This window comes from Dyadobacter sp. 676, assembly GCF_040448675.1.
Classification (GTDB): domain Bacteria; phylum Bacteroidota; class Bacteroidia; order Cytophagales; family Spirosomataceae; genus Dyadobacter.
In genome coordinates this window covers 2,878,938-2,936,608 of the sequence record NZ_CP159289.1, presented here as the reverse complement: position 1 = coordinate 2,936,608, position 57,671 = coordinate 2,878,938, and the positions used below count along the sequence as shown (strand labels likewise).

54 protein-coding genes, 1 tRNA gene and 2 pseudogenes (2 of these 57 cut by a window edge) are annotated in these 57,671 nt (G+C 50.5%); 25 read left to right on the top strand and 32 right to left on the bottom strand.

Annotated features, from left to right (window positions below; all coding sequences use genetic code 11):
- Positions 1 to 322, bottom strand: the 5' portion of a protein-coding gene (locus ABV298_RS13180) for an SPOR domain-containing protein (protein WP_353722550.1). It extends 215 nt beyond the left edge of the window; the window shows 322 of its 537 coding nt (coding positions 1–322); it begins with the start codon at positions 320 to 322; the stop codon falls past the left edge of the window.
- 141 nt (positions 323 to 463) lie between these two features.
- On the opposite strand from ABV298_RS13180, the gene murB reads away from it, so the two are divergent.
- From murB to ABV298_RS13160, 4 genes are all read left to right on the top strand, one after another.
- Positions 464 to 1,480, top strand: coding sequence for a UDP-N-acetylmuramate dehydrogenase (gene murB, locus ABV298_RS13175; protein ID WP_353722549.1), 1,017 nt, complete (start codon positions 464 to 466; stop codon positions 1,478 to 1,480).
- 3 nt (positions 1,481 to 1,483) lie between these two features.
- Entirely contained in the window at positions 1,484 to 2,719 is a 1,236-nt protein-coding gene (locus ABV298_RS13170) for a hypothetical protein (protein ID WP_353722548.1), read from the top strand.
- Positions 2,720 to 2,801: 82 nt separating this feature from the next.
- Positions 2,802 to 3,905: a sialate O-acetylesterase gene (locus ABV298_RS13165; RefSeq protein WP_353722547.1), complete on the top strand. Its 1,104-nt coding sequence runs from the start codon at positions 2,802 to 2,804 to the stop codon at positions 3,903 to 3,905.
- A gap of 1 nt (position 3,906) precedes the next feature.
- Positions 3,907 to 4,842 carry a T9SS type A sorting domain-containing protein gene (locus ABV298_RS13160; protein ID WP_353722546.1) on the top strand — a complete coding sequence of 312 codons (936 nt, stop codon included), beginning with the start codon at positions 3,907 to 3,909 and terminating at the stop codon, positions 4,840 to 4,842.
- An 87-nt stretch (positions 4,843 to 4,929) separates the two neighbouring features.
- On the opposite strand, the gene ABV298_RS13155 is transcribed toward ABV298_RS13160, so the two are convergent.
- The 3 genes from ABV298_RS13155 to ABV298_RS13145 form a co-directional block, all read right to left on the bottom strand.
- Positions 4,930 to 5,499 carry a hypothetical protein gene (locus ABV298_RS13155; protein WP_353722545.1) on the bottom strand — a complete coding sequence of 190 codons (570 nt, stop codon included), beginning with the start codon at positions 5,497 to 5,499 and terminating at the stop codon, positions 4,930 to 4,932.
- Positions 5,468 to 6,304, bottom strand: a complete 837-nt coding sequence (locus tag ABV298_RS13150; RefSeq protein WP_353722544.1) for a hypothetical protein — start codon at positions 6,302 to 6,304, stop codon at positions 5,468 to 5,470. Before ABV298_RS13150 ends, ABV298_RS13155 begins: the two co-directional genes overlap by 32 nt.
- A gap of 197 nt (positions 6,305 to 6,501) precedes the next feature.
- Positions 6,502 to 6,792: a helix-turn-helix transcriptional regulator gene (locus tag ABV298_RS13145; RefSeq protein WP_353722543.1), complete on the bottom strand. Its 291-nt coding sequence runs from the start codon at positions 6,790 to 6,792 to the stop codon at positions 6,502 to 6,504.
- Between the two features lie 336 nt (positions 6,793 to 7,128).
- Here ABV298_RS13145 and ABV298_RS13140 point away from each other — a divergent pair, with 336 nt between their 5' ends.
- The 3 genes from ABV298_RS13140 (at position 7,129) to ABV298_RS13130 (ending at position 10,466) form a co-directional block, all read left to right on the top strand.
- Positions 7,129 to 8,940: a carbohydrate-binding protein gene (locus tag ABV298_RS13140; RefSeq protein ID WP_353722542.1), complete on the top strand. Its 1,812-nt coding sequence runs from the start codon at positions 7,129 to 7,131 to the stop codon at positions 8,938 to 8,940.
- A 2-nt stretch (positions 8,941 to 8,942) separates the two neighbouring features.
- Positions 8,943 to 9,941 carry a hypothetical protein gene (locus ABV298_RS13135; protein WP_353722541.1) on the top strand — a complete coding sequence of 333 codons (999 nt, stop codon included), beginning with the start codon at positions 8,943 to 8,945 and terminating at the stop codon, positions 9,939 to 9,941.
- 87 nt (positions 9,942 to 10,028) lie between these two features.
- Entirely contained in the window at positions 10,029 to 10,466 is a 438-nt protein-coding gene (locus ABV298_RS13130; protein ID WP_353722540.1) for a hypothetical protein, read from the top strand.
- Positions 10,467 to 10,548: 82 nt separating this feature from the next.
- Here the strand turns inward: ABV298_RS13130 and ABV298_RS13125 are convergent, their stop codons facing one another.
- From ABV298_RS13125 to ABV298_RS13115, 3 genes and pseudogenes are all read right to left on the bottom strand, one after another.
- Positions 10,549 to 11,259 (bottom strand): glycosyltransferase family 2 protein, encoded by a 711-nt coding sequence (locus ABV298_RS13125; RefSeq protein WP_353722539.1) that lies wholly within the window; start codon positions 11,257 to 11,259, stop codon positions 10,549 to 10,551.
- Between the two features lie 61 nt (positions 11,260 to 11,320).
- Entirely contained in the window at positions 11,321 to 12,229 is a 909-nt protein-coding gene (locus ABV298_RS13120; protein WP_353722538.1) for an ROK family protein, read from the bottom strand.
- 74 nt (positions 12,230 to 12,303) lie between these two features.
- Positions 12,304 to 13,015: pseudogene (locus ABV298_RS13115) on the bottom strand (SDR family oxidoreductase).
- Between the two features lie 62 nt (positions 13,016 to 13,077).
- Here ABV298_RS13115 and ABV298_RS13110 point away from each other — a divergent pair.
- Complete coding sequence (locus tag ABV298_RS13110) at positions 13,078 to 13,806, top strand: ABC transporter permease (RefSeq protein ID WP_353722537.1); 729 nt, start codon at positions 13,078 to 13,080, stop codon at positions 13,804 to 13,806.
- Positions 13,807 to 13,828: 22 nt separating this feature from the next.
- Positions 13,829 to 14,575, top strand: a complete 747-nt coding sequence (locus ABV298_RS13105) for an ATP-binding cassette domain-containing protein (RefSeq protein WP_353722536.1) — start codon at positions 13,829 to 13,831, stop codon at positions 14,573 to 14,575.
- Positions 14,576 to 14,579: 4 nt separating this feature from the next.
- Here ABV298_RS13105 and ABV298_RS13100 read toward each other — a convergent pair whose 3' ends face one another.
- The 6 genes from ABV298_RS13100 to ABV298_RS13075 form a co-directional block, all read right to left on the bottom strand.
- On the bottom strand, positions 14,580 to 16,082 hold the full coding sequence (locus ABV298_RS13100) for an oligosaccharide flippase family protein (protein ID WP_353722535.1): 1,503 nt from the start codon (positions 16,080 to 16,082) through the stop codon (positions 14,580 to 14,582).
- A 95-nt stretch (positions 16,083 to 16,177) separates the two neighbouring features.
- Positions 16,178 to 16,786, bottom strand: a complete 609-nt coding sequence (locus ABV298_RS13095) for a TetR/AcrR family transcriptional regulator (protein WP_353722534.1) — start codon at positions 16,784 to 16,786, stop codon at positions 16,178 to 16,180.
- A 245-nt stretch (positions 16,787 to 17,031) separates the two neighbouring features.
- A tRNA-Gln gene (locus ABV298_RS13090) sits at positions 17,032 to 17,102 on the bottom strand.
- 66 nt (positions 17,103 to 17,168) lie between these two features.
- A complete protein-coding gene (fabD, locus tag ABV298_RS13085) occupies positions 17,169 to 18,047 on the bottom strand; it encodes an ACP S-malonyltransferase (RefSeq protein WP_353722533.1) in 879 nt (292 codons plus the stop codon).
- A 127-nt stretch (positions 18,048 to 18,174) separates the two neighbouring features.
- Positions 18,175 to 20,601: a gliding motility-associated C-terminal domain-containing protein gene (locus ABV298_RS13080; RefSeq protein WP_353722532.1), complete on the bottom strand. Its 2,427-nt coding sequence runs from the start codon at positions 20,599 to 20,601 to the stop codon at positions 18,175 to 18,177.
- A gap of 704 nt (positions 20,602 to 21,305) precedes the next feature.
- Positions 21,306 to 24,212, bottom strand: coding sequence for a gliding motility-associated C-terminal domain-containing protein (locus tag ABV298_RS13075; RefSeq protein ID WP_353722531.1), 2,907 nt, complete (start codon positions 24,210 to 24,212; stop codon positions 21,306 to 21,308).
- 414 nt (positions 24,213 to 24,626) lie between these two features.
- Between ABV298_RS13075 and ABV298_RS13070 the strand changes: the two genes are divergently transcribed.
- The 4 genes and pseudogenes from ABV298_RS13070 to ABV298_RS13055 all read left to right on the top strand — a co-directional run bounded on the left by ABV298_RS13070 (position 24,627) and on the right by ABV298_RS13055 (position 28,745).
- Positions 24,627 to 25,175: a succinate dehydrogenase cytochrome b subunit gene (locus ABV298_RS13070; protein ID WP_353722530.1), complete on the top strand. Its 549-nt coding sequence runs from the start codon at positions 24,627 to 24,629 to the stop codon at positions 25,173 to 25,175.
- 47 nt (positions 25,176 to 25,222) lie between these two features.
- Positions 25,223 to 27,212: pseudogene (locus ABV298_RS13065) on the top strand (fumarate reductase/succinate dehydrogenase flavoprotein subunit).
- Positions 27,213 to 27,289: 77 nt separating this feature from the next.
- A complete protein-coding gene (locus tag ABV298_RS13060) occupies positions 27,290 to 28,042 on the top strand; it encodes a succinate dehydrogenase/fumarate reductase iron-sulfur subunit (protein ID WP_353723181.1) in 753 nt (250 codons plus the stop codon).
- A gap of 298 nt (positions 28,043 to 28,340) precedes the next feature.
- Positions 28,341 to 28,745 (top strand): Uma2 family endonuclease, encoded by a 405-nt coding sequence (locus ABV298_RS13055; protein ID WP_353722529.1) that lies wholly within the window; start codon positions 28,341 to 28,343, stop codon positions 28,743 to 28,745.
- Between the two features lie 72 nt (positions 28,746 to 28,817).
- Here the strand turns inward: ABV298_RS13055 and ABV298_RS13050 are convergent, their stop codons facing one another.
- The 4 genes from ABV298_RS13050 to ABV298_RS13035 form a co-directional block, all read right to left on the bottom strand.
- Complete coding sequence (locus ABV298_RS13050; RefSeq protein ID WP_353722528.1) at positions 28,818 to 29,441, bottom strand: OmpH family outer membrane protein; 624 nt, start codon at positions 29,439 to 29,441, stop codon at positions 28,818 to 28,820.
- A 96-nt stretch (positions 29,442 to 29,537) separates the two neighbouring features.
- Positions 29,538 to 29,903, bottom strand: coding sequence for a hypothetical protein (locus ABV298_RS13045; protein WP_353722527.1), 366 nt, complete (start codon positions 29,901 to 29,903; stop codon positions 29,538 to 29,540).
- Positions 29,904 to 29,913: 10 nt separating this feature from the next.
- A complete protein-coding gene (locus tag ABV298_RS13040) occupies positions 29,914 to 32,370 on the bottom strand; it encodes a penicillin acylase family protein (protein WP_353722526.1) in 2,457 nt (818 codons plus the stop codon).
- A gap of 24 nt (positions 32,371 to 32,394) precedes the next feature.
- A complete protein-coding gene (locus ABV298_RS13035) occupies positions 32,395 to 33,135 on the bottom strand; it encodes a copper homeostasis protein CutC (RefSeq protein ID WP_353722525.1) in 741 nt (246 codons plus the stop codon).
- A gap of 472 nt (positions 33,136 to 33,607) precedes the next feature.
- On the opposite strand from ABV298_RS13035, the gene ABV298_RS13030 reads away from it, so the two are divergent.
- Both ABV298_RS13030 and ABV298_RS13025 read left to right on the top strand, forming a co-directional pair.
- Positions 33,608 to 33,829 (top strand): DUF2795 domain-containing protein, encoded by a 222-nt coding sequence (locus ABV298_RS13030; RefSeq protein WP_013927448.1) that lies wholly within the window; start codon positions 33,608 to 33,610, stop codon positions 33,827 to 33,829.
- Positions 33,830 to 34,018: 189 nt separating this feature from the next.
- The gene (locus ABV298_RS13025) at positions 34,019 to 34,672 is read left to right on the top strand and encodes an ATP-binding protein (RefSeq protein ID WP_353722524.1); all 654 of its coding nucleotides are present in this window, start codon (positions 34,019 to 34,021) and stop codon (positions 34,670 to 34,672) included.
- Positions 34,673 to 34,678: 6 nt separating this feature from the next.
- Here ABV298_RS13025 and crcB read toward each other — a convergent pair whose 3' ends face one another.
- The 3 genes from crcB to ABV298_RS13010 form a co-directional block, all read right to left on the bottom strand.
- A complete protein-coding gene (gene crcB, locus ABV298_RS13020) occupies positions 34,679 to 35,062 on the bottom strand; it encodes a fluoride efflux transporter CrcB (protein WP_353722523.1) in 384 nt (127 codons plus the stop codon).
- Between the two features lie 28 nt (positions 35,063 to 35,090).
- A complete protein-coding gene (locus ABV298_RS13015; RefSeq protein ID WP_353722522.1) occupies positions 35,091 to 35,444 on the bottom strand; it encodes a DUF3127 domain-containing protein in 354 nt (117 codons plus the stop codon).
- 77 nt (positions 35,445 to 35,521) lie between these two features.
- Positions 35,522 to 36,667, bottom strand: coding sequence for a PLP-dependent aspartate aminotransferase family protein (locus ABV298_RS13010; RefSeq protein WP_353722521.1), 1,146 nt, complete (start codon positions 36,665 to 36,667; stop codon positions 35,522 to 35,524).
- A gap of 163 nt (positions 36,668 to 36,830) precedes the next feature.
- Here ABV298_RS13010 and ABV298_RS13005 point away from each other — a divergent pair, with 163 nt between their 5' ends.
- The 5 genes from ABV298_RS13005 (at position 36,831) to ABV298_RS12985 (ending at position 41,641) form a co-directional block, all read left to right on the top strand.
- A complete protein-coding gene (locus ABV298_RS13005; RefSeq protein ID WP_353722520.1) occupies positions 36,831 to 37,517 on the top strand; it encodes a VTT domain-containing protein in 687 nt (228 codons plus the stop codon).
- 126 nt (positions 37,518 to 37,643) lie between these two features.
- Positions 37,644 to 39,227, top strand: a complete 1,584-nt coding sequence (locus ABV298_RS13000; protein ID WP_353722519.1) for a sodium:solute symporter — start codon at positions 37,644 to 37,646, stop codon at positions 39,225 to 39,227.
- A 57-nt stretch (positions 39,228 to 39,284) separates the two neighbouring features.
- Complete coding sequence (locus ABV298_RS12995; RefSeq protein ID WP_353722518.1) at positions 39,285 to 40,265, top strand: dihydrodipicolinate synthase family protein; 981 nt, start codon at positions 39,285 to 39,287, stop codon at positions 40,263 to 40,265.
- Positions 40,266 to 40,315: 50 nt separating this feature from the next.
- Complete coding sequence (locus ABV298_RS12990; RefSeq protein WP_353722517.1) at positions 40,316 to 40,615, top strand: RNA polymerase subunit sigma-24; 300 nt, start codon at positions 40,316 to 40,318, stop codon at positions 40,613 to 40,615.
- A gap of 150 nt (positions 40,616 to 40,765) precedes the next feature.
- Positions 40,766 to 41,641 (top strand): AraC family transcriptional regulator, encoded by an 876-nt coding sequence (locus tag ABV298_RS12985; RefSeq protein ID WP_353722516.1) that lies wholly within the window; start codon positions 40,766 to 40,768, stop codon positions 41,639 to 41,641.
- On the opposite strand, the gene ABV298_RS12980 is transcribed toward ABV298_RS12985, so the two are convergent.
- The 7 genes from ABV298_RS12980 to ABV298_RS12950 form a co-directional block, all read right to left on the bottom strand.
- Complete coding sequence (locus ABV298_RS12980; protein WP_353722515.1) at positions 41,642 to 42,076, bottom strand: DoxX family protein; 435 nt, start codon at positions 42,074 to 42,076, stop codon at positions 41,642 to 41,644.
- 94 nt (positions 42,077 to 42,170) lie between these two features.
- On the bottom strand, positions 42,171 to 43,466 hold the full coding sequence (locus ABV298_RS12975) for an MFS transporter (protein WP_353722514.1): 1,296 nt from the start codon (positions 43,464 to 43,466) through the stop codon (positions 42,171 to 42,173).
- 24 nt (positions 43,467 to 43,490) lie between these two features.
- On the bottom strand, positions 43,491 to 44,273 hold the full coding sequence (locus tag ABV298_RS12970) for an alpha/beta hydrolase (RefSeq protein WP_353722513.1): 783 nt from the start codon (positions 44,271 to 44,273) through the stop codon (positions 43,491 to 43,493).
- A 3-nt stretch (positions 44,274 to 44,276) separates the two neighbouring features.
- Positions 44,277 to 44,660 carry a type II toxin-antitoxin system VapC family toxin gene (locus tag ABV298_RS12965; RefSeq protein ID WP_353722512.1) on the bottom strand — a complete coding sequence of 128 codons (384 nt, stop codon included), beginning with the start codon at positions 44,658 to 44,660 and terminating at the stop codon, positions 44,277 to 44,279.
- Positions 44,660 to 44,869 (bottom strand): DUF2281 domain-containing protein, encoded by a 210-nt coding sequence (locus ABV298_RS12960; protein WP_353722511.1) that lies wholly within the window; start codon positions 44,867 to 44,869, stop codon positions 44,660 to 44,662. Before ABV298_RS12960 ends, ABV298_RS12965 begins: the two co-directional genes overlap by 1 nt.
- A 94-nt stretch (positions 44,870 to 44,963) precedes the next feature.
- A protein-coding gene (gene prfB / locus ABV298_RS12955) for a peptide chain release factor 2 (RefSeq protein WP_353722510.1) occupies positions 44,964 to 46,038 on the bottom strand; the annotation gives its coding sequence in 2 pieces (ribosomal slippage) (positions 44,964 to 45,977 and positions 45,979 to 46,038; 1,074 coding nt in all).
- Positions 46,039 to 46,159: 121 nt separating this feature from the next.
- Positions 46,160 to 46,564: a four helix bundle protein gene (locus ABV298_RS12950; protein ID WP_353722509.1), complete on the bottom strand. Its 405-nt coding sequence runs from the start codon at positions 46,562 to 46,564 to the stop codon at positions 46,160 to 46,162.
- Positions 46,565 to 46,755: 191 nt separating this feature from the next.
- On the opposite strand from ABV298_RS12950, the gene lpdA reads away from it, so the two are divergent.
- Complete coding sequence (gene lpdA, locus ABV298_RS12945) at positions 46,756 to 48,153, top strand: dihydrolipoyl dehydrogenase (protein ID WP_353722508.1); 1,398 nt, start codon at positions 46,756 to 46,758, stop codon at positions 48,151 to 48,153.
- A 110-nt stretch (positions 48,154 to 48,263) separates the two neighbouring features.
- Entirely contained in the window at positions 48,264 to 48,869 is a 606-nt protein-coding gene (locus ABV298_RS12940; RefSeq protein WP_353722507.1) for a hypothetical protein, read from the top strand.
- 56 nt (positions 48,870 to 48,925) lie between these two features.
- Here the strand turns inward: ABV298_RS12940 and ABV298_RS12935 are convergent, their stop codons facing one another.
- A complete protein-coding gene (locus ABV298_RS12935; RefSeq protein ID WP_353722506.1) occupies positions 48,926 to 49,924 on the bottom strand; it encodes a polysaccharide deacetylase family protein in 999 nt (332 codons plus the stop codon).
- An 85-nt stretch (positions 49,925 to 50,009) separates the two neighbouring features.
- Positions 50,010 to 51,743: a DUF4153 domain-containing protein gene (locus ABV298_RS12930; RefSeq protein WP_353722505.1), complete on the bottom strand. Its 1,734-nt coding sequence runs from the start codon at positions 51,741 to 51,743 to the stop codon at positions 50,010 to 50,012.
- Between the two features lie 135 nt (positions 51,744 to 51,878).
- On the opposite strand from ABV298_RS12930, the gene ABV298_RS12925 reads away from it, so the two are divergent.
- Both ABV298_RS12925 and ABV298_RS12920 read left to right on the top strand, forming a co-directional pair.
- On the top strand, positions 51,879 to 52,859 hold the full coding sequence (locus ABV298_RS12925; protein WP_353722504.1) for a hypothetical protein: 981 nt from the start codon (positions 51,879 to 51,881) through the stop codon (positions 52,857 to 52,859).
- Positions 52,860 to 52,923: 64 nt separating this feature from the next.
- Positions 52,924 to 53,367: an META domain-containing protein gene (locus ABV298_RS12920; RefSeq protein ID WP_353722503.1), complete on the top strand. Its 444-nt coding sequence runs from the start codon at positions 52,924 to 52,926 to the stop codon at positions 53,365 to 53,367.
- Position 53,368: 1 nt separating this feature from the next.
- On the opposite strand, the gene ABV298_RS12915 is transcribed toward ABV298_RS12920, so the two are convergent.
- From ABV298_RS12915 to ABV298_RS12905, 3 genes are read right to left on the bottom strand one after another with little or no spacing between them, the layout of a single operon-like run.
- The gene (locus tag ABV298_RS12915) at positions 53,369 to 54,346 is read right to left on the bottom strand and encodes a bifunctional ADP-heptose synthase (RefSeq protein ID WP_353722502.1); all 978 of its coding nucleotides are present in this window, start codon (positions 54,344 to 54,346) and stop codon (positions 53,369 to 53,371) included.
- A 41-nt stretch (positions 54,347 to 54,387) separates the two neighbouring features.
- Positions 54,388 to 54,816: a GNAT family N-acetyltransferase gene (locus tag ABV298_RS12910; RefSeq protein WP_353722501.1), complete on the bottom strand. Its 429-nt coding sequence runs from the start codon at positions 54,814 to 54,816 to the stop codon at positions 54,388 to 54,390.
- Positions 54,813 to 56,054, bottom strand: coding sequence for a bifunctional 3,4-dihydroxy-2-butanone-4-phosphate synthase/GTP cyclohydrolase II (locus tag ABV298_RS12905; protein ID WP_353723180.1), 1,242 nt, complete (start codon positions 56,052 to 56,054; stop codon positions 54,813 to 54,815). The genes ABV298_RS12910 and ABV298_RS12905 overlap by 4 nt, the downstream gene beginning before the upstream one ends.
- A gap of 193 nt (positions 56,055 to 56,247) precedes the next feature.
- Between ABV298_RS12905 and ABV298_RS12900 the strand changes: the two genes are divergently transcribed.
- Positions 56,248 to 57,671: the 5' portion of a gliding motility-associated C-terminal domain-containing protein gene (locus ABV298_RS12900; protein ID WP_353722500.1), read on the top strand. Its footprint extends 550 nt past the window's final position; 1,424 of the gene's 1,974 nt are visible here — the first part of the coding sequence; it begins with the start codon at positions 56,248 to 56,250; its stop codon lies off the right edge, out of view.

Sequence of the window (57,671 nt, the reverse complement as noted above, 5' to 3'; positions counted from 1 at the left end):
TGGCATTATCGGCCTCCTGCCTCACATTGCCTACATAAATCTGGATCCTGAAACCATTGATATACCGGATCGACTTGTTTTGCTTAGCCAGCGTATCCAGCACCGATTCCAGTTTCCTGTTGACATACAGTGGTTTATCCACATCGCCTTTCGGGACATTGTTGCTCTTTGGGGGCGCTGTCGCTTCCGGGCGGGTTACGACGGCAGGTTCCACATATTCGTAACGTGGCCGGACCGTCGAAAGGTCTTCCTTATAATCGGAACCCGAGCTCACCACCGACTTTTTGCTACAACCCGAAATCAGAATGATGCCAAGATGCAAGGCCCATAAAAATTTCTTTTTTAGCGTCATATCCTGAACCATTGTAACTGAGCCCACAAACTTAATCAAAATTGGATGAATCACCATACCGCTTAATTTTGAATGTAATACCTAACTTTACCCGGTTTATTCCTGTTTTCAATGCAAATACAATCCAACGTTTCACTTCGTCATCTCAATACATTCGGGCTCGATGCCGCTGCCAGGTATTTTGTAAATGTGCGGTCCGTCGAAGAATTAACAGCCATTTTGCGTGATCCCGTATGGAAGCGAACCCCGAAATTTATCCTCGGCGGAGGCAGTAATATCCTGCTCACGAAAGATATCGACGCCCTGGTGATCCACCCTGGCCTGAAAGGGATCGATATGATCGAAGAAAATGAAGAGGAGATCGTGCTGAAAGTGGGTGCCGGGGAGGTTTGGCACGAATTCGTGATGTATTGTGTGGGAAAAGGCTATGGCGGTGTGGAAAACCTCTCACTGATCCCCGGCACGGTGGGCGCGGCGCCGATGCAGAATATCGGGGCTTACGGTGTGGAAATCAAGAGCGTGATCGAGTCGGTGGAAGCCGTAGACATGGAAAGCGGTGCAAAGCGTGTCTTTACGAATGCCGAGTGCCGGTTCGGATACCGTGAAAGTGTATTCAAAAAAACGTTGAAGGATAAATATCTAATCACTGGCGCTACTTTCAGGCTCAGCAAAAAGCCCGTTTTGAACGTCGCGTACGGGGATGTGCAAAAAACTTTGCAGGAAATGGGGGCGGAAACCCCCACCATCCGCGACATCAGCGAGGCGATTATGCACATCCGGCGCAGTAAACTGCCCGATCCGGCCGAGATCGGCAATGCAGGCAGCTTTTTCAAAAACCCCGAAATACCGGTTACTCAGTTTAACGAATTGAAAGGAACATTTCCGGAGCTGCCCGGTTATCCTGTGGATGCAGGAACCATTAAGGTGCCGGCTGGCTGGCTGATCGAAAGGGCGGGTTGGAAAGGTTACCGCGACGGGGCTATCGGCGTGCATGCGCGGCAGGCGTTGGTGCTGGTCAATTACGGCGGCGGCACGGGGGCTGAAATCAAGGCATTATCCGAAAAAATACAGGAATCCGTGGCAGACAAGTTCGGAATCCGCCTCAACGCAGAAGTCAATTTTATTTAACCAATGGCGCGGAACAAAAAATTATATACATCAATTGCCCTGCTCGCGGTATTCATCGTTGTTTTTTTTCTGAAAGAGCGGTTTACGGTGGCTCTTTATCAGGACGAGCATCATTATCTCCCCACGGCGGTTTTGTTCAGCAAGGAACCGATTCCATCGCTTAATCTGCTTCAAACCTACAACGAGTTGAATACGCCCGTTCCTTTCATTCTCGGTGGATGGGTGCTCGATATTTTCGGGAAGGATATCCAAAATCTGCGTCTGCTTACCGCGTTTACCAGTTTTGCATTGCTCATGCTCTTCGTTTGGTACAGCCCCCGGAATACCGGGCGTTTCTGGCTTTGCCTGGGCGGGTTGCTCATTTTCCCGAACTACTATCTGGTGAGCGTATACTATTACACCGACATTTTTGCGATGATCTTCACGCTGGGCGGTGTGATCGCGTATTTACGGAAACGGCATTGGGTGGCATTCGTCTCGCTCGTGGCGGCCATTTGCTGCCGGCAATATATGCTCGCATTCCCGGCGGCAATTCTGGCCTATGAAGTTTTCAAAAATGTAAAATGGAATGCAGGTCCGGCGATTTTGATTAAAAGCGTATTTTTCGATACGACGTGGGTCTGGTACGCATTGGCTGTACTGGCGATTGTGCCTTGGGTGGTCATCTGGCACGGCCCGGCGCCGGCCTCGGTAATGGCCGATCAGCATTACGATTCGGATAAGCTGGTGCAATATAACTTTGGTTATTTAATGTACGCGTCGGTCGTCGTGGCGGTGTATTACATTGTGCCCGAAACCCTCGTTACCCGCCGTTTTACGCATTACCTGGAATATCCGCGCAGGCATCCGCTGATGTTTATTGGTTTCCTGGCGGTGGTCGCTGCGATCGTTATGTTTTTCCCTGCCAAACAAGCCCATAACCCTTATTTTACCTGGCCGTATCTGGGTTATGTCGATGAACTGCTGATGAAAATCGGTATCAGTGGCTTGCCGAAACAGGTGATTTTCGGGATATTAATGCTCGTTACGCTGGTTCGTTTTGTATCGCCGCGTTTCAACCTTGCCACATGGGTGTATTTGCTGAATGTGCTACTGCTGGGCAAGGCGCAGTTGTCGTGGGATAAGTACTCCTTGCCAATGATCATGGTGCTATGGTTCCTGGCAATGTATGACGAACATTGGCTGCCGTCGGCAACCCGTCCCGAAAATGAACCGGCGCCATTGAATATGAAATATTAAAGATATATTTATGACCGTTTGCCTGCTCCGCGGCCGGGGAAAGGCAGAGGCTTAACGGCATCGAAAACAGTTTGTTAATGAAATGAATTTTACACACCTGAAATCCTTACTTTTTTGCATTCTTCTATGCTGCGTTGCCGGCGGTTCCTATGCCCAGCGTTTCTTTTCGGTTGTTTTCGACAAGTTGCCCAGGGACATGCAGCTTTATGCACGCGGCGACGATAATCTGGCCGATGTGCCCATTTCCGGGGTCATCGAACTGGCCGGATGGGATCACATGTCGGTGGTGACGTTCAGGAACAACGTGCGGACCGGCTACCAGAAATCCACGATCACTTACGGCGCCGGCACGACCGGTACATTCAGCATGAAGCCTCGAATAAAGGCGGAAATGGCGGATTACTCATTTGAAGTATACGCTTGCCATGAGGCCGACTCCGTGCTGATCGTACGCCGCAACGACATAGTGGCAGGGGATTTCTATGTAATCAGCGGCCAATCCAATGCGGCAGCCACCATTTTTGGGGCATGGTCCAGTAAATATGCCCGCACGGTCGCCCGGATTCCCGACGGGAACGCTGCGATAACGCCCGGCGATACGCTATGGACTTCCGCGGCCTGGTCGTGGACGTACGTAGGGGCGTGGGGTCTCGAAATGCAAAAAGAGATTCTTGAGCGCGACAGCATTCCCACTTGCGTCATCAACGGATCGCTTCCCGGTAAAAAACTGAGTGAGTTTTTAAACCGGGACCCCAGGGATCCGACGAGTTTTTCGCTCTACGGCGGTTTGTTGAAACGTGTTCGTGTGGCAAATCCGGCCCGGATCCGTGCATTTATCTGGATGCACGGCGAGCAGGAAGTGTTTGAAAATATCGGCAATTATGCCGAAGAATATGACCAGCTTTACAACTTCTGGAAGGAGGATTATCCCCAGGTGGAACAATTTGTGGTGGTCCAGTCTAATCTGATCATCCTCCGTGGCGATGCCGCCGACCGTGTGGGGGGATCGGTACGCGATTTCCTGAGAAGAACGAAGTATCTCTACCCTAAAACCGATCATTTCACGGCCATTGGCACGCCCGATTATGACGGCGTGCATTATCACAGGCCGGGCTACGAGGAATTTGGGCGGAGAATGTACCGCTTTTTTGCCCCGACTATCTACGGGTCTAAAAGATTCGGATAATGTGAGATGCCCGGATATCAAAAAAGCGTTCTATACCAATGCTGAGAAAAAGGAGATTGTGCTCATATTCGACGAAGGCCAGGATTTAAAATGGCCCGCCGACTCGACTGTGACCGGCCAGGATGGCAAGCCGCTGGTTTTAAGCCTTAAAAATTTCTTTTACCTTGATGGAAACGAAAAGAAAGCCGCATTCTCGGCTGGAAAAGCGGAAGGAAACCGGGTCACGCTTACGCTTAAAGAGCCGTCCAATGCGACCAAATTGAGCTACCTGCCGTCGTTCTATCCCGATAATCTGCCGTTGATCGAACCTTTTTCGTTCAATATCGCCATTTACACCGGCCCTTATTTGCGGAACAAGCGGAATTTGGGCGCGTTTTCTTTCGATAAAGTGAGCATAGGCACGCTGCTTCCGAATGTGGAGCTTTCGGCCAACCGGACGTTCAACTCTGTAATCCTGTCATGGAAGGCGGTGGAGGGTGCTACGGGCTATGTGCTCGAAAAGAAGACTGCCGACACTATGTCTTACGTTTTGCTGGAAAACGTCGATTCGAAAACATTGGTTTTTGAAGATAAGGACATAGAAATCAATGCTACTTATACCTATCGCATCCAGGCCGTCAGCGACATTTCACAATCCGCTTATGCAACCGCGCGTGTTGATCTGACCCCTATTTTGGGTGTGGAGCAAAACGGCAGGGAGTTGACCTGGGAGATTTACCCGAATCCGGTTGACGATATTTTGAAAGTAGGATTTAGAAATCCTGAATCCGGCGTGATAGAGGTATTCAACGCCACGGGCCAGTCGCGGATCCGCTCGGAATACAAGGCTGTTAAGAACTGGGAGATGAATATCGCTAAATGGCCGGCTGGAATTTATCTGTTGCAGGTGGAACAAAAGAATGGGATCCGGGCTACACAGAAGTTTATCAAGCGGTAAGTTGTCCATAGACTAGGCCATTTCACGGCATTGGACGCCACCATGAGGCGACCGATTTGTAATATTAGGGTTGAACGGAAGGCCACATTACGGATCTAAGGGTGGCGCGATATATTTTTCGTAAAAGGAATCAGTTTTTCCCAGATATTGCTCCGCCTCCTGCCGCGACCATCGTTGCCGTAACGTTTCATACAGGCTGGGATAGGCATTATAAGGAATCGGAACAAATTTCGAACTCACCGGGCTCCACAAGGCAGTTAGCCGGTTAAATCTGGCTGCACGATAAAATCGCCCGATACCTATCGACGCCGGAAACAATAGCACCAGCACAATAATTATGCAAACCGCTTTTCCCCGCAATGCCATAAGCACTTTGGGCAATGGCTGCGCAGTGAGCGGATAGACGAGGCAGCAGCCGATCAGGATCAGAACCGGCATCATTCCGCGCAGTAACATATCGTTTACTTTTCCAACCCTGACCAGCGGAAACAGCAATGCAAGGGAAATCAGCAACCAGAAAGGCGCCGCCGGAATGCCTGGCAAATCAATTCGCCGGCATACCTGGAATACAATTACAAAGAGAAGGGCATCCGTCACCGTGTTGGCCAGATATTCACGCAGCAAATTACCCGCGTCGGTCCGGAATTCCCAGATCAACCCATTTTCGGGCGGGTGCGGATGCGACTGGAATAGCGCCAGCACCGGAATCGCCACGAAGAAGGGAAGCATGATCCGTTCGAAAAACGCCTGGAAAGAAATACCCCATCGTATCCATTGACAAACCAGCAGCAACGCGGTGATCAAACCTATCGCCAATGCGGGGAAAGCTGCCCACCAAAGTGCCAGCGCCGTTGGAAAGCAAAGAAGGGCGTAGTCCAGTCGGTGGCGGATCGCATGGAAAAGCATTCCCCCCCAGGATCAGCGAAGGAATAAACTGATTCGGAGCCCAGAACAGATTTTCGAGGTTCGACCAATGTTCCATGCCAATCTCTTCGTACCGGTATAGCTGAATGGACAAATGCGCCATAATGCTTTTAAAAAGCCTGGGGAAGTCGCCCACAAATAACACCAGTAACGCGGCCCACCACTTATGCCCCAGTGATATGTATATCCACAACAATCCGAGCGTAACGCCCAGGCCGGTCCAGATCAGGATCGCAGCCTGTGAAATGTGGCCCGCCAGTTTGGAGAAGGCAGCCGGGACCAGATAATAACCGAAATAATAGGCCATTACCGGTCGGTTTGCTGGAAAACGAAGCGGCCAGTCGTTTTGCAGAAGCTCCTGAAATTTCGCGTTGTGGCACCAATGGTCCATGGTCTGGAACGCAAACCCGGTGATACCCGATGCCAACGTCAGCACTGTCGCCCCAATCAATGCAATGCTCAGGTCTTTTAAATCGATAAAAGTTTTACGAAACCCAATCTCCCACGAAACATTTTTATAGGAAATATAAAATATCAATACAATTCCGATTAACGCAATTGCCGGTTTGGTCCAGCAGGAATAATAAATGACATTGGGAATTAGCAGATATACGATTGTATATATGTAAAGTGTTTTATATCGCATTTAATTAGAATAATGTGTGTATTACTTATTTGGATTATCAACCGGCTGACATCCGGCTGATTGCTATTTGTGGAATGTAAATGCTGTATTTATTTACGGACCAGCATGTAGAGCTTCCGCAGGTAATCCCGGTTTACAATGCAGAACCTGATCAGGTTACTTCGGCCGGTGATTTCCAGCTTTTTACCGATCCTTCGCTTGTAATTTTCAATGCTTTTCCGCTCGATAACGAGGCATTCGGCTATTTCGGCGGTGGTGAGGCCATCGGCCATGAAGGATACCACTTCCCATTCTCGGTCGGTGAGTTGAAGTAATTTCTGATTAATTGGCTGGTAATCGTCGGCCAATAGTATGGAAGCATTCGCTGATACAGGGGTCATAGATAGCGTGATGATAGTGTTGGTTTGAAGAGGGTTTAGCTGCCGGAATCACGAGAAGTAATCCGGCACAGGCGCAAAATTATTTGTTTTATTTAAAATAAAAACCCATCAAAAATTGAGGTGTGAGACATGAAATTTTGAAGGGTTAATGAAATAGGTGAATTAAAACGATCCAGATAGTTTTACGGAAACAACTTTACTTATTTCGTTATGCACACTAATGTTCATTTAGCCGGATGCGTTCTGGCCTGTCTGCTTTTAGTCCACGCAAACCATTTATTTGCACGTAGCTTTATAAATAAGGACCAGGCAGACATCGACCCCGTTTTGTTTTCAATGTCTGCGGATAAGTCCGTGGTAATGGTCGGCGAAGAGTTTTCGATCGACATCCAATGTACGCTACGCGACCTTTCGGGCCTGCGATTATCCCCGGTTTCGCTGGATGGCGAGTTTGTTTTGAAGGTAGTTTTGCCGGATGGTTTTTTGCAAACGGCCGGTAATTATTACCATGCGGTTTCGGCTAAATTGTTGCGACCGGGCGATAAAGTGACATACCGGCTTACAGGCAAGTTCGTATCCAGGCCCTCTTCGAGGAAATTTATGCTGTTGCGGGGAACAAAGCATTCCGTAACTATCGACCGGTTTCTCTACCGCGGAGAACTTGCCATTGCGGTTGACGACCGGAATCCAACGGAAAAAGTCCTGCGAGGGACAGCCGCCGATGCATTCAGCCAGTGCCTCGAGGCGGAATCGATGTCTGGTGCCAATGGCCCTGTTACGAGTGATCCAAACGCCTCGAACGGTCAGACGCGCGGTGCCGAAAACCAGTACAATCACTTTGTCGATTATATCGTGAATGTTCCCGCAGCGGGGGTTTACCAGGTTACGTTACGCTATTACTCGTCGGTGGCACCGGTAGTGAATGTGACGGTCAACGGCGGCAATGCACAAAGCATTGCGTTACCGAATTCGGGCTCGTGGAATATTGCGTATACGGAACATACGTTTGCCGTGAGTCTGAATGCGGGTGTTTCTACCCTGAAGATAGCCGGTACCGGCGGCGGGAGTTGCCGGCAGGATAAAATCTGCGTCGCGGCTGACGTTCAGACCTGCGCGGTTATGAACAAAGTGAGGTTGCACTGGCGTACGGCCGATTTTAGCAGGCTCAATGGAGCGAAAATCCAGGGCTCCAACGACGGCTCGACCTGGACCGACATTTACATGATCAGTGTGAACGCGACGGGTAGCTGGCAGGAATTTACATTTCCCAATGCGACGCCCTACCAGCACGTGCGTTATGCCGCGAGCCCCGCCGGATATGGCGAGTTGCGCGAGATAGAGTTTTACAGCGGCATCATCAAGCTTTCCGGAACGGCATTCGGTTCGGATCCGAATGTGGCTGGAATGGGCTGGCAATACGCCGTCGACGGAGTTGTAAACGCGTCGTGGCATGGACAATACACAGGCGTAGGCGCGCATGCGGGGCCCAGTAATTTCGTCGGCTTATCCATTACCGGTTGCGCAACTACTTGTATTAAGCCATCCGTTGTGCTAACGGCCGGAACGGCTGTTTGTCCGGCGACGAATCAGCAGGTCACACTAACGGCTTCCGGTTACACGGGTAACGTGAGTTGGCTGTTGAACGGGTCGCCTGTTGGAAACGGCCCGTCAATAACAACGGCTAATACGGGTGCTTACGCCGCTTTCAGTACCAATGGTGCCTGTGCCAGTGGGCAGTCCAATACTTTTACTGTCGCCCAGGCGGCCAACTGTGCGGTTCCCGCATTGGTGCCCAAGGTTTCATCCAGCGGTTTTCCTGAAATTCTTACATTATCGATTGTCCCCGATCCGGCTAACCCCGGAGGCTGGTTGCTGAACGATTTGGGCACAGTGAATTTGCCGGCGGGTTATGAATGGTCCTATTTTATCGGAAATAAATGGTTAAGGACGGGGGCCAATCTTACCAACGAACCCTGGCAGTCGAGCAGCCCGGGCCGGGTTGTGAAGATGGCGACGAAGATCGGGTTGGACACGCTCAATCGCTGGCCATGCCCGCCGGAAGGCTGCAATTACTATTATCAAAACGACGCCGTCGCGCAGCTGGCGCCCGGCGCAAGGGGAGGTCTCACCACTTTTATTTTTAACTGACTATGAAAAAACTCATTCTCTTTGGGGTGCTCCTGAGTGCCCTGACCCTTCATGCCCAGATTGTACCGGTTACTTTCAAGAACACCATTCCCACCGGCTACGACCCGATATCACAGGTCCCCGGATTCATGGAGTCGAGCCCGAACATTACCATGCCTGCGGGGCATGTGCTGGTAAAGCCCCCTACGAAGCAATCGTATACGTGGGCGCAGACGTTCGCGAAAGGCGGCACGCACTATAATCGGATTGAGATCGGTAATGAGGGCTCGCTGGCAACATTCAGGAACACTTATCCGGATAAGGAATACAATGGTGTGCCTACCACGCAAGGGATTTTCGGGCTCGCTTGCGGCGGGCAGGAAGAATGGGTGGATGGGTACAACAAAAAATGCTGGCCCAATGGCCCACTCACGGACGCGGAGGCACGCGCGAAGGCGCACGAGATTTGGAATAGCGGCAACGCGTCCAATCTCTGGATCGGTGAGACGATGGAAAACTTTCCGTTCATGCCGGCCGACAAGCCTATGTGGCATTCGTTTTATGATGAGCTGGCGGGCCTTTACGAAGCGAAGAAAGCACAGGATCAAAAGCCGTTTTTTCTCTGCCATAACTACTTCACGACAAGTCCTTATTACCTCGGCAATACCTCGAAAACCCAGGCCGACTGGGAAGTAATGTACACGCAGGACCCGTCGCAATGGCAGATGAAAACATTGTTTCATCCCGGCGGTACATTATCGCGCACCAATACCATCGTGGAGGGCATTTACTTTGGGGCGTTCGACCTCAATCCGGGGCAGGCTATGAATACGCTCTTTTGTATGGAGCTCTGGCAAAAGCTCGGCAAGTACACCGGTATGTTCTTTTATAACCAGCACGAATGGGCTCCCGAGTCGTTCCCCGACAAGGTCACGTTTCCGGAAGGCACGTTTTTCCGTGCAGATAAACCTGTGCATGATCCCGCATTCCAGATTCTCATGGGCTTTCTCGCGCATGAATAGGGAAACATCTTCGTCGATTGGGGAACATTCCTGAAACAACCCGCGGGCAAGAAGCCGATTGGGTACTACCAACCGGTGCATCAAAGTATGGATTACTGGAGGCCTAATGCCGGTGGCCCGTCCACGTTTCCATATTACTATCAGTTAGGTGTGGGTTTGCCGCCGCAGGATTTTTATTCGCCGCTGGCGGTCAGCAGCGATTACACCTATTTCGGGAATTTGCTCTGGATGCAGACTGGTGGCATGGTCGCAAGTGGGACGCCCTACTATTGCTCTTATCGCCTCGACGGCAATGCGTGGATCGACCGGAAACCGACCGGCTGTGATATCGTGGGTGCCTACTTCGCCAAAAGAGGGATTGCGCGGTGTCGTATTTCAGGCAACAAGATGGTTTTATATTACTTTAATATGTACGCCGACAACCTCCGGCACAGTATCGAGATCAAACATCCGACCAACCCTATTAAAAGTTACACCGGCACCGTATGTGGAAGCGGTATCCATGTGGCGCTGCTGGATATTTAGAAGGCAGTTTCAGCGATAATCGGAATAGCGGGATTACTGTCGCTACGGATTTGTAACGATAAAAGTGTAAGACGCGTCGGAATTAGCCTCCTAAACCGTACCGTACAATGCAATACAGCGCCCGGAAGCCGTCTTTCCAGTTGATTTTCTTACCTTCATCATACGTGCGGCCATAATAGGAAACGCCGACTTCGTAAATCCGGATTTTGGGTACTTTGGAAATTTTGGCCGTTACCTCAGGCTCGAAGCCGAAGCGCTTCTCAACCAGTTTGAGGTTTTTGAGAATATCGGCGCGGAAGAGCTTGTAGCATGTTTCCATGTCCGTCAGGTTGAGGTTGGTAAACATGTTGCTCAGGAATGTCAGGAACTTGTTCCCGATCGTATGCCAGAAAAACAGGATGCGGTGTGGTCTTCCGCCCATGAAGCGGGAGCCATACACCACATCCGCATATCCTTCGATAACCGGTTTTAGCAATATATTGAATTCCTGGGGATCGTATTCGAGGTCGGCGTCCTGCACGATGATATAGTCACCCGTTGCGCGGCGTATGCCGGTGTGCAATGCTGCTCCTTTCCCCTGGTTGTATTCATGCCGGAAATAGGCTACTTCCAGCCCTGGATTCTCTTCTATAAATCTTTTAGCAACGGCCTCCGTGTTGTCGGCGGAACAGTCGTTCACAATTACGATCTCCTTCTGAAAATTGCCTATCAGTTCAACGGATTTGAGTTTATCCAGCACGTTTCGGATTGTCTTTTCTTCGTTGTAAGCGGGAACGATAACCGATAATTTCATCAGGGGAAAAATAAATGTACGACTGTTTAAGAGTGAATCTTTATTGTATCGGGGTTATTCGTTATTCAAAACAAAGCGAAGCCGCTCCGAGCAATCCGGCGTCGTTGGCGAGCGTGGCGCGTTTGATGTTGATGGTTTTCAGGTAGTAGGGCGTGAGCCAATATTTGAAACGATCATTGATCGCCGGCAAAATAAACTCAAATGAAGCAGAAATACCACCACCGATCAAAATTGTTGTAATGTCGAGGATGCGTACCATCGATACCAGCCCTTCACCGAGAAGGTAACCCATTTCGTGGAAAACGGCTTTCGCCAGCTCATCGCCTGCCGATGCCGCGGCTACGAGCCCTGTGGTGGAAATGGTGCCGTCGGCCGGCAATTGCGTAGTGCCGGTATAGGCGGCGCGCATCGCATTGGCCATATCCAGCAATTCCTTTTTTCCGATATTGCGTTCAAGGACTTTTCCGTTTTTGGAAGGAACGTGGCCAGGCTCCATCGCATTACCGCCGCCACCTTTGAATACTTTCTTATCGATAATAGCGGCGCCGCCGATGCCGGTACCGAGGGTTACGAAAATATAGTCTTCCGGAAGTTTGTCTTCTCCAAAATAGTATTCGCCCAGTGCCGCCGCGTTCGCGTCGTTTTCGAGGTAAAAATCGTGCTGGGGGAAACGTGCTTTCAGATCCGGAACAATGGTGATCCCGTCGATTTCGGGAATTGCTGTGATTTCGATCAGCGTGGTCCTGTCGCGGGAAATAAGCCCCGGAACACCGATCCCTACTTTTTTGACTTCGGGATATTCAACCAGCTGCAGTGCGATGGCATCCCCTAATCTGTCTATAAAATGCCCGGAGCTGCGCCAGCTGGCGGTATCGTGACTGTAAAAATTCGAGATTCTTCCATCCGTAGCGTCAACGATCCCCATCTTTACGTTTGTACCGCCCACGTCTATACCGAGGTATTGTTCCATGAAATGAAAATATGGGTTTAATAAATAATTTTAAAAATGCGGCAATTTAGTAAAATTGCTTTACTGTTCACTCATTAATCCAAATCTCCCAGTTGGGGGCGGATCAAAATTTCCTCTACCACTGCCCTGGAAGACAAGGTATAGGCGGCCCAGATCGATTCGGCGACATCGGCGGAATCCATGAAGCGGTCCTCGGGCAGGTCGGTGCCTTTCCAGCTGTCGGTGTACGTCGCGCCCGGAAGGATAGCCGTCACACGTATATCGTGCGGCTTCATTTCTTCGCGCAGCACCCTGGTCATTCCGTACAATGCGAATTTGGAAATGCAGTACGACCCGCCGTTCGGGTATGCGATAATGCTCGCCGTGGAACAGATTGTAAAGATGTGCCCCTTTTTGCGCTCCATCATGCCCGGCAATAGCCCGCGGGTGAGGTGGTAAGCACTGTAAAGATTGGTCTCGATCGTCTTTTCCAGCGTACCTTCCGTTTCGTTGTGGACCTGCCCGGGAATAAATACGCCGGTATTGTTGATAAGTACCTCCACAGGTGCCGGATGTTTGTGGATAAATGCGGTGAAAGCATCCACATCGGTCCGTACTGAAAGGTCGGCCGTTAAATAAGTCAGTTTGGATTGGGGGGAAATTCTGACTGAATGTTTGTTGCAGTGCGAGCAGGTCGCTCTCGTTTCTTGCGCAGGTGATTACGTCGAAGCCTTGTGCTAAAAATTTTTCTATCGCTGCCCTTCCGATCCCTTTTGTTCCACCGGTTACAACCGCTAATGGATTCATTTTTCTGATTACTTCTTTTTTTACCTAATTTTCCCGAAAATATTGAATACAATTAAGATATCATGTCTGTAATCGGTAAATACTTCATTTTTTTAGGGACACTGTTCGGGAAGGGCGAGAAATTATCGGTTTACTGGCGGAGATTGATGGAGGAATGCGTAGGCATCGGCGTGAGTTCGATATTCATCGTGGCGATCGTTTCTACGTTTATCGGGGCGGTTTCTTGTATTCAGACGGCCTACAACCTCGTCAGCCCCATTATCCCGATCTCAACGGTGGCGCTCATCGTTCGCGATATGGAGATCCTCGAACTTGCACCGACCATTACCTGTATCGTCCTGGCCGGTAAAGTCGGGTCCAATATTGCGAGCGAGCTGGGCACGATGCGCATTACCGAACAGATCGACGCGCTGGAAGTAATGGGGATCAATTCATCCTCCTACCTGGTGCTGCCGAAAGTGGTGGCCGCTATGATTACATTTCCGATGCTCGTTATTTTTTCTGCATTTCTCGGTATTCTGGGCGGTTATCTGGCGGGGACATTGACGGGCGTCATCACGGAGCGCGATTACCTTTACGGAATCCGCGACTCTTTCGTGCCTTACAACATATTTTTTATGTGTGTAAAACCATTCGTCTTCGGCTTCCTGATCGCCTCGATTTCTTCTTTCAAGGGATTTTTTACGTCGGGCGGTGCGTTGGAGGTGGGTAAGGCAAGCACACAAGCGGTGACCAACAGTTGTATTTCCATTCTTATCGCCGATTACCTGCTCGCACAGCTGCTTTTGTAAGCGCTTTCAACCGGACCACAAAATGATCGAAATCAACAATATTTATAAGGCATTCAACGGAAAAGAAGTTTTAAAGGGCATTTCGGCGCAGTTCAGGAAAGGCGAGACGAACCTGATCATCGGCGGCAGCGGCACCGGCAAGAGCGTGTTGCTGAAATGCATGATCGGTCTGGTGAAACCCGATCAGGGGAATGTGCTCTACAACGGACGTGATTTTTACCATTGCGACAAGGATACCCAGCAGTCGATCCGCCGCGAAATGGGCGTCCTGTTCCAGGGCGGAGCATTGTTTGACTCCAAAACGGTGGAAGAAAATGTGCGTTTCCCCTTAGATATGCTAACGACCCAAACGCCGGAAGAAAAACGGGAGCGGGTTGCATTCTGCCTGCAAAGGGTAGGGCTGGAAGCGGCGGCGAAGCGTATGCCGTCGGAGATCAGCGGCGGGATGAAAAAGCGTGTGGGGATTGCACGGGCCATTGTAATGAACCCCGCTTACCTTTTTTGTGACGAACCCAACTCCGGGCTCGATCCGCTGACTTCGGTGAAAATCGACGAACTGATCAAGGAGATTACCGAGGAATACAAGATTACGACCATCATCATTACCCACGATATGAACTCGGTGATGGAGATCGGCGAGAATATTATGTTCCTTTATCAGGGAAATAAGCTTTGGGAAGGGGTGAACACCGACATTACCAAAACGAATGTCCCTGAGCTCAAAGAATTTCTGTTTTCGAATAAATTACTCCGCGAAATGCAGGAATGACCCCTTAGCGTCTCCGCAGCGCAGGGATATTCTTCCGTTCGAGTACGAATACCACGGCTACCGCCAGCGCGAATATGGCCATATGTACCGGCACCGAAATCCACAGGTCCGGGATTTTGACCAGCGAGGAAGCGTAAATCAGCAGCGCACCCCCGCCGATATAGCCCAGTGCGGAGGGGATATCATATGGCACCGGATAATATTTTTGCCCGAAATAATAACAGAGCGCAAGCATTATAAAGCCCGACAATGCAAATGCAATGGCGAAACCGTGATAGCCGATCTGAGGCACGAGCACGAAGCTGGTCACGATGGTAATGCCAGCGCCGGTAAGTGTGAGCCATGTGCCATATTCGGTCTTGTCGGTCAGTTTGAACCACGTTGCGAGGTTGTAATAAACACCCAGGAACAGGTAACCTGCCAGCAGCCACGGCACTACGCCCAGGCCTTCGTGATAAATCTTCTTTTTAAGGAACAACTCGGCAAACAAGTCGAGGTTCAGGCATATGCCTACCCACATGAGCACGCACACGATGATGAAATATTTGGTAACCTTCGCGAATACCGGAGGGGCATTTTTGTCTTCGCCTTTGGAAAAGAAGAAGGGTTCAGCCGCGTACTTGAATGCTTGTATCGCCAGGTTCATGAAGATCGACAGCTTGTAGCATTGCACGTAAATACCTATCGCGGTTTCGTTGCTGCGGCCGGGATAGAAGCCCTCGGGAAGCAGGAATTGTATAAACGCACGGTCGAAAAGCATATTCAACACGCCGCCGACGTTCATCACCATCACGGGAAATGCGTAAACCCACACCGGCCTGAACAAATTGCTGTTGAATACGAACCGGAAATCGGCGAATTCCTTCCGAAGCATCCAGAAGAATGCCAGGTTGGCGATAAGATTGGCCAGTACGATGTAATCCGGCGCATGCAGCGGGTTATAAAAGAGGTCGACGGCCGGTTGCAGGAATCCGAGATATTTTCCTGCGTGGATATCGCGACAAACGAGCAGGAAAAACAGGTTCAGGAAAATGTTGATGAGGATATTGGTAACCCGGATAACCACAAACTTTTTGCCCCGGCCTTCCAGTCTCAGTCGGGCGAAGGGAATGGATACGATGCCGTCGGTAGCCATAATAATCGCGAACATCCTCACGATCGCCGCGGATTCAGGGTATCTGATCAGTTCGGCGATCGGTTGCGCAAATACAAACATGAGCGTAGAGCATACAAGGCTCACCACGATCACGGCACTCAATATGAGGTCGTAATATTGTTTCCGGTCCTTTTCTTCACGTGCAAACCGGAAAAAGGCGGTTTCCATACCGAATGTGTAGAGCACGAGGGCCAGTCCGGCATAAGCAAAGAGTTGCCCCTGGGCGGCGATTTGCTGAGGTTCGAAGAGCTTAGTATGCAGTGCCACCAGCAGGTAATTCAAAAAGCGGCCCAGCATGGTGCTGATGCCGTAAGTGGCGGTTTCACTGGCCAGTTTTTTCAGTACGCTCATTCAATGCGGGATTTTCCACCGCAAATATAGGATAGTAACTGCCAATAAAAGGAAAGACCCTCCCCGTTTAGCGGGAAGGGCCGGTAGTTTTATCGTCAACCTCGGACGTCCGAGATAATACTGTCGACTACGCGCTCGATACGCTTCCATCCTTCGTCGGTTTGAAGGTCCACGTCAAGCATTTTTTCACGATAATCAGAGGAGATGGTCAAAAAATAAATACCTGCTGAAATGAATGCGATCAGTGCGCTGGTGTCATTATAATAGGGCAGGTCGCCTATTTTGTTCAGGATTCGCGTCGCAATCTGGTTGCGGGCGTCGGAAAGCATCGACTTTCCGGTTCCGATCTCCCAGCGGAGCAGGTCGCGCGTGGCTTTGCGCTGGCGCAGATCGTTCGTGAAGGTGTGCATGAGGGACGTGAGAGCCTTGCTTCGTTCGTCGGGTGTCAGCTCGGGGATGTTGTCGATGTAATCGGTGCTGAGGGTTGATGTGTACTCTCCTGACCTGACGTATTGTTCCATCAGGCCGTCCACGCTTTCAAAGTATCTGTAAATCAGAACTTTGTTGACTCCGGCGGTACGAGCAATCAGGTTTACCCCGACTTTTTCCGTACCATATTGTTCAATTACTTCGCCTACCGCCTTGAGTATTTTACTCTTCGTGCGTTCGCGATCACGTTTTTTAACTTTCTCTACTATTTTCATATGGGTGCTGTTTAGGTTAAAACATAGTAAATGTAACATTTCATATCCAAATTTTATAGCAGAAAAGTTACATTAAGTAACCAAATTTTTAAAAAGGTTTCCTTAATGTCACCTTACGGTCGCAAATGGACCGAAATGCTATCGGACCGATACCCGAACCGGGAAATTTGGATTTATTCTAAGGACGGGGCAGGAAGGGGTGAAAATAAAAAGAGCCCATTGAAAAATGAGCTCTTCGATTACTGTTGGCCGACAAGGACTCGAACCCTGAATAAGACAACCAAAATGTCCTGTGTTACCATTACACCATCGGCCAAGACCGTAAACAGTGGTGCAAAAGTAATGGGAGTCCTGTATTGTGTCAAGTGTTTTGAGAAAAAAATTAAATACTTTTTACCTCTACAGTGCTAGCGATCTTTTTCACAAGGCCTTGCAGAACTTTGCCTGGTCCCGATTCAACGAAAACTTCCGCACCGTCGGCCACCATTTGTTCTACCGACTGCGTCCATCTTACGGGAGCCGTCAATTGAGAGATCAGGTTCTCTTTGATAACGGTCACTTCGGTAGCCGGTTTGGCATTCACATTCTGGTAAACGGGGCAGATGGGCGGCTCGAACTGGGCTGCATTGATGGCCGCCGCCAGCTCTTCGCGTGCCGGTTCCATCAGCGGCGAATGGAATGCCCCGCCTACAGGTAGTACCAATGCACGCTTCGCGCCGGCCGCTTTCAGCAATTCATTCGCGCGCTCGACGCCTTCGATGGTGCCGGAAATGACGACTTGCCCCGGACAATTGTAGTTGGCAGGCACGACGATCTCGTCCGTTATACTTGCGCAGATTTCTTCGATCACATGATCCGCCAGACCCAGGATCGCGGCCATCGTGGACGGCCGGATTTCGCAGGCTTTCTGCATGGCCGCGGCACGTTTAGCCACGAGCGAAAGGCCGTCTTCGAAGGAAAGTGCTCCTGCGGCTACCAATGCGGAGAACTCGCCCAGCGAGTGGCCTGCCACCATATTAGGCGAAAAGTCGGGGTTGATTTTCGCAAGGATTACCGAATGGATGAATATCGCGGGCTGGGTCACATTGGTCTGTTTTAGCTCCTCTTCAGTGCCTTCGAACATGATTTTTGTGATCTCGAAGCCAAGGATTTCATTGGCTTTTTCAAACAGCGCCTTGGCGGAATCGGAGCTCTGGTAAAGGTCCAGACCCATTCCTTTGAACTGCGAGCCCTGACCAGGGAAAACATATGCCGTTTTCATATGGATGATTTAAGGTTGTTCATGGTGAAACAAAAAGCCCGGTACAAAAACCGGGCTACAAAGGAAATACTTCGATGTGAAAGAAAAAAGGGCAATTTGTGTTGCCCTTTCTGCCTATGATTGGTTTCTATCGCAGCAGCTGCACCCATCCTTTCATGGTGACCGGCGTGCTTTGCCTTTGTGAAGACTCGAAATAGATGGTCACTTCATAATAATATTGCCCCGCTGCGAGCTCTTTTCCGCCATTGGTTTTACCATCCCAGTTGATGTTGACGTCTTTGGTGGAGAACACCTGGACACCCCATCGGTTGAAAGCCTTGAATTCCAGCGATTGCACGAATGCGGGGCATTCATAAGGCTGGAATATATCGTTTTTATTGTCGCCGTTTGGTGTAAAAACGTTGGGCAGCACGTACATCGGACAATTGTCGCGGCATACGGTGTTGCTGGGCGCACTCTCGCTGCCGAACCGGTTCACGGCCGTTACATAATAGCAACCTGCAAAGGAGGTGAGCCCTTCATGATCGTAGGAAGTTTGCAGTGGCGATGGAGGGGTAGTTACAGTAGCAACCAGTGTGGGTGCGTCGCCTTGATATCTTGCATAATATACCCTGTAAGCGGTCACCAATGGGTCACAATCGCGGCCGCCTGCCTGGGTGGGATATTCCCAGGTAAGGTGGTTGGTAAAACCCGTGGTTGTACAGAAAGCCTCGGGATGTGCCCTGAGCGAGTCGCAATTGAGCGGGTCGAGGGTCAATATCGGCGGGCAGGGCTTTGTAGTATCGGACGAGGAAACGCAAAGTATCTGCGAGAAATTATAAAGTACCGAAGGCCTGATCTGGCTGTTGTTATAGGAGCCTACGGTTTCCACTTTGTAACAATAAGTGGAATCCCTGGCGATGGTGACATTGACCGTTCCGTCGGCGGCATATTTATCGGTCCCGTCGTCGACATAGTTAAATGACTGCGGCCCGCTTACCGACACTTCCGCAATGCGGTTGAAGGTACCCGGCCGGGTTTTGTCCTCACGGTAGACCCTGTGCACGCGGTTGTTGTTGCTCCACGGCACGAGCGCGCTCCATTTCAAACCGATCTGATTGGGCTGCGCCGCATCCTGTTCGAGCCTTACCGAGCTTGCCGTTTCGGTCTCGTCGAATTTGGTAAGCTGCCCGTTCACGGTTGTGTAGTATTCGAGCTTGTAGTTGTATGCGTTTGCTTCGGTATTCAGGTTTCTGTCCACGAAGATCGTGTCCCGGGAACCTGGGGCGAGGTTGGTGTTAATAGCGGCGATCTGGGAGAATGCAGAGCCGTTCTGGCCGGTTGCGCGGAAGAGCCGGTACTGTGCAGGCATTCCGGTGGCTACGGCCGGTTTGGTCCATTTGATGGTAATGACGCCTTTGGTGGTGCTGGTCGAATCGACGGTCACATTGGTGATTACCGGCATTGCCATCGGCAGGTTGAGGCAGTATTCTGCCGACGCGAGGCTTTCACCTCCACCGATCAGATATCCCGGATCGCCGGGGTTTGCTCCCGGCCTTGGGAACATGGCCACGATGCGGTAGGAATAGGAAACGCCCGGACGAAGTCCTTCGCCCGCATTGTTGTCCAGGAAAGTGGTCTGGTTCACATCCACCCTTCCGATTTCCTGATAGCCCGAACCGGCGGGAATGCCTGGGCTGCACACGTCTTCGGGGAGATCGGTACACCTTTCCGCTCTGTAAATGGCGATCTTGGCTCCCGCAACCTGACATTTGTAGGCATCCCAGGTGAGCCGGTAGGCCGTGCCCGTGGGATCCGTCACGGCCGTTCCCCTCAAACCGGTGGGTTTAGGTCCGTAAACCCGGATATTCACCGTGGTCATATCTACCAGCTTCCTGAACAGCGAAGGATTGGGCACCGCCGGGCCAGGGGCATCTTCCACTTTAAAGAGTACGTCGTAAGGTTCGAGCCGGATGTGTCCGCAGGAAGTTTGCCAGGTAAACAAACCGGTAACGGTGCTTTGCGCTCCTTGCTGGGCAACGGTGAACTTCGCCACAGCAGGCGGAATCAGCGAAGCCTCATAGACCCCGCCGGACGACGTTAATGTAAGCTTATCGCCGTTTTTGTCGGTTGCCGTGACCGGCTGGTTGATCAGCGTCCCGGCTTCCACGCAAATATCCGGTATGGGCTGCATCCGCGGCCTGTCATTCCGCGCGTCCTCGACGATGATCTGCATATCGCGGACGATCTGCCCGATCAGCGCACCGTCCCGCCATTCTTCCACGACGAACGCCACGTTATAATAGCCTTTCGTAACCGGCGCGTCCCAGATCAGGTCCCCAGTAATTTTATTCATGCTGAAGGTGGCCGGTGAAGCGCCAGCCTCGGTCGTGCCGGGAGGCGTTACCATGTTGGGGTCTTTGTATTGCAAGTTAATTCCCGAACCATTTACACCGCTTCGCTGCGGTACGAACAGGCGATAGGCAAGACTGTCGCCATCGGCATCGAATGCACCGGGGTTATGAATGTAACGCTGGCCTACCGCGGCCACGTCGATAGGGGCATTGAGGAGCACGGGCGTCTGGTTCTGTCCGAAGTTGGAATTGATTTCCAGGATCGTGCTGACATAGAAGTTGAGGTTCTGCGTCGGCGGGGGGGCCGATGTTCAGTACGTTGTTGTTCCGGTTGTCTTCTTCAAAGGAAATGCGGTACTGACCAGCGCTGGGAAATGTGTAATTGATAATGTACGTGTTCTGTGTTGTGTTGTTGCCAATGTTGGGAATCGGCTGAATGCGTGGTGCTTCTCTAACGTCGATAATAGAATTTTGACCGGGTCTGACGGGGCCAATAGTAAAGAATACACTATTCTGCGCATTAGCCGCCCCCTCTCCATTCTGCATATCGAAATAGGCAGTGAGCTTTATCTCATAAGTATGATTTGCAGAATTTGCCGGACTCAGCCTCCGGGCCGTGATCTCGCCCGCGCGTATGTGCGTGGCCATGGCCTGATAACCATTGCAAAGCAGAGTCAGAAAAAGGAAGTATAAGGTAATTCGTAAAACAGAGCGCATAAAAATCCGTATCAGGCTTATATGATAGGGAGGTTATGGCAGGGGCCATATCTCCTGTCAGGTACGTTAAATCAACGAAAATTCAAGTAAAAATGTGTGCTTCGGGAATGAATATAATATGTCGGTTTGTAAACTTACAAAACAACTTTATAAATCATGTATGAATTACCACAAACTCCCGAGGCACGCTCGCATGTGATTTGCGTTGCTATCTCAGCAACTGTACCCAACCTTTCATGGTAGTCTCGGCACCTTGCCTTTGTGAAGATTCGAAATAGATGGTCAGTTCATAATAATATTGCCCCGCTGCGAGCTCTTTTCCGCCATTGGTTTTACCATCCCAGTTGATGTTGACGTCTTTGGTGGAGAACACCTGGGCACCCCATCGGTTGAAAGCCTTGAATTCCAGCGATTGCACGAATGCGGGGCATTCATAAGGCTGGAATATATCGTTTTTATTGTCGCCGTTTGGTGTAAAAACGTTGGGCAGCACGTACATCGGACAATTGTCGCGGCATACGGTGTTGCTGGGCGCACTCTCGCTGCCGAACCGGTTCACGGCCGTTACATAATAGCAACCTGCAAAGGAGGTGAGCCCTTCATGATCGTAGGAAGTTTGCAGTGGCGATGGGGGGGTAGTTACAGTAGCAACCAGTGTGGGTGCGTCGCCTTGATATCTTGCATAATATACCCTGTAAGCGGTCACCAATGGGTCACAATCGCGGCCGCCTGCCTGGGTGGGATATTCCCAGGTAAGGTGGTTGGTAAAACCCGTGGTTGTACAGAAAGCCTCGGGATGTGCCCTGAGCGAGTCGCAATTGAGCGGGTCGAGGGTCAATATCGGCGGGCAGGGCTTTGTAGTATCGGACGAGGAAACGCAAAGTATCTGCGAGAAATTATAAAGTACCGAAGGCCTGATCTGGCTGTTGTTATAGGAGCCTACGGTTTCCACTTTGTAACAATAAGTGGAATCCCTGGCGATGGTGACATTGACTGTTCCGTCGGCGGCATATTTATCGGTCCCGTCGTCGACATAGTTAAATGACTGCGGCCCGCTTACCGGCACTTCCGCAATGCGGTTGAAGGTGCCCGGCCGGGTTTTGTCCTCACGGTAGACCCTGTGCACGCGGTTGTTGTTGCTCCACGGCACGAGCGCGCTCCATTTCAAACCGATCTGATTGGGCTGCGCCGCATCCTGTTCGAGCCTTACCGAGCTTGCCGTTTCGGTCTCGTCGAATTTGGTAAGCTGCCCGTTCACGGTTGTGTAGTATTCGAGCTTGTAGTTGTATGCGTTTGCTTCGGTATTCAGGTTTCTGTCCACGAAGATCGTGTCCCGGGAACCTGGGGCGAGGTTGGTGTTAATAGCGGCGATCTGGGAGAATGCAGAGCCGTTCTGGCCGGTTGCGCGGAAGAGCCGGTACTGTGCAGGCATTCCGGTGGCTACGGCCGGTTTGGTCCATTTGATGGTAATGACGCCTTTGGTGGTGCTGGTCGAATCGACGGTCACATTGGTGATTACCGGCATTGCCATCGGCAGGTTGAGGCAGTATTCTGCCGACGCGAGGCTTTCACCTCCACCGATCAGATATCCCGGATCGCCGGGGTTTGCTCCCGGCCTTGGGAACATGGCCACGATGCGGTAGGAATAGGAAACGCCCGGACGAAGTCCTTCGCCCGCATTGTTGTCCAGGAAAGTGGTCTGGTTCACATCCACCCTTCCGATTTCCTGATAGCCCGAACCGGCGGGAATGCCTGGGCTGCACACGTCTTCGGGGAGATCGGTACACCTTTCCGCTCTGTAAATGGCGATCTTGGCTCCCGCAACCTGACATTTGTAGGTATCCCAGGTGAGCCGGTAGGCCGTGCCCGTGGGATCCGTCACGGCAACGCCTTTCAGGCCTGTCGGTTTAGGACCATATATCCTGATATTCCAGATCGTCATATCCACCAGTTTCCTGAACAGCGGCGGATTGGGATAGCCTGGCGGCGCGGCATCTTCCACTTTGAAAAGTATATTATAAGGCTCAACGCGGACGTGATCGCAGGATGTCTGCCAGGTGAATGTTCCGGTAACCGAGCTTTGCGCGCCCTGGTTGGCGACATTGAAACCGGCTACGGGCGGTTTGATCAGCGTGGGATCATATACGCCGCTCGCAGACGTCATCATTAACCTATCCCCGTTTTTGTCCGTCGCCGTTACCTTCTGGTTAATCAAGGTGCCGGCCTCGACACAAATATCCCGCAAGGGCGGCACTACCGGGCGGTCGTTGCGGGCGTCCTCGACGATGATCTGCATATCGCGGACGATCTGCCCGATCAGCGCACCGTCCCGCCATTCTTCCACGACGAACGCCACGTTATAATAGCCTTTCGTAACCGGCGCATCCCAAATTAAGTCGCCGGTAACGCGGTTAATGCTGAATGTCGCCGGTGAAGCGCCTGTTTCGGTCCGGCCCGGCGGGGTTGTCAGGTTTGGGTCTTCGTATTCCAGGTTCATGCCCGTGCCGTTCGGTCCTGCTTTTTGAGGGGTGAACATGCGGTAGGCAATGCTGTCGCCGTCGGCATCGAAGGCGGCGGGATTATGAATGTAGCGCTGGCCCACGGCCGCGAGGTCGATAGGGGCATTGCGGAGAATCGGCGTACGGTTTAATCCGAATGCCGCATTGATTTCAAGAATGGTGCTTACGTAAAAGTTTAGTTGATTAGTTGGCTTGGGGCCGATATTGAGGACTTTATCGTTGCGGGCGTCGACCTCGATGGATATCCGGTAAGCACCCACCGACCGAAATGTGTAAGTCGCTATATACACGTTCTGGGTGGTACTGTTGCCTATATCGACAATGGGCTGGATTCTTGGTGCTTCAACGAAGTCGGGTGTCCCTGTGCCCGACGCATTGTTGATTGTGAACCATACGGATGTCTGCCGGTCGGCCGCGTCCTTTCCACCGGTCATATCAAAATATCCGGTCAGTTTAATCTGATAGGTATGCGTGGTTAGCGACAGCCTCGTCGCGGTGATCTCACCGGCCCTGAAATGTGTCGCAAATGTATCGCTGAACGGCAATGCCAATATCATAATGGCAATCAGGATCCGGGTAGATAGAGGTCTGTCCATGGGTAGGTTCGTTGGTCATCCGGTTATGTAAATGCTCAACGAAATGCCTGTTTAAAAATGTGTGCTATCTGGTTACAAAATAACTTCGGGAACCGTGCTGAACCGTTCGGCCTGAGCGGATTGCTTTTGTAAAGCCTAATCAGTCTAAATAATTCTTAATAATGATTATAAATAAACGGGACGGCCGGCAAAAATGAAACCGATTTTTTGTCTCGCATAGGTTTGTGATATACCTTTGAAAGGTTCTAAATATACCTCAATTTTTTGCACTAAAACCATTCGTTTTTGTTATGTCGTGGTTTTCACAAACGTTAACGAGCTCTATCGGTAAAAAACTTCTGATGGCTCTTACCGGACTTTTTTTGATTAGCTTTCTGGTTATTCATGCCACTATCAATGCCATGATTTTTTATAATGATGGCGGTGAGACTTTTTCCCACTGGGGGGCACTTCATGGGTACCAACCCGATTATACGTACGCTTGAAATCGGCCTCATCGCGGGCTTCATCATCCATATCGCCGACGGTTTGATCCTTTGGAAAAACAACCGCGAGGCCCGTCCCGTTAAATATGCCGTAAACAATGCGTCCGCAAACAGCACCTGGTACTCGCGCAGCATGGGCTTGCTGGGTACTTTGCTTTTGATCTTCCTCGTGATCCACACTTCGCACTTCTGGATCCCTAACCGTTCCAACCAGTTTGCGACGGGCGAAGAGCTGAACCTGTACCAAATGATGCTCGAAACGTTCCAGAACCCCATTGTGGTGCTCATTTACGTGCTCGGCTGCTTTTCGCTCTTCTGGCATTTGCTCCACGGTTTCAAAAGCGCATTCCAGTCGCTGGGATTGAACCACGTGAAATACAACGGCGTGATTTCGTTTGTGGGAACCGCATTTTCCATTATAGTGCCGATCCTCTTCGCGCTGATGCCGATCTCGATTTATCTGGGCTGGGTGAAATAATCCGGCAAAGTTTCATTCTCAATTTTCTGATTAAATACTATTGATATATGGCAACGTCATCTCGTCTGGATGCCAAAATACCACAAGGTCCGCTTGAAAGTAAATGGAGCAAATACCGCTCTTCCGTACCGCTCGTAAACCCTGCCAACAAACGTAACCTGGAAATCATCGTAGTTGGGACGGGCCTGGCGGGCGCTTCGGCCGCCGCAACGCTGGCCGAGCTTGGTTACAAAGTGAAAGCGTTCTGTTTCCAGGATTCTCCACGCCGTGCGCACTCCATCGCTGCACAAGGCGGGATCAATGCAGCAAAGAACTATCAGAATGACGGTGACTCGGTTTACCGTCTTTTTTTATGATACCATTAAAGGGGGCGACTACCGCGCGCGCGAAGCGAACGTGCACCGCCTTGCCGAAGTTTCGGGTAACATTATCGATCAATGCGTGGCGGCGGGAGTTCCTTTCGCGCGTGAGTACGGCGGCTTGCTTTCCAACCGCTCGTTCGGCGGCACGCAGGTGCAGCGTACATTCTACGCGGCGGGCCAGACGGGCCAGCAGCTATTGCTCGGGGCGTATTCGGGCTTGCAGCGCCAGGTGGGGATGGGTACAGTTAAAATGTACAACCGCCACGAGATGCTGGATGTCGTGAATATCGACGGCAAATGCCGGGGTATCATCGCCCGCAACCTTATCACAGGCGAGATCGAAAGACATGCGGGCCACGCGGTGCTGCTTTGTACAGGCGGTTACGGAAACGTTTTCTACCTCTCCACCAATGCCATGGGTAGCAATGTTACCGCGGCATGGAAAGCCCACAAACGCGGCGCATTCTTTGGTAACCCTTGCTTTACCCAAATCCACCCGACCTGTATCCCGGTTTCCGGCGAGCACCAGTCGAAGCTGACACTGATGTCGGAGTCGCTTCGTAACGACGGCCGGATCTGGGTTCCCAAGAAAAAAGACGACAACCGTCCCGGCAATGAAATCCCGGAAGACGAGCGCGATTATTACCTCGAACGCCGCTATCCTGCATTCGGTAACCTCGTACCACGCGACATCGCGTCGCGGGCTGCAAAGGAGCGTTGCGATGCCGGTTACGGCGTGGGTGCTTCCAAGCTGGCTGTTTACCTCGATTTCGCTGCTGCCGTAGAGCGTTACGGACGTGCGGAAGCCAATAAGAACAACATTCATAACGCCTCCGATGCCGACATTACCACGTGGGGTAAGGCGGTTGTGAAAGAAAAATATGGTAACCTTTTCGATATGTATAAGCAAATCACCGGCGAAGACCCGTATGAAGTGCCTATGCGTATCTATCCTGCGGTACACTACACCATGGGCGGCCTTTGGGTTGATTATAACCTGATGACCACTGTACCTGGCTTGTACGCATTGGGGGAGGCCAATTTCTCCGACCATGGTGCTAACCGCCTCGGTGCATCTGCATTGATGCAGGGACTGGCCGACGGTTATTTCGTGATCCCGTATACCATTGGTGCCTACCTGGCAAACGAAATCCGCACCGGAAAGATCTCTACCGACCACGAAGCGTTCGTACAGGCGGAAGCAGAAGTAAAAGAGCGTATTCAGAAACTGCTGAGCATTCAGGGAAAAACCTCGCCGGAGCTTTTCCACCGCCGTTTGGGTAAGATCATGTGGGATAAATGCGGTATGGCGCGCAATGCGGAAGGACTGAAAGAGGCGATCGAGGAGATCCGTCAGTTAAGGAAAGACTTCTGGTCGGATGTGAAGGTAATGGGTACCGCCAATTACTTTAACCCCGAACTCGACAAGGCGAACCGCGTTGCGGACTTTATCGAACTCGGCGAGCTGATGTGCATCGACGCGCTTGACCGTAACGAATCATGCGGCGGGCACTTCCGGGAAGAGTACCAGACCGAGGAAGGGGAAGCGTTACGCGACGACGAAAATTATATGTACGTATCGGCCTGGGAACATAAGGGAACCGAGGGATGGGAGCTCCATAAAGAAGAGCTCGTATACGAAAACATCAAGATCGCTCAACGTAGCTACAAATAACAAACCTCCGGTGGCACGGATTTATGCCACGCTAAAAAGTTGTATCAGAAATAAAGAATATAGGTATGGAAGGAAATATGAGGTTGTCTTTGAAAGTATGGAGACAAAGCAATAAAGACGCAGCAGGAGGTTTTGAAGACTACAAGCTGGACAACGTTTCCCCTGATATGTCATTTCTTGAAATGTTCGATGTACTCAATGAGCAGCTCATCGAAGAAGGAAAAGAACCGGTTGCATTCGATCACGATTGCCGCGAAGGTATTTGCGGGATGTGTTCGATGTATATCAACGGCCGTCCGCACGGGCCATTGCGCGGGGTAACAACCTGCCAGCTGCACATGCGTTCGTTCAATGATGGCGATACCATCGTGGTAGAACCGTGGAGAGCCGCGGCGTTCCCGGTGATCAAAGACCTCGTCGTGGACCGTGACGCATTCGACCGCGTAATCGCTGCCGGCGGCTTTATATCCGTGAATACAGGTAACGCACAGGACGCAAACGCATTGCCTGTTCCGAAAGAGGCGGCCGACGACGCATTTGCAGCAGCGGCGTGTATCGGTTGCGGTGCGTGCGTGGCAGCTTGTAAAAATGCTTCGGCAATGCTTTTCGTTTCCGCCAAAATCTCCCAGCTGGCATTGTTGCCGCAGGGCCAGGCAGAACGCAGTATCCGTGCCGAGAAAATGGTCGCCCAGATGGATGCGGAAGGTTTTGGAGCTTGTACCAACACCGGTGCCTGCTCGGCGGAATGCCCGAAAGAAATCAGCCTGGAAAACATCGCCCGTTTGAACCGCGAGTACATCGGAGCGAAGTTCACCTCTTCGGCGGTTTAAAATATATTAAATGCAAATGCAGGGCAGTCGGGCAACCGGCTGTCCTGTTTTTGTTCGGGGATACCTTAAATCTGTTAGTGCTTGAAAATGTTTATATTGCATTAGGTAAGGAAACAACGACATGGATACGATAGAATTGGGATACAAACCCCTGCGTCTTGATGACGATGAATTCTATGAATTTTGCAGGGAGAATGATCAACTCAAAATATTGCGGGATAGAAACGATCTATATTATGTCTAATACTGGCGGAACCAAAGGGATGTTGAATTCTATCATTAACTACTGGTTGATGCATTGGCAACTCGCCACGAACTTAGGGTTCGTGTTCGATTCTTCTACCGCCTTTCGGCTTCCCAATACTTCCGTCAGGCCCCGGACGCTGCTTGGGTTTCAGCAGAAAGGTGGGCGCGTTTGACGAAGGAGGAAAAAGTAAAATTCCCACCGGTATGTCCTGATTTCGTAATAGAACTGTTCTCGACGAATGATGATTTGAAAGTCATTCAGAAGAAAATGCAAACCGAATGGATTGGAAATGGTTGCAAGTTAGCGTGGCTCATTGATCCGTTTGAGAAAACGGTATTTATTTATCGGGCTAATGCGGATGTTGAAATTCTAAATGATTTTAACCAGCAATTATCAGGAGACAATGTGCTGCCAGGATTTCAGTTCGATTTGAGCAAATTGAAAATTTCGTATTGATCTACATTAAAAAAAAATGAAGCAGACGATCACCCGACCGCCTGCTTCACCTTTATTGAAATTCAGGAAATACTACTTCTTCTTGGTAGTATCAGCCGCCGCAGCGGCTTTGCCCGAGTTTTTATATTCTTTATTCAAACCATCGATGATCTTCTGTGTCACGTCCAGTGACGGGTTCGCGAAGAGAATACCTCCCCCGAGCGAGTAGCCCAGTACGTACTCGTATTTGTTCTCTTTGTTGTATTTCTCGATGTAGGAACGGATGTTTTTGTAAAGCTCTTCGTTCTTTTTCGCTTCTTCCTGACCCAGCGCCTGTGCCGACTGATCGCGGTAAGCCATCAGATCCTGCTGTTTTTTCATAAGCTGTGCCTCGGTTGAGCGGGCTTGCTCGGGCGTCATGGTTGCGGCTCTCTGTTGAAAGAATGCTACTTCATTTTGCAAAGAGCGTCCTTTGGTTGTCAGCTCGTTTTCGAGTTGGAAATTCTTGTTTTCGAGCTCTTTTCTGGTATCCTTGAAGAAATCGTAATTTTTCAGAAGCGAATCAACCTGCACGTAAACTGTGCGGCGACCTTCCACTACCGCGCCATCCGGGGCTGCACTCGAGTCCGACGATTTGCTTGAAAAATGCAGGAAGAATAACACCGCCACCGCAAGCGAAAGGACGATGTTCCAGATCAATGAAGTATTGTTGTTCACGTTTTTAAGGTTTATTGTTTTTGAACGAGCCGCAAAGATAATGATTTGTGTTTAAGTACAATGAATATGCGGCTCTCCCAACCGCCCTGCGCCCTTTCACGATGCAGGCCGGGATATCGGCACCGGATGCCTGCGAAAGACCTGCCGCACCCAATACCCCGATAACGCCGAAAAGCCGCCCACAAGCCCGCCTGCAAGTGCTGTCACAAGTAAAAGCGACAGGCCATTGGGCAGCATGAAAATCTTTGCGACGCGATCGGACATTGCTCCGTCGGAAATGAAATGCTGATAATACCCGTAAAGCAGCCAGGGCACGGCAATGCCGCCAAGGCCCGCCCAGAACGCGCCGGGGGAATGGACTGGCCGCCAGAAAAGGACTGCGAAAGGAATGATGGCGATCACCCACCACGGAGCGAATATTTGTAAAAGCGCCGACAAGACTGCTATGATCAGAAAATTCATAAGACTCCGGTTAACGTTTCTGTAATACGAGACTCGATGCCAGGTGTGGCGTCTTCTGATCCGGCGAAGTCAGGAAGAGCAACTCATTAAGTTCGCCTTTCTCCCATTTAGGCAGCAGGTTCAGGTAATACGGACTACCCGGGTTCCCCGACTGCCCGCCGGGGTAAATGCCATAGGCGCGGGGCGTGGGGCCAAGTTCCACTACCATCCTCCACGACGGCCCCTTCCGCTTGGTCATCGCATTCACAATGCTGCTGCCGCCACCGGTCACCAGCGGCGGTGCATTGAAAGCCTTGATACTCCGGCTCAAATGTCTTATTTCGGCGGCTTTCACATTAGACCATTGCCATTTGGGACTCATAGGGCCGTTGTGTGCCGTAAGAGTATCCAGTGTCGCATCGAAGGTCTGGTATACCAGGTCGGGTAATGTCTCCTTTTCCGGCGTATCGACGTTGTCGAACCATTTTTCGTTCGGTTGTTTCAATATCAGATACAACGTCCGGTCCCGCGAGGGATACTCCATCGGAGCTTCGGGCGAGGCGAAATCGTCTTTCCAAATGGCCTGGCCCAGCAACGGGAACCATGTTTCGAAAATCGAAGCCGCCACGGATTCCGGTGAGTTTTGATAATTCCAGTTGGAAAGCAGTATGCGTGCCGCTTTTTGCTTGGGGGTTAATGGCAGAGTTTCGAGAATGCTCAGCAATCGGGGAAGCAACGTTCTTGCCAACACGCTGAAATTGTCGTTTTGCAGCATGCGCAGGCTGTCGGCATTCGCATTGCTCATCGCTTGCAGCCGCTCGTTGATACGGATGCCCCTCTCCGAAGGAGCGAAATTCCAGTTGATATAATAAGGATAGGTAGTGTCCGCCGACGACTGGTTTGCACTGCTCACGAAGCCTCTCGGCGGGTTTTTGACGAACGGGTTCTGCTCTGCGGGAATCCAGCCGTTCCAGTCGTCGGCGGGCGAGGTGCCGTCGAGAACAAATTTGCCCTGGTCCTTATATTTCAGAGGTAATTTGCCATTGACCGTAATGGCGATGTTTTTTTCGTTATCCGCGAAAACGAAATTTTGCGCCGGCCCTACGTAGTGCGTCAGCGCCTTGCGGTAGTCGTCGTAGGTTTTCGCCTTGTTGAGCTCGTAGAAAGTGATAAAACTGTTTCCCGGTTCATGCCCGATCCACTTGATCGCCAGGTCAGGCAGGTCGCCCGACGATCCGTCCGAATCGGTGACAGGCCCGTGATGCGTGTAGATAATCTGCTCCCGGTAGGGTTTCAACCGGCCTTTGACGTGGATAATTTCTTCGCGTTTATGCGTGGGTTTCCATTGGTTATCGTGCCAGTAAAAGTTCCGGTATTCATTTTTGAATTTGATTTTATATAAATCGAAAACATCCGCGTCGACATTCGTAACTCCCCACGCCACATGCTGGTTGAAACCAATGATCACGCTTGGGACGCCCGGCAGCGTTACGCCGTATACATTCATGTCCGGCGAATGCAGCTGCACCTGATACCATATCGATGGCAGCGATAGTTCGAGGTGCGGGTCGTTAGCGAGAATCGGGTAGCCGGTAATGGATTTCCCTGCGCTGATAGCCCAGTTGTTGCTACCGATCCCTTCCTCCTTGGGCGTGCGCGGCGGGAGGGCTGCCGACGGCCTGCCTGATATTGCATTGCTGTCGCCTGGTATCAATGGCAAACCTGCCTTTGGAACCGGAAGCCTGGGAAAATCCCACGGCGTACCCGACGGAATGATGGGACTCTCCTGCAACATAGGGTAATCCGGGAAAAGCTGCGCAATGGTTTCCCGGCCATATTTTTTCAACGCATTGGTCATTGCCAGATCATTGGAGCGCCCGGCAAGCGTGAGCGTCATCTGTTCGAGCATATACATCGTGTTGATCGGCTTCCAGGGCTCCGGTTTGTAGCCCAGAAGTTTGAATTCGATGGGGTAATCCTTTGGCGCCAGGTGCCGGATGTAGGCATTCACGCCCGCGGTATAACCCAGGAGTGCCTCACGGGAGCGCTCGTCGGTCATGGCTACTTTCAGGTTGGCTTCTGCACCATAGCCCATTCCGAGCCGGCGGCTCTGCTGGTCCATAGCCAGCGTGGCCGGACCGAGTATTTCGGAAAGCCTTCCAGCTGCTGCGCGGGTTTGAAGATCCATTTGCCACAGGCGGTCTTTGGCCGTGACATACCCTTGCGCGTAAAAAAGGTCGAAGTCGTTTTTAGCAAAAATATGGGGCACACCATAATCGTCGAAGCGGATCGTTACCTCGTCGCGGAGGCCGTCTACCGGCAATACAACCCGGGTTTTGGGGTCGATGGCTTTTTCACTGTTTTGCCATAATCCGCAAAACGGGCTCAGGAACGTTCCCATCGCCGGAGCAGGGCCCCAGGGCCTGTCGAGTACATACACAAGCCCGGCGGTTATCGCGATGAACAGTATTGCCTTTAAAAACTTCATAGAGAGGATGTGATGCGTGCTTTATTAAAAGGCATACCCGGCAACTGCCTGGACCATCGCTTCGACCAGTTCCAGATCGGCATACATCACCGACTTTTCGTCGGGAATTTCTCCTGCCATGGAAATGCCGTCCGGAAAAAATTTCTGCCGCGCGGGCCGAAACCGCTTGGCTGTCAAATGCAGGGCATGCACACCTGTGGCTTTGAGCTCGGCTGCATTCTGATGGTTGACGCCGCCACCCGCCATAATTTCGATTTTACCGTCGGCTTCTGCGGCGAGCCGGGCGAGCAGCTCCGTCGCCTGAATGGCCGAAGGTTTCTGACCGGATGTGAGAATACGCTCAGCTCCGGTGGCAATCACATCTTTGAGCGCTTTCATTGGATCGGGCGTAAGGTCGAACGCGCGGTGGAAAGTGACTTTCAACGGGGCGGCATAATCGACCAATGCTTTGGTACGGGCTACATCTACGTTCCCGTCAGGCATAAGAATGCCCAGAACGACCCCGTTTGCCCCAGATTTTCTGGCCAGATCGATGTCTTTCCGCATGATTTCCTCTTCGAAAAAATCATACACAAAATCACCACCACGCGGCCTGATCATGACGTAAATGGGTATATCGACGTGTTTTCTAACAATCTCGATCAACCCGGCGCTGGGCGTGGTACCACCTTCCCCGAGTCCGCCGCATAGTTCAATCCTGCCCGCCCCGCCGGCCTGCGCATTGATACAGGATTCCAGCGAATAGGCGCAAATTTCAATGGTCATAATTAGGTTTTTGTAATGAAGAGGGAAATTAAGGGTTTTTCGGGGAGAGGGGAAATGTAGGGGTTACAAACTTCGGAAATCACTGGAAAATTACCAGTCTTGTATATTATTTACCAGTATGGGAATTACTTTTATTGTATGAGGATATTGCCCGTGGAACCCTTCGCGACTTTTGGGAGAAATATCCCGACGCAGAGCGGAGCTTAAATATTATGTCGCAAGTGCTCAATAGAAAACGCCCGCTCACCATCGAAATGATTCGCAAAATCCACAGGGGATTGGGGATTTCCGTGGAAACTTTGTTAGTAGTGCAAGATTTAAGTTATTGAATATCAGTATATTGAATGTTTTGGGAAAATATATTTTTCAACCCGACAATTATTTTTCTTTTTTTTCGCTTTAAGCTTTTAAAAGATAGCAAATTTTTTACTTTTGCAGAAAAGTAAAGTAACCATTAATAGGCGAAAATATTATGTACTGGACTCTCGAACTCGCATCGTACCTTGAAGATGCTCCCTGGCCAGCTACCAAAGACGAGCTAATTGACTTTGCAATCAGAACAGGCGCTCCGTTAGAAGTAGTTGAAAACCTTCAGGAGCTTGAAGATGATGGTCAGCCTTATGAAAGCATTGAGGAGATTTGGCCCGACTATCCCACGAAAGACGATTTCTTTTTCAACGAAGATGAATATTAAATGAAAACGGCACTCTATCGGTGCCGTTTTTTTGTGATAAATGGTCCGCTTTTTTCACGTAACTCGCTTCCCATTATTTTTTAAATCTGACAAAAGGAATGTAAATTGTTAGCGTTAACAAATGAGAAGGACGAGGTAAGTTACCGAAAGTGATTTGGTCATAACTCATATTTTATCCATTCCAACCCGATGGAGCTTCGATTGTTGAAAGAGCTGGTTAAGAAAGGTGAAGGGGAGCATCTGGAGTTCAAACTGAAATCCAACCATCCCGAGAAGATTGTCCGCGAAGTAGTCGCTTTCGCAAACTCGGGCGGCGGAAAGCTGCTCGTCGGAGTGGGTGACGACAAGACCATCAAGGGCCTCAAAGATGCCGATGAAGATGAGTTTACCCTCACACGCGCCATCGACAAATACATTTATCCCAAAATCAGTTTCAAAAAAGAACGCGTGGCCATCACGCCCGACCGCGACGTGCTCGTGCTGACGATCCCGAGGAGCGTCGACAAGCCGCATTACGTGGTGGACGATACCGGTGCCCGCCAGGCGTACATCCGTGTGGAGGACAAGTCGATCCAGGCCAGCCGCGAAATGAAGGAAATCATGCGCCGCGGCCGGGGCGAGCGCGACATCAGTTTTCAGTATGGCGATAAGGAAAAGAAACTGATGAAGCTGCTCGACGAAAAGGAATCGGTGACGGTCGATTTGTTCGCGGCTTTTGCCGGTATTCCCCGCAAAATCGCCTCCAATACGTTGGTGGTGATGGTACTGGCACGGATACTGGAAGTGCATCCACATGAGATGATCGACAGGTTTACGATGTCGATGGCCTACCAGTCGAATTAGCCGCAGTTATACCGCCAGAAAGATTTTTCCCAGCCACATTCCCAACAGCGTGGCTGCAAGGCATGTTACTATGCTGATTATAATGTTGAGAGAGGCCTCGATCCAGCGATCGTTGAGGAAAAGCTGAATGGTTTCGTTGCTAAAACTGGAAAAAGTGCTGAAACCACCGCAGAAACCAACCACGACGAAAAGCCTGGATGCTGCTACCAGGTCGGTGGATTTGAATGTGGCCCATCCCGAGAAAATCCCGAGAGTGAAGCAGGCTAAAATATTGGCCGTCAATGTCCCGAACGGGAAGACTGACGGCCATTGAGCGAATATCCTTCCGATTCCGTACCGCGCCAGGCTGCCAAATCCTCCTCCTACAAAAACGATGATCAGGTTATTCATTGCGGCTGGCTCCTATGTTATGCGGATATCAGAAGGGCAGATCGTCCGATTCGTCTTCGGTGAAGGTTGTTACCGGCGGCAGTGGCGCGCCACCGGCATTGTTGCCGTAGTTGCCTGCCCCGGCTTTCTCTACTTTCCATGCGCGTACTTCGGTGTACCAGCGTGAGTTGTACTCGCGGCTTTCAATGTCGATGGAAGCGGTGACAGAGTCGTTCACTTGCAGGTTGGCCTGGTCAATCTTGTCGCCCCATAGCGAAATACATACTTTTTTAGGGTATTGAGAGGGTATTTCAAGAATGAACTCCTGCTTGCGCCACATTCCGTTTTTTCCCTGGCCGGTAACTTCGGGCAGCAAGGAAATGACTGTTCCTGATACTTCCATTGATATGATGTTTTAGTGTCTGGTTCAAAAATGGTTCCAAAAATAAGGCTTTTGACCGTCGATTGCAAAGCTGAATGCTAATCGCTACCGATGGCCTGATCAAGGTCGGCTACAAGATCTTCTACATCTTCGACCCCGACGCTGAGCCTTATCAATGTGTCTTTCAAACCGATTTTCAGGCGTTCCTCACGAGGCATTCCGCCGTGCGACATGCTCGCCGGATGTGTGCAAAGCGATTCCACCCCTCCCAGCGATTCTCCTAAGGCAAATATGCGCAGATTTTCCATTGTACGAACCGTCTTTTCATAGCTATCGTCCTTCAATTCGAAAGAGACCACACCTCCGAAGCCCCGCATCTGCTTTCCGGCCAGTTCATGCCCGGGATGATGGGGCAGGCCGGGGTAGTAAACTTTCCCGACCTTGGAATGAGCGGAAAGCCACATGGCAATTTGTGCGGCGTTTTCGCAATGGCGCTGCATTCTCAGGTGCAGCGTTTTTAATCCTCTCAATACCAAAAAGCAATCCTGCGGGCCGGGAACTGCGCCGCTGGCGTTCTGAATGAATTTTAACCGGTTGGCAAGCTCGCCGTTGCTGGTGACCAGCGCGCCCATCACCGTGTCGGAATGGCCGCCGAGGTATTTGGTGACGGAGTGCATCACGATGTCGGCACCGAGGTCGAGCGGATTCTGGAGATACGGTGACGCGAACGTGTTATCGACGCAGGTAAGAACGTTCCGTTCTTTGCAGATGCCGGTGATGTGTTTGATATCAATGATTTTAAGCAACGGATTGGTGGGTGTTTCCAGCCAGACCAGCCGGGTTTTTGTGGTGATCAGCGCTGCCAGGCCGCCGATTTCATCGATATCCACAAATTTGAAAACCAGTCCAAGCGGTTCGAAAATACGCTTCATAAGGCGGTAGGTACCTCCGTAGATGTCGCTGGGTGCAATGATTTCGTCGCCGGGGAGAAAAAGTTTTAAAACGGCATCCGTCGCGGCGAGGCCGGAGGCATAGCAAATGCCGTATTTGCCGTTTTCCAGCGCGGCAAGGGCATTTTGCAAGGCGGTCCGGGTGGGATTGCTACTCCGGGCGTATTCGTAGCCTTTGTGCCTGCCAGGACTTTCCTGGACGTAGGTGGAAGTCTGGTAAATCGGCGTCATAATAGCGCCGGTACTTGGGTCCGGTTCGATTCCGGCGTGTATGGCTTTGGTCGCGAATTTCATTTTTAGTGGTTCTGATAATGCCACGAAGACACGAATCAGCACGAATGCCGTTAGTGTAATTCGTGCCTTCGTGGCATTAAAATATTAATGCAGAAAAGCAAGTTCACAAAAACCTTTTGTCAAAACAACTGGTTATTCAGTCAGAAATGTAAAGCTACCAGCCTTGGAAACGTCTACACCAAAAAGATTCTCATTTCCGGTCGTCGTAAGCCTGTTAATGACGATCGTACCGTTGGTGACGACGTCGGTCCTCACGGCCTGGGCTATCAATCATGAAAAAGTACTGCGGGAGCTGCCTATGGAATGGTGGCTGGGCGTAACGATCATTCTCACGCTGGCTTCTGCGGCCGCGCTCACGCCTCCCACGTTTCTGGCATTGGTTTACGGCTATTTTCTGGGCTGGGCTTCGCTTCCGATGCTTTTTGCGCTCAATGTCGGTGCGATTACCATCATCTACGTATCCGCCAACTTTCTTCATGCGGCATCCGTCCGCAGCTACCTCATACAGGTCTACCCCCAGGTAGGTACATTGTTAAGGAGGTTTTATAAAAACGAATTGCGGCTGATCTTTTTTGCGAAGTTGTCGCCTGTGCTGCCTTTTGCTATTACCAACCTCTTTTTTGCGATGGCCGGCGCGAGGTTCAAGCAGGTGCTTACCGGAGGAACGCTCGGCATGATTCCGAGGACCTTACTGGCGGTTTGGGCAGGCAAGGAAGCGCAGGATATCCGTTATCTGCTCGAACATCCGAATGAAGGCCTGGCCACCAAAATCGTACTGATTGCCCTGATCGTCATTTCGACGGCAGGGATCGGTTATTTTTTCAAAGACAAAAGTATGGTAGAATCATAAGCGCATTATTTACAAAACAATGCATTGCTTTGATAATATCGTACAATAAAAGGCTACGAAATGCTACAAAAGCATCAACTTCATCCTGTTTCTTTGTGGTAAAGTTATAATTACCCGGAAAGTAGAATGAAATCCTTACCTTTCATTGATCTCATCATCGTGATCGCCTACCTGGCGGGAATGGTTGCCGTAGGGATTTACTTTTCAAGAAAGAATACCAATGCCGACCAGTTCACCAAAGCCTCGGGCCGGATTCCCGGCTGGGCGATCGGCATCTCGATTTATGCGACATTCCTGAGCAGTAACACCTTTCTGGGCGTGCCGGGCAAGGCATTCGGCAGCAACTGGAGTTCGTTTGTTTTCAGCTTGTCGATGCCGTTCGCGGCCTGGGTGGCGACGAAATTTTTCATACCATTTTACAGGAGCACGGGCGAGGTTTCGGCCTACACGCACCTCGAACATCGTTTCGGTCCCTGGGCGCGCACGTATGCGGTGATCTGCTTCCTGCTTACGCAGCTGGCGCGCATGGGATCGATCTTTTTCGGCATCGCGTTGAGCTTGCAGGCACTGACAGGCTACCCGATGTCTACGATCATGGTCGTGGTGGGCATTTGCATTGTCTTGTACACCGTAATGGGCGGAATGGAAGCGGTAATCTGGACGGAGGTTGTGCAGGGGGTCATCAAGACAATCGGTGCATTGGTAATCCTCTATCTGGTCGTTTCGGGCGTGTCTGGCGGAATGCCGGGGATCATCGAGATTGGAAAGACTAACGATAAATTCAGCCTGGGCACGCTGGCCCCCGATTTTACAACCGCGTCCTTCTGGGTGATTTTCCTGTACGGGTTTTTTATGAACCTGAACAATTTCGGGATGGACCAGAACTATGTGCAGCGCTATCACACGACTGCATCGGCCAGGGAAGCGTCGGGTTCGGTATGGCTTTGCGTGTACCTGTATGTGCCTGTGTCGCTGATATTCTTTTTGTTGGGGACGTGCCTTTTTGCCTATTACCAGGAAAATCCGGAGTTGCTGCAAACCATAAAAATGCAGGTAGCGGCCGAAAAACTGCCGGGAGGAACTTCGGATGCGATTGCAAACCTGGCCGCTACGCTTACGCCGGCCGATTACGGGGATAAGGTAATGCCGCATTTTATGGTGACAAAAGTACCCGTCGGCCTGCTCGGCCTAATTATCGCTGCGATCATGTCGGCAGCCATGAGTACGATCAGCTCCGGCATGAACGCGTCGGCGACGGTCTTTTCGGTGGATATTTATCAAAAATATATCAAACCGGACCTGACCCCGCGCCAATCGCTGCGCCTGCTTTACATCGCTACAACGGTCTTTGGCTTGCTGGGAATGGTAACCGGCATTGCGATGATCGGGGTCAAGAGCGTGCTGGACGTGTGGTGGATGCTTTCGGGGATTTTTGCCGGAGGGATGCTCGGACTCTTCCTCCTCGGTATCATTTCCAGAAGTACTAAAAATACCGAGGCCCTCATGGCTACGATCATCGGAATCATGGTTATCGTCTGGATGACTTTTTCGACTCAATTGCCTGACAAGTACTCATTTTTACGTAACCCGCTTCACCAGAATATGATTATGGTAGTGGGGACCCTCACGATCTTTTTGGCCGGCGTGTTGCTGACGAGACTCAGACGCGGGGAACCGGTTGAAAAAGAGGCGCTTTTGCATAGTAAGTAAGCATTTGGGGCCGGTTTTATTGGACTATTTTCACATACGCATATAACACCAAACACGATGTCATCTGTAACGTCTTCCGTCGCGTCGTTGCCGCAAGGCTTCATTCCCGTTATGCTCACCCCCTTCCTCGATTCCGGCGAGGTGGATTATGAAGGATTAAAGGCATTAACGGACCTGTACCTCGAGGCAGGCGCTGCGGGATTGTTCGCCAATTGTCTTTCGAGCGAGATGTATGAATTGTCGGTTGAAGAACGACTCCATGTTACCCGGACGGTGGTAGAGCACACCGCGGGCCGGGTGCCCGTTGTAGCAACCGGGACCTTCGGCGGGCCAGTCCGGGAACAGGCGCAGTTCGTAAAACGTATATATGAGACCGGTGTGCAGGCCGTTATTGTAATTACCGGATTACTGGCCGAAGAGGATGAAAGTGACGATGTATTTATCCAACGGGCCAAAGAGCTTATCAGCCTTACCGGCGAAATACCCCTTGGCTTTTACGAATGCCCGGTTCCTTACAAGCGGTTGATCGACAGCAAGGTGCTTGCGGAACTCTTGCCTTCGAATCGTATCATTTATCATAAAGATACTTGCCTGGATCTGGACGAGGTTGTGCGCCGGATTAAAGTAGCGGAGGGGTACCGCTTCGGGCTGTACGATGCCTACATGGTAAACGCCGTGGCCTCTCTGCGTGCCGGCGCGGCGGGATTATCCTGCATTCAGGGAAATATCTATCCCGAACTGATTGTCTGGATTTGTGAAAATTACGACAATGCCGAACGCCGGGAAGCGGTGGAAATGGTCCGGAAGTTTTTTATCGACTCGATGGACATTGTGCATTCGGCCTACCCGACGGTCGCCAAATACTGCCTGCAAAAAAGAGGGTTCCCGATTTCGACCTACACACGAAGGGATGTAGGCGAGCTGACGGCCGATTTGCAGGCACGCGCCGACCTGCTACTGGAAGAAGTGGATCAGATCCAGGCGGAGCTGGGCATTCCAAGTGTATTCAGGAAGACTTTCGAGGCACCATTGAAATAATGGATTTAACCCTAACTTTTTAAGCTATGACTTTTCCTAACCAGCAAATTTTGGATCGGGTAACACAGGGCGACGAGGCTGCATTTACACAACTACGTTCGTATTTTCATATGCCGGCGTTCAAGTTCTGTTCGGTGCTTTTGAAGGACGACACGGAAGCCGAAAGCATTATCGATTCGGTTTTCGACAAAATCTGGAATGAACGCCTGGCTTTCAACACCGAAGGGAATTTCCAGTCATATCTGTTCAGTAATCTGAAAGACCAAATTTTTGGAAAAATGAAAAAGTACTCCGATCCCGCGGCCCGTAAACAATACCTCGACAGAATACAGTCTTTTCGTGCCGGCTAAGGGGTTCGATCATTGTGGGGTAATATTAGTATTACGCTATTTAATAGTATTTTTTTAGCATCCTGCCGATTGTACAGGATGGATTATTAAAAAATTTTCTTTTAAATTGAGCAGTGGCAGTCGATCTAAACCCTGCCGGATTGATTTAAAATGAAACCGCATTTTCATAAAGTCCCCATTCCGTCAAGGACTTCGTTCAGTATACGCCATGATAAAGATTCGGGCTTTGGTACGGTTTGGCATTACCACCCCGAGCTCGAACTGCATTACCTGGTAAAGGGGAAAGGAGTAAGGTTCATCGGGGACAATATCAGCAATTTTTCGGATGGCGAGCTGATCCTGCTTGGAGAAAATTTACCGCATACCTGGCGGGTGGAAGAAGGAGCCAGTAATACAGCGGTTGAGGTGATTATCATCCATTTTTTACCTAATTGCCTGGGAAGCGAACTGCTGTTGCTGCCCGAAGCCTATCAGATCCCGAAACTTTACGAGCGCGCGAAGAGAGGACTGTTGATTCGGGGCGAAGCGAAGGAAAAAGTTATCCGGCTGATGCACGCGGCGGTGGACGCCGAGAATCTCGACCGGCTGATCGCATTGCTTTCGATCCTGAAAATTCTTGCGGAAACAAGCGAGTACGACACGATTGCCTCGGCTCACGCATTTTATAAGTCCAATGACGCCGAAACACTACGGTTGAATAAGATTTATGCCTACACGCTGTCCAATTACCGCAACGATATCTCGCTACAAGACGTCGCGGCGATCGCGAATCTGGGGATAACGTCCTTTTGCAGGTATTTTAAACTGATGACCAAGAAAACGTACAACGATTTCCTGGTCGAGATCCGGATCAGTCAGGCCTGCCGGTTTCTGATTGAAGATAAAATGGCCACCGAGGTGATCTGTTTCGAGTGCGGTTTTAACAATGTATCCAACTTCTACCGGCATTTCAAGAAGGTTACCGATATGACGCCTTTGGAATACAAGCGGAAATACCTTTATAAAGCCGCACCCGAAATGGTCTGATCATTTGTTATGACGCCTCATCCACTCATCCATCGAATAACGTCCCGAGCCGATAATCGCGAACGTGATTACCAGAATGAGCGTGATCATCGAAAGCCAAAGTTCGGAGTTGAGATACGAAAACCCCGACCGGATATTGACAAAGAACACGGCTGTTAGCAAGATAGGGATCTGGATAATGGAGGCCATTCTGGTAAGGCATCCCATTGCGATCAGGAATCCGCCGAAAATGTGCGCGAAAGCTACATAATGAACGGCTGTGACGGTGTACAAATGAAAGTCGAGGCCGGTCACGAGATGAGACAACTTCGTAGTATCGCTGATGAAGCTGATACCTTTTGCAAACAAAAACACTCCCAAAGCAATACGAACTATATCCATCCATGCAGGATGGTGGGTATCGCCCCAATGCTCGATTCGATCCATCATGTTCATAACTTTCAAAGTTTTGGTTTCAAGAAAGTTACAGTATTGAATGGACTATGTCAAGAGAAAATGGCTTTTTTCCAAGCCGCATTAAAGGCGAAAATCAATGTTTTTCGATCAGGGAAGTATGTTTGGTATCCTTCATCCGGATGTAGACGATCAGTGAAATAAAAATGCAGACGGTCACATACCAGTAATACCACGTTTCGTGCCCCAGGTTTTTGGCCCACAACGCCAGGTACTCGGCCGTGCCCCCGAAAATCGCTACTGCAATGGAATAGGGGAGTCCCACGCCCAGCGCGCGCACCTCCACGGGAAACAGTTCGGCCTTTGCCACCGCATTGATGGAAGTATAGCCGCTTACAATGATCAATGCGGCCATCAGCAGCCCGAACGCCGGCCACATTTGGGTAGTATGGCTTAATGTCGTCAGCAGCGGATAGGTGAACAGCGTTCCCAGGACACCGAAGCCGATCAGCAGCGGGCGACGGCCAATGCGATCGCTGAGTGCGCCGAAAACGGGTTGCAATGCGGCAAAAATAAAGAGAGAGCAAAAAGTGAGTATGGTCGATTGGTATTTCGTAAGCCCTACCGTGTTCACTAGGAACTTCTGCATATAAGTAGTGTAGGTATAAAAAGCCAGCGTTCCGCCGGAGGTAAGGCCAACTACTATCAGAACTGCTTTGGGATGCTTCATCAGTTCTTTCAGCGAACCCCCTTTTTTGACTTTCAGGTCCTTCGATCGAAATGCTTCAGTTTCGTTCAGATGCGCGCGCAGGTACAATGCTACCAGCGACAGCATCGCCCCGATCACAAACGGAATGCGCCAGCCCCAGTCGTGCATTTGCTGGTCGGTGAGGAAGATGTTTTGTAAAATGAGTTGTAAACCCAATGCAATGAGCTGCCCGCCGATAAGCGTCACATACTGGAAACTGGAAAAGAACCCGCGTTTTTCCTCCGTCGCCACTTCACTGAGATAGGTAGCCGACGTGCCGTATTCGCCCCCGACGCTGAGCCCTTGCAGCAACCTGGCAATCAGCAGCAATAATGGCGCAGCGATGCCGATGCTGTTATAGCCGGGCAGAAACGCGATCAGCAGCGACCCTAGCGACATGAGGAGCACGGAAACCGTCATCGCTACTTTACGTCCGCGGTTATCAGCCAGTTTTCCAAAGACGAAACCGCCGATGGGCCGCATCAGGAAACCTACGGCAAAAATGCCCGCCGTATTGATCAGTTGGACCGTCGGGTTCGAATCGGGGAAGAAGGTATTGGCAAAATAGAGGGAGAAAGCCGAATAGGCGTACCAGTCGTACCACTCGACCAGGTTGCCCGCCGACCCGCCAATAATGGCTTTGAGGCGCCAGCCGGTATCGTCTTTGTGTAAAGTTTGCTCCATAAACCGGGATTAGGTTTTCCCAATTTACTTAAATAAAGTGCAAATCCATGCGGCTGCGTGCTCTACCAGGCGCGTGTGGCCGCTTTTTAGTTCAATGTATTGATTTTTGGGAAGCAGCTCCGCCAGCTTCTTTACTGCTTTTGGTTTCAGCAAACTATCATAAACCCCCGCAAAAAGATAGATATTCACGCCATTCGCATTCGCCGACTTCACCAATGCAGGAATATCGAACCGCAAATCCCGGAATGCGACCCATGAGCGGTAAATGGTCTGTCTTTTTTCGGGTGTATTTAAAACCTGCTGCGTAAACCTTACCAGGCTTTTACTCGCCAGTTTCAACGTCCGCGCAATGCGAACGCCGGGAAAAAACACACCGGGATGTCGCATCAGCCACCCATAAATCCATCGCGCAGGCGGAATGCGTGTCGCGAGCGAGTACATTGGATGTTCGGACACGCCATCGGGCGCGATCAGGAATGCATGGTCGATATTTTCAGCAAATGCTTCCAGCGTAGCCAACGCAAAGCGACCACCGATGCTGAAACCGGTAATGTCGAAGCGGGAAATGTTGTTTTGATTGAGGAAATGTGCAATGCTGTTTTTCCAATCGGTTTTTGAAATGACTTCAAATGCGGCATCACTATGTTGCCCGTGAAAGGGAAGGTCGAATGCGTAAATGGTATAATGTGGGTAGAGGGATTTAAGTGCCGGCGCAAAACACGAGGTACCGTCCTGCCCTATTCCGTGGAATGCGAGGAGAATGCGCGGGCCGGAGCCGAGTTTAGTGTATGGGATTTTAGAAGACAAATTTTACCAGTGGGTTACGATATCGTAAGAAGGGAAGTTCGGGTCTCGGGTTAGCACTTCCAAATCCTCTTCGATACATTGGGCAATGATAAGCCGGTCAAATGGGTCTTTGTGAAAAAACTCGAGAGTGCTTACCCGGAGAGTATGGGAGAGTTTGATGGGCAAAATTGCTATTTGGGTCTGAGACAAGTCAAAAAGAAAGTCTTCGAGCGATTTGGCAAGTACTAGTTTTCCCAAACTCACCTTAATCGCAATTTCCCAGATCGAGGCAATGCTCACGCATTTTAGGCTGTCCGTTTCCTCAATTATGCTTTTGGCTTTCTTCGATAATACGTCGTTGCCTTGTAAAAACCAGATTAAAGTGTGTGTATCAAGAATGTATTTCATTACATATATTCTTTAAAGTCGTCTAGCGGCTCATCAAAATCGTCAGACACCATGATGAATGTGTCTTTCATCATTCCAAACTTTAATGGCTTTTTAGACAAATCCGCTTCTGCATGTTTTTGAAGAAGGAAATCGATATAACTATCTAACTCTTCTTTCAGGTTTTCTGGCAATTCAGAAACCTTTTTCAATAGTTCAACATCGCTCATAATCAAATGCTTTTATGAGTAAGTTACGACAAAACAAAAAAGACCTCCAAACGCCCTGCTCATTAAAACAGCCCGTTTGGGAGGTCCTTCGTATTTACGCTTCCATCAAATAGGCTTTGATAAACCCGTTGATATCACCGTTGAGCACCGCTTCGGTATTCGAAGTCTGGTAATCGGTGCGGTGGTCTTTGACGCGGCGGTCGTCGAGGACGTAGCTGCGGATTTGCGAACCCCATTCGATCTTGCGTTTTGAAGCCTCCACTTCGGCGCGGGCCGAATTGCGTTTTTCAAGCTCGATCTGGTAAAGGCGCGATTTCAGCAAGCGGATCGCCACCTCTTTGTTCATCAACTGCGAACGTTCCTGCTGACAGGCGATGATGATGCCCGAAGGCTTGTGGTGCAAACGTACCGCGGTTTCCACCTTGTTGACGTTCTGCCCTCCGGCGCCGCCCGAGCGGTAAGTATCCCAGGTAATGTCCGCCGGGTTCACTTCGATCTCGATGTTGTCGTCCGCAAGCGGGTACACATACACGGAGGTAAACGAAGTATGCCGACGTGCATTCGAATCGAATGGCGAAATGCGGACAAGGCGGTGCACGCCGTTCTCCGATTTCAGGTTACCGTAGGCATATTCGCCGTCGATTTCGAGGGTCACGGATTTCACCCCGGCCACATCGCCCTCCTGCAAATCCACCTGCCGGACCTTGTAACCATTCTTCTCCGCCCACATGATGTACATCCGCATGAGCATCGAGGCCCAGTCCTGCGACTCGGTACCACCCGCTCCCGCGTTGATCTCGATCACGGCCGGCAGTTCATCGCCTTCCTCGCCCATCATTTTCCTGAACTCGATTTCGTCCAGCTTGTCGGCGAGCTTTTTGCCTTCTTCGTCCACTTCCTCTTCGGTGGCTTCGTCGGCTTCATAAAATTCCCAGATCGTGTCCAGGTCGTCGCGCAGGCGCGCGAGTTCCTCGTATCCGTTGGTCCAGAATTTCAGTCCGCGGATTTCTTTCATGATTTTCTCCGCACGGGCCGAATCATTCCAGAACTCCGGTTGGGCCGTTTGTTTTTCGAGGTCGTCTAGCTGTTGTTTCCGGTTAGCGTAGTCAAAGATACCTCCCCAAAGCCTCTACACGGGCTTTCAAGTCTTTCAATTGGTCTTGTGTCATTGAAATTTTTGAATTTAAGTTAATAATAAACGCTTCGCTGTCAGGTTTTGTCAAGAGTGGTCATGAGTAGTCATGAATTGTCAGGTATAGTCATTTTATTGTGACTGGTCCTTATCTTGAATCACCGCGAGCCGTTACCTATTGTTTTGATGTAGTTGTTAAGCTTAACTGATAACAACTCGCAAAGGTGGTTCAATTCTGTGAATTTTTCCCAAGAAATCAAATTCCTGTTCAATGCTTTGGTAAGCCAGGTTACTGTTTCTTTTAAAGAACCTCGTGAATAATAGCAAAAGTTCAGATTCTCCTTATAGTGATAACGGCCATATCCTTCGGCGATATTTGCGGCGATGGAGTCCGCAGAGCGGATCAGTTGTTTTCCAAAAGCATCTTTCACAAAATAGCTCCAATCATCGACAATTCGCCATATTTCGTCGCCAATCAGCATTGCGAGCTGGTACACTTGTAACTCTTCTAATCTCATCGAACAGGTCAGGAAGGTTCGATATGGATACGCCAGAATCTCCATTTGGTAACAACTTGTAGAATAGCCCTATCAATTCCACAACAAATGACTTCCTGACTACACTTGACTATTTCCTGACCACGCCTGACCACATCTGACCAGACCCGACTAATTCCTGACCAATTTCTAACGATAATTATTACCTTTGCGTCAAAATTTTGTCAACCCATTTCGTACAATAAAAATACCGGAAAATGGCTCAAACATATGATGTGATTGTAATTGGTAGCGGCCCCGGGGGTTATCCCGCAGCCATTCGTGCTTCCCAATTAGGACTTAAAGTTGCTATTGTTGAAAAAGAAAGTTTAGGAGGTATTTGCCTTAACTGGGGTTGTATCCCAACGAAAGCATTGCTGAAAAGCGCTCAGGTTTTCGAGTACATCAAGCATGCGAAAGATTACGGTATCAATGTAAGCGACTCTTCGGCTGATTTCGGTGCGGTGATCAAACGCAGCCGCGGCGTTGCCGACACGATGAGCAAAGGGGTGTCGTTCCTGATGAAAAAGAACAAGATCGACGTCATCATGGGTACCGGTAAAGTGAAAGGTCAGAAAACGGTTGAGGTAACGGATAAGGATGGCAAGAAGACCGATTACAGCGCCTCGAAGGGGGTAATCATCGCAACCGGCGCACGCGCACGCGAGCTGCCGAACATCAAGCTCGACGGGCAGAAAATCATCGAATACCGCAAGGCGATGAGCCTCGAAAAACAACCTGCTTCCATGCTGGTAATTGGCTCGGGTGCAATCGGAATGGAGTTTGCTTATGTCTATAACTCAATGGGAACCAAGGTTACCGTGGTTGAATTCCTCCCTAATCTGGTTCCGGTTGAAGATGAAGAGATTTCAAAAGAAATCGCGAAGCAATACAAGAAGATCGGTATAGAGACTTTGGTGAATTCGTCGGTGGAAAAAGTGGATACCAGCGGCAAAGGCTGCAAAGTGTATGTGAAAACACCGGAGGGCGAGAAAGTTTTCGAAGTAGACGTGGTGCTTTCTGCGGCAGGTATCGTTGCGAATATCGAAAACATCGGCCTGGAAGAAACCGGTATCAAAACCGACAAGGGCAAAATCGTGGTGAATGAATGGTACGAAACCAGCGTTCCCGGTTTCTACGCGATCGGTGACTGTACACCCGGCCAGGCATTGGCGCACGTGGCCACAGCCGAGGGTATTATTTGTGCCGAGAAAATCGCAGGTCATAAAACCGAAGCGCTGAATTACGGCAACATTCCGGGATGTACGTACTGCCAGCCTGAGATCGCATCAGTCGGCTTGACCGAGAAAAAGGCGAAAGAAGCTGGCTACGATATCAAAGTGGGTAAATTCCCATTCAAAGCATCTGGTAAGGCGGTAGGTGCCGGCGTTACCGATGGTTTCGTGAAAGTGATTTTCGACGCTAAATACGGCGAGTTCCTCGGTGCCCACATGATCGGCGCCAATGTAACGGAAATGATCGCAGAGGTAGTAGTAGCCCGTAAACTGGAAACTACATCCCACGAAATTCTCCGTTCAATCCACCCGCACCCAACGATGTCGGAAGCACTGAAAGGCGCTACGGAGGCGGCTTATGGTGAGGCGATTGATTTGTAAAAATAAAACTTCGGCTGTCGGCTTTCGGCCGTCGGCATATTGATAATGGCAATGCCCGGGAGTTTTTCCGGGCATTGTTTATTTTTACGTACACAACTGCTCAACTTCCTATGGCTGTCAACGCAATAACCGGGCAATATTCGGAAAATCTTAATGCACTTATTCGTTTAAATGGTGTTGCAGACAAGCTGTTTCGTTCGAATCCGAGAAACAAAAACAAGCATTCGATGGATATTAGCAGTGACGACGTTTTGGAACTCTTAAAGAGCTTAAATCAACACCAGGTCAGATATCTTTTGGTCGGTGGAATGGCAGGAGTAGTTCACGGGCACATCCGGACGACGCTCGATATGGATATTTGGGTAGGAAATACCCATGAAAATACAGAGGCGTTCGTGCGTGCATTGATTGAAAACGATGTGGTAGGAGCTGAGCTCCTTACAACAATGCCGCTTATTTTCGGCTGGACATCTGTCAGGTTCGGTAAATCGGGTTTCGAGTTGGACTTGGGCCATTCATTGAAAGCATTCTCGGAAAGCGACTTTGACGCCTGCTTTGACAGGGCACTGGTCGCTGATTACCAAGGGGTGCCCTTCCGGGTGCTGCATTTACGCGATTTAATTAAAGAAAAGAAAGCGACCGCAAGACATAAAGATCTCGGTGATGTCGAGGAGCTGCAACGTATTTGGGAAGAATTGAACAACGACAAACATTAGCCAGCGGTTCCCTGTTTGTCAAAGATGTGTGAGAGCCGACTGCCGAAAGCCGAAGTTTATTTCACCTTCTGTCGCCGCTGCATTGCCTCGCGCCAGGTCGTCAGCACTATTCCTTCCTTCTCAATGTATTTCCGCAGTTCCGGATCGATCATGGCCAGGAAATCGCCTTCGCGGGTGGGCCAGGAGTCGGAAATGTGAGGGAATACCTCCGTATGGATGGTGCAATGCATGATCACCATCGTCAGGCCGGGCTTCAGCTTGCTGATGGCCTGGATGTACTTGTCGGTTTTGTATTTCTGCAATGCTTTTTCGGATTTGTCGCCGTTTTCGGGACCTTTCCAGCCGTAGCTGCTGTTTTCAAGGTCATCGAGCACAGGTAATCCCGCTGCCCAAAGTTGCTTGCCGACTTTCTGAGTCATTTCAAATTGCTTGTCGATCATCTTCTCCTCGCCGCGAATAGCGGTATTATGCCCGCCGGGGAACATGACCGGGATTTTTTCCTGCATTCCCACTTTCAGGTACCTTTCCAGAAACTCGGGCGTCGCGAAGAGCGTGCCCATATGCGAGTCGAGGTGTGTAGGCTCGAAGCCCATCGCACGTGCGCGTTCCAGCTGCGCGCGGATCTCGGTTTCCACCTCGTCCGGCGACGCGTTTTTGACGACGTCAGCCACGCTCCGCCACAATGCGCCCTCGGTGTCGGTAAGACCTTTGACCTGGTTTTTCCCTGCAAGCGGGCCCCAGCGGTAATCCTTCCATTCGGAGGTCATCGTTAAATGCAGCCCGGCGTCGATATCCTTGTTTTCTTTCCAGTAATGCACAAAACCCGGCACCCAGCCGCAGGGCATCATCACGCTCAGCGAATTGGCAACCCCTTCACGAATGGCCTTGATCGCGCCTTGGTTGGATTCGTAGGACATTCCCACGTCGTCGACGTGGATAATGAGTACTTTTTTGCCCTTGGGATAGCCGAGTTTTTCGGCATAGGTGGGCTCGGTGGTTTGGGCAAATGAATGGAGGCAAGGCAGGATGGCTAGCAGGAATAGTAGTTTTTTCATAACAAACCTGTTACTGGATGAAGCTGGACGTCTCTGGATATACATACCAAATGTGCTTTCGGGCTATTCGTCTGGCAGATGAAATCTACTTATAAAACAAAACACCGCTGCCATAATAATAGCTATTGCTGGATGAAAGCGATCGGAACACCATTTTGTAGTTTCCATGAGTGAAAACGAGCGAATCCTGCGGCACGTCCGATGCATGGCTTCCGAATGCCGTCTGTAATGCCTTCACCCGGTCTGCGACATTCCAGGCGGTGATTTTCTTTTTGTCGCGAAGCAATGTCCATGTCTTTCCGTGATGCTCAATTTTAATTTCCACGTGACCATCGCCGATCCGCCTGTCCTCGATGGCGTCGACAAACAGGGCATGCTCAAACCCGGTAAGGGATATACCTGCGTTTTTGGCAAACTGGGACGAAAAACTGGTGTAGTTTTCCGGATTATTCTGTTTTTCGGAAATTACAAACTTGTCCAAAGTAGTCTCCATCGACGAGTAATACCGGTAATCACTTTTGTCTTTTTCCTTAAACCCGGTAAAATAGGGCTCCAAACCGGATAGATTCCTGGTCCTGAAAAAATTGACAATGGAAATCAGCTGCTCCCGGTCTTCTTTCCGGACGGTCCTTCGTTGAGCGATCTGATTCCTGGAATCCAATATCTCGTTTTTTGTCAGAATCTCCCGAAACTGCTTCAACTGACTATTCCTGGAAACGGCAAATATATTCCAGGGCCCTATCGGCAACAGAAAGCATAAAATGGAAAGCGTAATGGGGATCCACCGGATATCGTCGCGCTTGCCGGACAAAAAGTAAATGGTGACCCCGGCCAGCCAGAAAGCGAGCACGGCCACGATGTACCGGTTTTCTGTAACGCCATAATCGCCGATGCGCCTGAATATACCTGTAAAAAGCAGTACGATCAGCGGCAACAGTGCCAGATAATATCTCCGGCTGAAAATGCCGACCCAGCGTTCCTTCGCACTATTACGAAGTGGGTAAAGGAGAAGCAAGGCCAGGATCCCCGCCACCGAGAATGCGAGTACCAGGTAAGCCACACGGCCCTGCGGGAGTTGCCATTGGACAACGATCTTTCCCGTATAAACGTAAAGGATGATCAGGTAAACAACTTCGAGTGGGAGGAGCACATATTGGGTGAATATTTTCAGGCCGTTCGGGTAATCCGATGGCATATCGGCAGGTCTTGGAATTTTGCTAAGGAAAAAGACGGTGTGGAAGAACGCAAATACCACAATGAACAGGTCCATTTCTATCAGGAAGGAATATTCGATTCCGAAAAGGTATTTGACTGTTTGCACGGCGATCAGCAATCCGATGTACAGGGTTCCCGAATAAAGCGTCGCGTTCAGAAATTGGAGGAACAAGGTTTTATTGAATTGCCAAAAACCCTCCGTATCGTCGGTTCCGATAGATGGTGCATAGGAAACAAGCAAATGGGCGCCCGCCAGGAAAATGAAGAAGCGATACGTTTCGCTTAGGTTTGGTTCGGAATCCATCAGGAAATAATACACCGAAAGCATCAGTATCATCAGGGTAACCAACCTCGTGCTGATGAAGGGTTTCCATTGCTGCCGTTCTCCCGAAAGCCGGATAGCCAATGCCAGCGGTAATGCCAGTGTCGCGATGAATGCCAACCGCGTCAGTTCATTACGGACAGGATGGTTGTTATAAGGTATCTCTGTAACCCAGATAAGGGTTATCGTTTTGAGCAGGGCGATCAGCGTAACCCATTTGTAGCGGAGAATAGTCTCCGTAAAACTGTCGCTCAATGTCTTCAGGGATGGAAATCGGATCATGGTAGATTATACTATTTGAATAGTAAATGTAAATCAACAAACTTTTCCCGGAAACCTCGAACACCTGAATCACACAATAGCCCCCGGCTTTCCGCGTTATTTGCCAACATTTTAACGCATCCCCTAACTTTCTGCATGGCTAACCCGCGCATCCTGTTAACCTGTCTGCTTCTCGGCCTGGTCATTCCGGCAGAAGCTCAGCATTTTTCCCTAAGCCGCCTCTTTTACCCGAATTTGACGCTTAAAGCGGATTATTACGTGCCTTCGGGCCTCGACGGGACGCGCGATTATGGCCTTTCAAGAACAAGCTTTTTCGGGATAATACCTTTGCAAAGCGAGGTACAGCTAGGTTATAGCCTTCGAAAAAAATTCGATTTAAGAGCCGTCCATACCGTTGCTTTGGCACAATACACACAATTACAACCTACTTTCGATGGTAAGAATGATCCAGCTAACGGTTATAAAACATTATCCTTGGGCATTCTCCGTTTGCAGGCCAGCATCAAGGACCGGCTTTGGGTATACGGGGGCGGATTGGGCATGACGGAGAGCAATGAGACGTTTTTCAGCCCCCAGCCGTTCTTCTGGGGCGGCGCGGCACGCATGCACATTCTCGGGCTTCGTACGCAGTTCATGTATGGTTCCGTGCTGGCCTATAACCAGAAGCTGCGTTTCATTCCGGTTTTCGGGGTCAATAAAGGTTTGGGTAAACACTGGCGCGTTTCGGCATTGCTGCCGTTTATGGTGAATGCCAATTACAGGGCTACCAAATGGTTCAATGTCGATTTGCTGGCCGGGCTGAACGGGTATAGCGGTGGATTCCAGGTGCAGACGCCGGAGGAAAAAGCATTGCGGCGCGAAAATTACCGGCAGATCAAAACCGGCGTTGCGGCCAATGCGCATTTGTTTTCGGTGTTGAACGTGTCGGTCGAGGCGGGTGTGACCACATTCCGGCAATTGCGTACATTCAACAGCGCGCGGGAAAACCTGACCTCGTACACGCCCGCGACCACGCCTTACATAGGTGCGAGCGTGCGCTACATTACCAGCCGGTCGAGGCTGTCGGCGAAGTTTATGCGCAGGATGAGCCTTGGCGAAGGCGGTATTAACTGGTGATTTTGTGGTCGGAATATTTGTAAATTAGCCCGAAACAGGACTTCATCACTTAAATATTAGCAATATGAGGACTTATGGGCTTATTTTACTTGTGTTTCTGATCGGATTCGCCGCTTGTAAAAGCGGCAGAGCTACACAAACCACGCAAACGGCCACGTCCGGAAAAACCACATTGGAAGGCGAATGGGAGCTGAATTATATCATGTTACCGGGAAGCTCCTTCGAAGAGGCTTACAAGGAGAAGAAACCATTCATCAAATTTGACGTCGCGGAGCGGAAGTTCAGCGGTAACACCAGTTGCAATTCGTTTGCCGGAAAACTAAAAACCGACGGACAGAAGATCGATTTCACGGAGCCGTTCATGATGACGAAAATGTTTTGTCCCGGCGAGGGAGAAAACAAATTTGTCGAAACCCTCAAAAAAGTAACGAGCTATTCGATCACGGATGGAAATACGCTGAACTTCATTTCCGGGGATATCGGCGTCATGCGCTTCACCCGGAAATGAGTTAGATAAGCTTCTTGGCCTCCGATTTCAGCAGGTTTTTATCGATAGGCACTACACCGACCATCTCGCAAACCAGCCCGCCACCCAGGTTTGAAATGGCGGCTACGCTTTTGGGAGGAAGCCCCAACGCCACGCAGCAGGCCGCAATGCTGATAACGGTATCACCGGCGCCGGAAACATCGGCGATCTGGCGGATGTGTGCTGGGAGCTTGTGGGTTTCTTCTTTGAAATCGATAAAAACACCTCTTTCCGAAAGGGTAATCAACGCGCCTTTCGCTTGGAGCGTGTCCTTCAAATGCCGGACGGTGGCTTTCAGTTCGTCGAGGTTATCCACATTGAAATCAACTTTCAAGCCTTCCCGGAGCTCTTTCAGGTTGGGTTTGAAAAGCGTGGTGTGGTTATAGGCCAGGAAATTACGCTTTTTGGGATCCACAACCGTCGGGACGTTGCTGGCATTGGCGAATGCGGTGATTTCGGCAATGGATTCAGGAGTGAGTACGCCCTTGTCGTAATCTTCAAAAATAATCACATGGCAGGAGGGTATCAGTTCCTTGGCTTTCGCGATCAGCTTTTCGGTTTCTGTTTTGGAAACAGGTCTATCCGTTTCGGTATCGATGCGCACAACCTGCTGGGAGCCGGCGATAATGCGCTCTTTGATAGTGGTAATGCGGTCGTCGCTGCGGATCAGGCCCTCGCAGTTCAATCCTTTATCTTTCAGGCTGTTTTCGAGCAGGTCACCAGGGCCGTCGGTACCGATTACTGAGCAAATGATAGCTTCCGCACCCAATGATTGTACATTCAGCAGCACGTTGCCGGCGCCGCCGAGCCGGTATTCTCTTTCCTGAACATTAACCACGGGCACCGGTGCCTCCGGCGATATTCTTTCAACTTTTCCCCAAACATAGGAATCGAGCATTACGTCGCCGATTACCAGTACACGAAGGGTATCAAATGCTTCAAAAACCTGATCGATTGTCATGTAGTTATATGCTAAATGGCCGCCAAATCTGCTATAAAAAATCAGACCCTGGCCACGAAATGCAGGCTGGTCACCTGAAATCTTTTATTGAGATAGAGCCGGTGGGCGTCGGTGCGGGCCGGGTTTACACCGGAATCGAGATGTATTTCGTTGAATCCTTCCTTCCGGGCATATTCCGCGATCCAGTCGAGCAGCATTCCTGCGTAACCCTTCCCACGCTGTGCCGGTAAAGTCGAAAGATCGTCGACGTAGATATATTTTCCACGAAAAAGATTGTAACCGGTTTCAAAAACGGCCACTGCGGCGGCATCGGGGCTGCTGTCTTCGATGAATATAATTTGCCGGTTATCGGCGAGGGTTCGCTTCACGGCCTCGAAATAGAGGTCGTCGGTAAGCAATGGCCGCAGCGCCTGGATGGCGCCGCGGCATTTGAGGATATCGTCGTCGTTTTGGATGGTTTTGATCGTCATAGTCCTTTGTTATGTCCTACGATGGTCAGATTGTTCAGGTTATGGCCCATTTTGTCGCGCTTGGTGAGCAGGTATTTCTCGTTGTAAGGGTTGGCCGGTATTTCGATCCCTACTGAATCCACGATTTCCAGACCATACCCGATCAGCCCCGCGCGTTTCTTCGGGTTATTGGTAATGAGCTTGATTTTGGTCAGTTCCAGATCACGCAGGATTTGCGCTCCGACACCATAATCGCGGTCGTCCATCGGGAATCCCAGTTCCAGATTGGCTTCCACAGTATCGCGGCCCATTTCCTGCAACTTATAGGCCCTTAGTTTATTCAAAAGACCGATTCCGCGACCTTCCTGATTCATATAAACGATCACGCCCTTGCCCGCCTGATCCACCATTTCCATAGCGGCGTGCAGTTGCGGGCCGCAGTCACAGCGGCAGGAACCGAAAATATCGCCCGTAACGCACGACGAGTGTACGCGCACGAGCACGGGTTCGTCTTTTTCCCAGGTACCTTTCACCAATGCAAGGTGCAGGTCGCCGGTGTTGATCTGCCGGTAGGCAATCAGGTCGAAATGGCCCCATTTGGTAGGCATATCCACCCCGATCTCCCGCTTGATCAGCGATTCTTTGCGGAGCCGGTATTCGATCAGGTCTTTAATGCTGACGAGTTTCAGGTTGAACCGGTTGGCAATCTCGCGCAACTGGGGAAGGCGTGCCATCGAGCCGTCCTCATTCAAAATTTCAACCAGCACGCCTGCCGGCGATAAGCCTGCCAGGCGCGGAAAGTCGATCGCAGCCTCGGTATGGCCTGTGCGGCGAAGCACACCGCCTCTTTTGGCTTTCAACGGGAAAATATGCCCCGGACGGCCCAGATCTTCGGGCCTGGTATCTTTGCTGACCAGCGCCTGGATGGTTTTGGCACGGTCGCTCGCAGAAATGCCGGTAGTACAGCCATGTCCGAGCAAATCGACGGAAACCGTGAATGCAGTTTCATGCAGGGCCGTGTTGTTACCCACCATCATTTCCAGTTCCAGCTCAGCGCAACGTTCTTCGGTAATCGGCACGCAAATGAGCCCGCGGCCTTCCCTTGCCATAAAATTGACTATTTCCGGCGTTACCAGTTCGGCAGCGCAGATAAAATCACCTTCATTTTCACGGTCCTCATCATCTACGACGATGATAAGCTCCCCTCTTTTGATCGCTTCGATGGCTTCCTCGATAGAGTCCAGTGCAATCGGGTTGATATTGTTACTCATTAATCGGGTTAATGAAAAAATAGTTTTAAACCAAAACTCGTTTTTACCCTGTAAAGGTACGTTGATAATGTCGAAAGTTCTATTTTTGAACGTCCGTTACAAATTGAACAAAGGATTTGCACGATCCGTTTCAACGGGAAGCAACCATCAGACACACTCGCCGAACCTACATTACTCATCGATGAAACATAAGCTACTGATCACATTTTTGCTGGGCTTTTTTTCGCTTTTTCAACGCGAAGTTTCGGGTCAGGGCACCAATGCGAGGACGGACGCTACACAAAGCTTTTGCGGAACCACGGGCGGGTTCAACGTGATACCTGCCGCGGGATGTGCTCCATTAACGGTAAATGTTAAAAACCTCGTTCCCAGGCCGGAGAGCCTTACTTATGCCTTTCGTTTCGACCGCAGCCAGAACACTCCGCCCAATACCAGCGAGACGACCCAGGATTCCACTTTTACCTATCAGACACCCGGCACATACACGATCCTTCAATATGGCAGCGCCAATGGCACAGGTTTCAGCCAATGCAAGGATGTAACAGTAAAGGAGACCCGCGGCCCCAGGGCGGAAATTATCGCATGCACCAACGGCAAGGTTCGGCTGACCATCGTGAGCGACGACATTTCCAAAGCGTATGACGCGATAGAGATCAACTGGGGCGACGGCGCGAAGGAGACGGTGAACATTAAGACTACCAGCACCGCCTATTTTGACCACACCTACGCAGGCGCCCGCCCGGCCATTACCTTGAAAGGAACGTACACGGATGGCCAGTGCGCTACCAATACAAATGTGACAACCATTACGGCGAACACACCGCCGCCGTCGCTTGCAAGTATCAGGATAAGGAGCGTGGAATTGCCGGCGGACGGCAATGCGAAAGTGATTTATGAGGGAATGGAAGGAGTAGAAACGAAGCTGTATATCGCCAAGGGTAACGATGACTTCATATTTACGAACCAAAGCGGAAAAACCGGCGGCCCGCAGTCGGCCTCAGTACCTTTGCTCGATCCCAAACTGGTGTACCGCTTTCAGCTCTGGTCGACCGATATCTGCGGCAATATCGTTAAAAGCCCGATCGTAAGCAGTATAGCGATCAAGCAAGGGGGCTTGTCGCTGGATGAAATTATTGCGTTGGAATGGGAAAACGAGCCTAATACCGACCGCCTGATGGGATACCAGCTGAAACGGAATGGAGCTGTTATTTTCAATACGACCGACAAGCGTTCCTACGAAGACACCGATGTAAAATGCGGTAATACCTACCAATACGAAGTGGTTGCCATTATCGAAAACGATGTCCGTTCGTACTCGGCACCCATTAGTCTCGAACCCAAAACTTCCGCGCCCGGCGACATTACGAATGCGACTGTGACGGTGAAGGACGAAAACACGATCGGGACCAAAGTGGAACTGTCGGGCGAAGGGCTTACAAGCAGCTATAACCTGGTCGTCGAACGCGCATTACTCGGTAGCGGAAATTATGAAGTGGTTTCGCCGGCGAACAACCAAAGCCTGCAATGGGACGACGCGAATGTGAATACGTCACAGCATTCCTACTGCTATCGTTTCCAGTACGAGAACGCCTGTAAAATGAAATC

Coding starts and splice junctions, on each gene's coding strand:
- ABV298_RS12935 (WP_353722506.1), bottom strand. CDS start 49,924: ATGAAAAAACTACTATTCCTGCTAGCCATCCTGCCTTGCCTCCATTCA.
- ABV298_RS12920 (WP_353722503.1), top strand. CDS start 52,924: ATGAGGACTTATGGGCTTATTTTACTTGTGTTTCTGATCGGATTCGCC.
- ABV298_RS13000 (WP_353722519.1), top strand. CDS start 37,644: ATGAAATCCTTACCTTTCATTGATCTCATCATCGTGATCGCCTACCTG.
- ABV298_RS13105 (WP_353722536.1), top strand. CDS start 13,829: ATGATCGAAATCAACAATATTTATAAGGCATTCAACGGAAAAGAAGTT.
- ABV298_RS13030 (WP_013927448.1), top strand. CDS start 33,608: ATGTACTGGACTCTCGAACTCGCATCGTACCTTGAAGATGCTCCCTGG.
- ABV298_RS12965 (WP_353722512.1), bottom strand. CDS start 44,660: ATGAAATACATTCTTGATACACACACTTTAATCTGGTTTTTACAAGGC.
- ABV298_RS13130 (WP_353722540.1), top strand. CDS start 10,029: ATGGATTACTGGAGGCCTAATGCCGGTGGCCCGTCCACGTTTCCATAT.
- ABV298_RS12960 (WP_353722511.1), bottom strand. CDS start 44,869: ATGAGCGATGTTGAACTATTGAAAAAGGTTTCTGAATTGCCAGAAAAC.
- ABV298_RS13170 (WP_353722548.1), top strand. CDS start 1,484: ATGGCGCGGAACAAAAAATTATATACATCAATTGCCCTGCTCGCGGTA.
- ABV298_RS12915 (WP_353722502.1), bottom strand. CDS start 54,346: ATGACAATCGATCAGGTTTTTGAAGCATTTGATACCCTTCGTGTACTG.
- ABV298_RS13145 (WP_353722543.1), bottom strand. CDS start 6,792: ATGACCCCTGTATCAGCGAATGCTTCCATACTATTGGCCGACGATTAC.
- ABV298_RS13095 (WP_353722534.1), bottom strand. CDS start 16,786: ATGAAAATAGTAGAGAAAGTTAAAAAACGTGATCGCGAACGCACGAAG.
- ABV298_RS13070 (WP_353722530.1), top strand. CDS start 24,627: ATGATGGCGGTGAGACTTTTTCCCACTGGGGGGCACTTCATGGGTACC.
- ABV298_RS13015 (WP_353722522.1), bottom strand. CDS start 35,444: ATGGAAGTATCAGGAACAGTCATTTCCTTGCTGCCCGAAGTTACCGGC.
- crcB (WP_353722523.1), bottom strand. CDS start 35,062: ATGAATAACCTGATCATCGTTTTTGTAGGAGGAGGATTTGGCAGCCTG.
- ABV298_RS13040 (WP_353722526.1), bottom strand. CDS start 32,370: ATGAAGTTTTTAAAGGCAATACTGTTCATCGCGATAACCGCCGGGCTT.
- ABV298_RS12975 (WP_353722514.1), bottom strand. CDS start 43,466: ATGGAGCAAACTTTACACAAAGACGATACCGGCTGGCGCCTCAAAGCC.
- ABV298_RS13125 (WP_353722539.1), bottom strand. CDS start 11,259: ATGAAATTATCGGTTATCGTTCCCGCTTACAACGAAGAAAAGACAATC.
- ABV298_RS13120 (WP_353722538.1), bottom strand. CDS start 12,229: ATGGAACAATACCTCGGTATAGACGTGGGCGGTACAAACGTAAAGATG.
- ABV298_RS12930 (WP_353722505.1), bottom strand. CDS start 51,743: ATGATCCGATTTCCATCCCTGAAGACATTGAGCGACAGTTTTACGGAG.
- ABV298_RS12995 (WP_353722518.1), top strand. CDS start 39,285: ATGTCATCTGTAACGTCTTCCGTCGCGTCGTTGCCGCAAGGCTTCATT.
- murB (WP_353722549.1), top strand. CDS start 464: ATGCAAATACAATCCAACGTTTCACTTCGTCATCTCAATACATTCGGG.
- ABV298_RS13010 (WP_353722521.1), bottom strand. CDS start 36,667: ATGAAATTCGCGACCAAAGCCATACACGCCGGAATCGAACCGGACCCA.
- ABV298_RS13060 (WP_353723181.1), top strand. CDS start 27,290: ATGAGGTTGTCTTTGAAAGTATGGAGACAAAGCAATAAAGACGCAGCA.
- ABV298_RS12980 (WP_353722515.1), bottom strand. CDS start 42,076: ATGAACATGATGGATCGAATCGAGCATTGGGGCGATACCCACCATCCT.
- ABV298_RS12950 (WP_353722509.1), bottom strand. CDS start 46,564: ATGGAGATTCTGGCGTATCCATATCGAACCTTCCTGACCTGTTCGATG.
- ABV298_RS13165 (WP_353722547.1), top strand. CDS start 2,802: ATGAATTTTACACACCTGAAATCCTTACTTTTTTGCATTCTTCTATGC.
- fabD (WP_353722533.1), bottom strand. CDS start 18,047: ATGAAAACGGCATATGTTTTCCCTGGTCAGGGCTCGCAGTTCAAAGGA.
- ABV298_RS13100 (WP_353722535.1), bottom strand. CDS start 16,082: ATGAGCGTACTGAAAAAACTGGCCAGTGAAACCGCCACTTACGGCATC.
- ABV298_RS13140 (WP_353722542.1), top strand. CDS start 7,129: ATGTCTGCGGATAAGTCCGTGGTAATGGTCGGCGAAGAGTTTTCGATC.
- ABV298_RS13045 (WP_353722527.1), bottom strand. CDS start 29,903: ATGAATTTTCTGATCATAGCAGTCTTGTCGGCGCTTTTACAAATATTC.
- ABV298_RS13075 (WP_353722531.1), bottom strand. CDS start 24,212: ATGGACAGACCTCTATCTACCCGGATCCTGATTGCCATTATGATATTG.
- ABV298_RS12940 (WP_353722507.1), top strand. CDS start 48,264: ATGGCTGTCAACGCAATAACCGGGCAATATTCGGAAAATCTTAATGCA.
- ABV298_RS12925 (WP_353722504.1), top strand. CDS start 51,879: ATGGCTAACCCGCGCATCCTGTTAACCTGTCTGCTTCTCGGCCTGGTC.
- ABV298_RS12985 (WP_353722516.1), top strand. CDS start 40,766: ATGAAACCGCATTTTCATAAAGTCCCCATTCCGTCAAGGACTTCGTTC.
- ABV298_RS13025 (WP_353722524.1), top strand. CDS start 34,019: ATGGAGCTTCGATTGTTGAAAGAGCTGGTTAAGAAAGGTGAAGGGGAG.
- ABV298_RS13110 (WP_353722537.1), top strand. CDS start 13,078: ATGTCTGTAATCGGTAAATACTTCATTTTTTTAGGGACACTGTTCGGG.
- ABV298_RS13035 (WP_353722525.1), bottom strand. CDS start 33,135: ATGACCATTGAAATTTGCGCCTATTCGCTGGAATCCTGTATCAATGCG.
- lpdA (WP_353722508.1), top strand. CDS start 46,756: ATGGCTCAAACATATGATGTGATTGTAATTGGTAGCGGCCCCGGGGGT.
- ABV298_RS13135 (WP_353722541.1), top strand. CDS start 8,943: ATGAAAAAACTCATTCTCTTTGGGGTGCTCCTGAGTGCCCTGACCCTT.
- ABV298_RS12910 (WP_353722501.1), bottom strand. CDS start 54,816: ATGACGATCAAAACCATCCAAAACGACGACGATATCCTCAAATGCCGC.